General features: G+C 67.6%; 42 protein-coding genes (2 of these 42 cut by a window edge). 14 read left to right on the top strand and 28 right to left on the bottom strand.

Annotated features, from left to right (window positions below; all coding sequences use genetic code 11):
* The 8 genes from AB3K92_RS17590 to AB3K92_RS17625 form a co-directional block, all read right to left on the bottom strand.
* Positions 1 to 362: the 5' portion of a hypothetical protein gene (locus AB3K92_RS17590; protein WP_369465515.1), read on the bottom strand. It extends 337 nt beyond the left edge of the window; only the first 362 of its 699 coding nucleotides appear in the window; it begins with the start codon at positions 360 to 362; its stop codon lies beyond the left edge, outside the window.
* A 12-nt stretch (positions 363 to 374) separates the two neighbouring features.
* Positions 375 to 2,186, bottom strand: coding sequence for a putative porin (locus AB3K92_RS17595; RefSeq protein ID WP_369465516.1), 1,812 nt, complete (start codon positions 2,184 to 2,186; stop codon positions 375 to 377).
* Between the two features lie 92 nt (positions 2,187 to 2,278).
* Positions 2,279 to 2,977: a TonB family protein gene (locus AB3K92_RS17600; RefSeq protein ID WP_021161943.1), complete on the bottom strand. Its 699-nt coding sequence runs from the start codon at positions 2,975 to 2,977 to the stop codon at positions 2,279 to 2,281.
* Positions 2,978 to 2,981: 4 nt separating this feature from the next.
* Positions 2,982 to 3,392, bottom strand: a complete 411-nt coding sequence (locus tag AB3K92_RS17605; protein ID WP_369465518.1) for an ExbD/TolR family protein — start codon at positions 3,390 to 3,392, stop codon at positions 2,982 to 2,984.
* Positions 3,393 to 3,416: 24 nt separating this feature from the next.
* On the bottom strand, positions 3,417 to 5,222 hold the full coding sequence (locus AB3K92_RS17610; RefSeq protein ID WP_059588579.1) for a DUF2341 domain-containing protein: 1,806 nt from the start codon (positions 5,220 to 5,222) through the stop codon (positions 3,417 to 3,419).
* A gap of 66 nt (positions 5,223 to 5,288) precedes the next feature.
* The gene (locus AB3K92_RS17615; protein ID WP_059588536.1) at positions 5,289 to 6,941 is read right to left on the bottom strand and encodes a ShlB/FhaC/HecB family hemolysin secretion/activation protein; all 1,653 of its coding nucleotides are present in this window, start codon (positions 6,939 to 6,941) and stop codon (positions 5,289 to 5,291) included.
* Positions 6,942 to 7,091: 150 nt separating this feature from the next.
* Complete coding sequence (cysC, locus tag AB3K92_RS17620) at positions 7,092 to 7,640, bottom strand: adenylyl-sulfate kinase (protein WP_369465519.1); 549 nt, start codon at positions 7,638 to 7,640, stop codon at positions 7,092 to 7,094.
* 95 nt (positions 7,641 to 7,735) lie between these two features.
* Positions 7,736 to 8,299 (bottom strand): DUF4915 domain-containing protein, encoded by a 564-nt coding sequence (locus AB3K92_RS17625; protein WP_230942084.1) that lies wholly within the window; start codon positions 8,297 to 8,299, stop codon positions 7,736 to 7,738.
* 637 nt (positions 8,300 to 8,936) lie between these two features.
* On the opposite strand from AB3K92_RS17625, the gene AB3K92_RS17630 reads away from it, so the two are divergent.
* Both AB3K92_RS17630 and gspK read left to right on the top strand, forming a co-directional pair.
* Positions 8,937 to 9,500: a hypothetical protein gene (locus AB3K92_RS17630; protein ID WP_059622569.1), complete on the top strand. Its 564-nt coding sequence runs from the start codon at positions 8,937 to 8,939 to the stop codon at positions 9,498 to 9,500.
* A 32-nt stretch (positions 9,501 to 9,532) separates the two neighbouring features.
* Entirely contained in the window at positions 9,533 to 10,528 is a 996-nt protein-coding gene (gene gspK / locus AB3K92_RS17635; protein ID WP_060232879.1) for a type II secretion system minor pseudopilin GspK, read from the top strand.
* Between the two features lie 67 nt (positions 10,529 to 10,595).
* On the opposite strand, the gene AB3K92_RS17640 is transcribed toward gspK, so the two are convergent.
* Positions 10,596 to 12,230: a type II toxin-antitoxin system Phd/YefM family antitoxin gene (locus tag AB3K92_RS17640; RefSeq protein ID WP_060232838.1), complete on the bottom strand. Its 1,635-nt coding sequence runs from the start codon at positions 12,228 to 12,230 to the stop codon at positions 10,596 to 10,598.
* Positions 12,231 to 12,412: 182 nt separating this feature from the next.
* Between AB3K92_RS17640 and AB3K92_RS17645 the strand changes: the two genes are divergently transcribed.
* Positions 12,413 to 13,237, top strand: coding sequence for a hypothetical protein (locus AB3K92_RS17645; RefSeq protein ID WP_021161931.1), 825 nt, complete (start codon positions 12,413 to 12,415; stop codon positions 13,235 to 13,237).
* Positions 13,238 to 13,512: 275 nt separating this feature from the next.
* Here AB3K92_RS17645 and AB3K92_RS17650 read toward each other — a convergent pair whose 3' ends face one another.
* The 6 genes from AB3K92_RS17650 to gspG all read right to left on the bottom strand — a co-directional run bounded on the left by AB3K92_RS17650 (position 13,513) and on the right by gspG (position 17,485).
* Positions 13,513 to 13,764, bottom strand: a complete 252-nt coding sequence (locus AB3K92_RS17650) for a FecR/PupR family sigma factor regulator (RefSeq protein WP_369465520.1) — start codon at positions 13,762 to 13,764, stop codon at positions 13,513 to 13,515.
* Positions 13,765 to 14,021: 257 nt separating this feature from the next.
* A complete protein-coding gene (locus AB3K92_RS17655; protein ID WP_048022651.1) occupies positions 14,022 to 15,017 on the bottom strand; it encodes a FecR domain-containing protein in 996 nt (331 codons plus the stop codon).
* 11 nt (positions 15,018 to 15,028) lie between these two features.
* Positions 15,029 to 15,577 (bottom strand): RNA polymerase sigma factor, encoded by a 549-nt coding sequence (locus AB3K92_RS17660; RefSeq protein ID WP_011354683.1) that lies wholly within the window; start codon positions 15,575 to 15,577, stop codon positions 15,029 to 15,031.
* A 6-nt stretch (positions 15,578 to 15,583) separates the two neighbouring features.
* The gene (locus tag AB3K92_RS17665; RefSeq protein WP_369465521.1) at positions 15,584 to 16,330 is read right to left on the bottom strand and encodes a secretin and TonB N-terminal domain-containing protein; all 747 of its coding nucleotides are present in this window, start codon (positions 16,328 to 16,330) and stop codon (positions 15,584 to 15,586) included.
* Positions 16,331 to 16,512: 182 nt separating this feature from the next.
* A complete protein-coding gene (locus tag AB3K92_RS17670; RefSeq protein ID WP_059652756.1) occupies positions 16,513 to 17,010 on the bottom strand; it encodes a GspH/FimT family pseudopilin in 498 nt (165 codons plus the stop codon).
* A 19-nt stretch (positions 17,011 to 17,029) separates the two neighbouring features.
* Positions 17,030 to 17,485 (bottom strand): type II secretion system major pseudopilin GspG, encoded by a 456-nt coding sequence (gene gspG, locus AB3K92_RS17675; protein WP_369465522.1) that lies wholly within the window; start codon positions 17,483 to 17,485, stop codon positions 17,030 to 17,032.
* Between the two features lie 88 nt (positions 17,486 to 17,573).
* Here gspG and AB3K92_RS17680 point away from each other — a divergent pair, with 88 nt between their 5' ends.
* A complete protein-coding gene (locus tag AB3K92_RS17680; protein ID WP_369465523.1) occupies positions 17,574 to 18,020 on the top strand; it encodes a hypothetical protein in 447 nt (148 codons plus the stop codon).
* 13 nt (positions 18,021 to 18,033) lie between these two features.
* Here AB3K92_RS17680 and gspF read toward each other — a convergent pair whose 3' ends face one another.
* Positions 18,034 to 19,251, bottom strand: coding sequence for a type II secretion system inner membrane protein GspF (gspF, locus tag AB3K92_RS17685; RefSeq protein WP_369465524.1), 1,218 nt, complete (start codon positions 19,249 to 19,251; stop codon positions 18,034 to 18,036).
* 639 nt (positions 19,252 to 19,890) lie between these two features.
* Here gspF and AB3K92_RS17690 point away from each other — a divergent pair.
* Entirely contained in the window at positions 19,891 to 21,228 is a 1,338-nt protein-coding gene (locus AB3K92_RS17690) for a substrate-binding domain-containing protein (protein WP_059622556.1), read from the top strand.
* A gap of 531 nt (positions 21,229 to 21,759) precedes the next feature.
* Here AB3K92_RS17690 and AB3K92_RS17695 read toward each other — a convergent pair.
* The 9 genes from AB3K92_RS17695 to AB3K92_RS17735 all read right to left on the bottom strand — a co-directional run bounded on the left by AB3K92_RS17695 (position 21,760) and on the right by AB3K92_RS17735 (position 45,618).
* Entirely contained in the window at positions 21,760 to 34,497 is a 12,738-nt protein-coding gene (locus tag AB3K92_RS17695; RefSeq protein ID WP_369465798.1) for a filamentous haemagglutinin family protein, read from the bottom strand.
* A gap of 316 nt (positions 34,498 to 34,813) precedes the next feature.
* Positions 34,814 to 37,054 carry a tetratricopeptide repeat protein gene (locus AB3K92_RS17700; protein WP_060158718.1) on the bottom strand — a complete coding sequence of 747 codons (2,241 nt, stop codon included), beginning with the start codon at positions 37,052 to 37,054 and terminating at the stop codon, positions 34,814 to 34,816.
* Positions 37,051 to 39,294, bottom strand: coding sequence for a tetratricopeptide repeat protein (locus tag AB3K92_RS17705; protein WP_369465525.1), 2,244 nt, complete (start codon positions 39,292 to 39,294; stop codon positions 37,051 to 37,053). Before AB3K92_RS17705 ends, AB3K92_RS17700 begins: the two co-directional genes overlap by 4 nt.
* 42 nt (positions 39,295 to 39,336) lie before the next feature.
* Positions 39,337 to 41,559, bottom strand: coding sequence for a tetratricopeptide repeat protein (locus AB3K92_RS17710; RefSeq protein WP_369465526.1), 2,223 nt, complete (start codon positions 41,557 to 41,559; stop codon positions 39,337 to 39,339).
* 186 nt (positions 41,560 to 41,745) lie between these two features.
* A complete protein-coding gene (locus AB3K92_RS17715; protein WP_369465527.1) occupies positions 41,746 to 42,408 on the bottom strand; it encodes a type II secretion system protein J in 663 nt (220 codons plus the stop codon).
* Positions 42,392 to 42,823 carry a type II secretion system minor pseudopilin GspI gene (gene gspI, locus AB3K92_RS17720; protein ID WP_042976664.1) on the bottom strand — a complete coding sequence of 144 codons (432 nt, stop codon included), beginning with the start codon at positions 42,821 to 42,823 and terminating at the stop codon, positions 42,392 to 42,394. Before gspI ends, AB3K92_RS17715 begins: the two co-directional genes overlap by 17 nt.
* Positions 42,824 to 43,151: 328 nt before the next feature.
* The gene (locus AB3K92_RS17725) at positions 43,152 to 43,358 is read right to left on the bottom strand and encodes a hypothetical protein (RefSeq protein ID WP_021161906.1); all 207 of its coding nucleotides are present in this window, start codon (positions 43,356 to 43,358) and stop codon (positions 43,152 to 43,154) included.
* Positions 43,359 to 43,698: 340 nt separating this feature from the next.
* Positions 43,699 to 44,304, bottom strand: coding sequence for an alpha-ketoglutarate-dependent dioxygenase AlkB (locus AB3K92_RS17730; RefSeq protein WP_369465528.1), 606 nt, complete (start codon positions 44,302 to 44,304; stop codon positions 43,699 to 43,701).
* Positions 44,305 to 44,469: 165 nt separating this feature from the next.
* Complete coding sequence (locus AB3K92_RS17735) at positions 44,470 to 45,618, bottom strand: metallophosphoesterase (protein ID WP_059484779.1); 1,149 nt, start codon at positions 45,616 to 45,618, stop codon at positions 44,470 to 44,472.
* A gap of 577 nt (positions 45,619 to 46,195) precedes the next feature.
* Here AB3K92_RS17735 and AB3K92_RS17740 point away from each other — a divergent pair.
* The 5 genes from AB3K92_RS17740 (at position 46,196) to AB3K92_RS17760 (ending at position 52,120) form a co-directional block, all read left to right on the top strand.
* The gene (locus AB3K92_RS17740; protein ID WP_059553667.1) at positions 46,196 to 46,489 is read left to right on the top strand and encodes a hypothetical protein; all 294 of its coding nucleotides are present in this window, start codon (positions 46,196 to 46,198) and stop codon (positions 46,487 to 46,489) included.
* Positions 46,486 to 47,535, top strand: a complete 1,050-nt coding sequence (gene mdtN / locus AB3K92_RS17745) for a multidrug transporter subunit MdtN (protein WP_021161910.1) — start codon at positions 46,486 to 46,488, stop codon at positions 47,533 to 47,535. The genes AB3K92_RS17740 and mdtN overlap by 4 nt, the downstream gene beginning before the upstream one ends.
* Positions 47,516 to 49,576 carry an FUSC family protein gene (locus AB3K92_RS17750; RefSeq protein WP_369465529.1) on the top strand — a complete coding sequence of 687 codons (2,061 nt, stop codon included), beginning with the start codon at positions 47,516 to 47,518 and terminating at the stop codon, positions 49,574 to 49,576. Before mdtN ends, AB3K92_RS17750 begins: the two co-directional genes overlap by 20 nt.
* Positions 49,563 to 51,107 carry a TolC family protein gene (locus AB3K92_RS17755; protein ID WP_059813697.1) on the top strand — a complete coding sequence of 515 codons (1,545 nt, stop codon included), beginning with the start codon at positions 49,563 to 49,565 and terminating at the stop codon, positions 51,105 to 51,107. Before AB3K92_RS17750 ends, AB3K92_RS17755 begins: the two co-directional genes overlap by 14 nt.
* Before the next feature lie 305 nt (positions 51,108 to 51,412).
* The gene (locus tag AB3K92_RS17760) at positions 51,413 to 52,120 is read left to right on the top strand and encodes an MgtC/SapB family protein (RefSeq protein WP_021162348.1); all 708 of its coding nucleotides are present in this window, start codon (positions 51,413 to 51,415) and stop codon (positions 52,118 to 52,120) included.
* Between the two features lie 50 nt (positions 52,121 to 52,170).
* Here AB3K92_RS17760 and AB3K92_RS17765 read toward each other — a convergent pair whose 3' ends face one another.
* On the bottom strand, positions 52,171 to 52,890 hold the full coding sequence (locus AB3K92_RS17765; RefSeq protein ID WP_021162347.1) for an autoinducer binding domain-containing protein: 720 nt from the start codon (positions 52,888 to 52,890) through the stop codon (positions 52,171 to 52,173).
* A gap of 73 nt (positions 52,891 to 52,963) precedes the next feature.
* Between AB3K92_RS17765 and AB3K92_RS17770 the strand changes: the two genes are divergently transcribed.
* The 4 genes from AB3K92_RS17770 (at position 52,964) to AB3K92_RS17785 (ending at position 55,685) form a co-directional block, all read left to right on the top strand.
* Positions 52,964 to 53,407 (top strand): DUF4902 domain-containing protein, encoded by a 444-nt coding sequence (locus AB3K92_RS17770; protein WP_042976964.1) that lies wholly within the window; start codon positions 52,964 to 52,966, stop codon positions 53,405 to 53,407.
* Positions 53,408 to 53,617: 210 nt separating this feature from the next.
* The gene (locus AB3K92_RS17775; RefSeq protein WP_042976961.1) at positions 53,618 to 54,226 is read left to right on the top strand and encodes an acyl-homoserine-lactone synthase; all 609 of its coding nucleotides are present in this window, start codon (positions 53,618 to 53,620) and stop codon (positions 54,224 to 54,226) included.
* 50 nt (positions 54,227 to 54,276) lie between these two features.
* Positions 54,277 to 55,041: a hypothetical protein gene (locus AB3K92_RS17780; RefSeq protein WP_063778376.1), complete on the top strand. Its 765-nt coding sequence runs from the start codon at positions 54,277 to 54,279 to the stop codon at positions 55,039 to 55,041.
* Between the two features lie 257 nt (positions 55,042 to 55,298).
* The gene (locus AB3K92_RS17785) at positions 55,299 to 55,685 is read left to right on the top strand and encodes a VOC family protein (protein ID WP_021162343.1); all 387 of its coding nucleotides are present in this window, start codon (positions 55,299 to 55,301) and stop codon (positions 55,683 to 55,685) included.
* Between the two features lie 21 nt (positions 55,686 to 55,706).
* Here AB3K92_RS17785 and AB3K92_RS17790 read toward each other — a convergent pair whose 3' ends face one another.
* Together AB3K92_RS17790 and AB3K92_RS17795 are read right to left on the bottom strand one after the other, a co-directional pair.
* Positions 55,707 to 56,273, bottom strand: coding sequence for a GNAT family N-acetyltransferase (locus tag AB3K92_RS17790; RefSeq protein ID WP_369465530.1), 567 nt, complete (start codon positions 56,271 to 56,273; stop codon positions 55,707 to 55,709).
* A 288-nt stretch (positions 56,274 to 56,561) separates the two neighbouring features.
* Positions 56,562 to 57,671, bottom strand: the 3' portion of a protein-coding gene (locus AB3K92_RS17795) for an ATP-binding protein (protein WP_369465531.1). It continues 546 nt past the right edge of the window; only the last 1,110 of its 1,656 coding nucleotides appear in the window; the start codon falls outside the window, past its right edge; the stop codon is at positions 56,562 to 56,564.

A 57,671-nucleotide genomic window follows, 5' to 3' on the forward strand; every position in this document is an offset into this window, starting at 1 on the left:
AGCAGGTCCTCGTAGGACGACTTGTATTTCGCCAGCGACTTCGCGTCCTGCTCGCGGCCCGCCCGTTCCTGCGCCAGCGCGCGCTTCGCCGCGGCCTCGGCGCCCGAGTCGCCGCGCGCGGCCGCCAGTTGCCCCTGCATCGCCTTCAGCTGCGCAAGTGCGTCGTCGCGCTGCTTCTCGGCCGCCGCCTTGTCGCTCTGCAACTGCGCCTGGCTGTCCTGCAACTGGCGCAGCTCCTGCACGGTCGCGCGCAACTGGCTGCGCAGCTTGTCCTCGATGCTCTGCGCATGCGCGCCGCCGGCCGCGGACAGCAGCGTGCCGGCCAGGGCGGCCGCGAGCATCGTGCGAGTGATCGTGTTCATTCCCGGCTCCGGTCAGAAGCGAGCATTGAGCTCGATCTGCAGCACGTCGATCGATACCGGCGGCCCGTACACTTCCTTCGAGCTCAGGTAGCGGGCCGACACCCACGTGTCCCGTGCAACCGCGTAGGCGGCGCCGAGCACGTAACCGCGCGCGTTGGTGCCGCCCAGGTGGAAGTCGGGATCGTTGAACGCGTCGAGCACGGCGTCCGGCTGCAGGTACTTGTATGCGATCGAGAAGTTCCACTGGCCCTTCTCGCGCGGTTCCGGCTCGCCGAACGTCGCCTTCGCGAGGAAGCCGTTCGGGCCGCTGCGGTAGTCGGCGCGCGTCGCGTTCACCGACGTCGATTCGTAGTTGTTGACCGGCAGCGACGCCGCCGCGAACGCCTTGTTGTCGTTGTACGCGAGGTTCCGCACGTATTCGCCGTCGAGACGCAGCTTGAAGCGGTCGGCGACGACCGTATCCCACTGCGCCTTCAGGTCGAGCAGCCGGTAGTTGTACGCGAGACCGAACAGCTGCGGCTGCGGCGTCATCCCCGGCGCGAGGTTCGGGTTCTGCACGATGTTGCGCAGTGCGATCAGCGTGTTGCCGCCCTGCATGAATGCCGGCGCCTCGTTGTCGGTGCTGCAGCTCGTCGCGCCGAGATACAGTGCGCACGGCGACGACAGCGTGCCGCGCATGTTCTGGAAGTCGTAATACGCGACGGCGCCGCGCAGCCGGTTCTTCGCATCGATCTTCCAGTCCGCGCCGAACTGCGCGCCGAACATCCACTTCGTGTCGCTGCCGGCCTTGTCGGTGCTGTTCGACGGGAAGTTCTCGCTCGTGTACTGGATCGGGAACACGCCGAGCGTGCCGAACAGCGTGACGTCCGGATTCCACGGCAGCGCATGGCGCAGGTTCGCGGCGAGCCCGTCCATCATCAGGTCGTCGGAGAACACCAGATCCGACTTGAAGAACGGGTTGTCGAAACGGCCGGCCGTCAGGTTCAGCCACGACGTCGGCCGGTACGCAAAGAATGCCTTGTTCAGCCAGATGTTCTTCTTCCCCCAGCCGCCGCCGGCCGTTCCCGTCGTCGACACGGGGCCATTGTCGTTGCCGCTCGCGAGCTGGAGGCCCGCGATCATCTCGTCGGACAGCGTCGCCGTCACGCCGAGCCGCGCGCGGTAGCGCAGCAGGTTGTTGCGGTTCTGCGTGGTGTTCTGGGTCGGCAGCTGCGTCGTGTTGGTGTTCGAATTGATGTCGAACCCGTTGCCCTGGTTGATCGCCGCGAAGTTCGTCACGTTGTTCGCGTTGCGGCTGCCGTAGAAGTGGTATTCGTCACGCACGCGCATGTCGCCGTCGAGCTTGATGCGCGACACCCAGTCGGGAAACGTGTTCGGCTGCGCCCAGTTCTCGGCCTTCGCCTGCGCGATCACTTCCTGCTTCACCTGGTCGCGGATCTGGTCGCGCACGAGCTGCGGCACGTACGGCACCGCGACGTCGCCCGGCTGCGTCGGCGGGTTGACCACGCCGCCCGCCACGACCGGTGCGCCCGATGCGCGCGCCGACCTCGCCTGCACGGCTTCCGTGCGCGCTTCGGCAATCAGCTCGTTCGCGTTCTGCTGCGTGAGCACGCCGCGCTTGACGAGCAGGTTGATCAGGTTGATCACCACGCTCTCCGTCGGCGCGGCCTTCCCCGACGCCGCCTGCGCCTCGAGCGATTGCCCGTGCGCGGCGGACGCGCACGTCAGCCCGAGCGTCAGCACCGCCGCACCGACGCGCGACAGGCGCGCGGGCAGCGCGCCGTTGCGGGGCACCCCACCCCGTCCGTTCATCTTCCGAATCATCGAAGCACTCCGAACAATTTTCGTTTCTTTTCCGGCAGCATCCGTGCGACGGCGCTGCCCCATGATTCTTGCGTGGTCTCTGTCGCGCATCGTCATGCCGGCTTGCGGCCCTGGAGCTTGACGAGCACCGGATACGCGGTCGCGGGCGGCGGCACCTCATCGACCCTGCCGAGCGCCTCGACCGCCGCGACGACGGCCGCGTCGATCTTCGCGTCGCCGGTGGACTGCGCGATCGTCACCTTCGTGATCCGCCCCGACGTGTCCATCCACAGGTTCAGGCTGCCCGCGAAACGGGCGCCGCCGGCGTCCTGCACGCCCTTGTCCTGCTCGATTGCACGCTGCAGCACGTACACCATGTATTGCGCATAGCTCGCGTTGCCGAACTTGCCGCCCCCGCCGCTGCCCAGCATGCCCGACCCATCGCCCGCGCCGATGCCGAAGTTGTCGCTGCCCGCCTGCGCGTCGGCATTCATCGTCATCTGCTTCGGCTGGTTGTCCGACGGCTTCGGCGCCTCGGACGGCTTCGGCGCGATCGTCGGCCGCTCGACCGGCGTCTTGACCTCTTCCTTCACCTTCTCGGGCGGCGGCTTCTGTTTCGGCGGCGGCGGGGGCGGCGGCAGCGGGATCACCGTCGTCACCTGCGGCGCGCTCACGCGCTTCACGCCCGCGGTATCGCCCGCGAAACGCCAGATCAGCGCGGCCACGCCGGCAAGCACCAGCGCGATCGCGACGGGCTTCACGTAGCGGCCGGGGCCCTTGTCCGGCGGGCCGCCGTTGTAGGTCATTTCCATCGCGTCAGCCGCCCTGCTTCGCCTTGCCGGTCACCAGGCCGACCTGCGACAGGTCGAGGCGGCGCAGCAGGTCGAGCACGTCCATCACCTTCTGGTACTGCACGGCCGCGTCGCCCTTCAGCACGATCGGGAATTCCGGATTGGTCGCCTTCTCGGTGCGCAGCCGGCTTTCGAGCTCGTCCATCGTCACCGGGTACGCGTCAAGGAACACCTGCCCCGAATCGGCGACCGTGATCGCCTTCGTCTTCGGCTTCGCGAGACTCGCGGACGAGCTCGCCTTCGGCAGATCGACCTTGATGCCCTGCACCGACGCGGTCGTCATGATGATGAAGATGATCAGCAGCACGTACGCGAGGTCGAGCATCGGCGGGATGTTGATGTCGTCGTACGGCTTGTCGTCGTCCTGAACCTGCATGGTGGTCTCCTGCGTGCGATGCGGTCAGTCGGCCAGCACCGCGTGATCGGGCGCGCGGTGCGCTTCGGCGAGGCGCGTGACGAATTCGTCGACGAACACCTGCATGTTCGCGGTCACGTTCTTGTTGCGGATCAGCAGGTAGTTGTAGCCGAACAGCGCCGGGATCGCGACGAACAGCCCGGTGACGGTGGCGAGCAGCGCGGCCGCGATACCCGGCGCGATCGCGTTCACGTTGACGTCGCCGGCCGCCGCGATCGCCGCGAACGTGATCATCACGCCGACCACCGTGCCCAGCAGCCCGAGGAACGGGCCGCCCGAGATCGCGATCGTCAGCAGTACCATCGACTTCGACAGCCGCTGGTTTTCGCGCACGAGCGTCGCGTCCATCGACGCGCGGATCGCCTCGATCGATTCGGACGTGATCACCGTGCGGCCGTTGCCGTCCACGCGGCTGTGGATTTCATGCACGCCGGCCTTGTACAGCCGGTACAGCGACGACTGGTACAGCCGGCGGCCGTCGGCGCTCGCTTCGTCGACATGCGCGAGACCGACCAGGTGGCGGCCCGCCACTTCGCGGAAACGCTGCACGAAATACTGATTCGCCTTGTCGACGGTGCCGACGTAGCGCGCCTTGGTCCACATCACGATCCACGACACGAGCGCCATGCCGAGCAGGATCGTGATGACGACCCACGCGTCGACGGTCACCGACTGCACGATCACGCCGAAATAGCCAAAGCCGAAGCCCGACTGCTTCTCGTCGGCGCCATACGCGACGAGCTTCGATTCCGAGCCCTGCGCGAGCGCATCGACCGCGATCGCGGCCGGCGAGCGCGCGATCTTCGACAGGCGCAGCTCGTCGAGCGCGCCCGCATACGCGGCGAACCCGGCCGGCGCGCCCGTCGTGTCCGCCGCGACCGTCGCCGCGCCGGTCAACGCGGGCAGCGTCGCCGCGACTTGCGCGGCCTGCTTGCCGTTCACGTACACGGTGAGGTTCTTGCCGTCGGCCGTGACCGCGAGATAGGTCCACTGGTTCGCGGCGACCGGCGAGGCGGCCGGCGTGCGCACCGGTGCCGGATTGCCGGCTGCGCCCTGGACTTCCGCGAACGGCACGCCGTTGTCGAGGCCGACCAGCAGCGCGTTCGCGCCATCGCGGCGGCTGTAGAGCAGCGTGTTCGGCGCCAGCGCCGACGGCTTCACCCATGCGCTGAACGTGAAGCTGCCGCCGGCCGCCACATTCAGCGATGCGCTTGCCGGCAACGTCAGCGACCCCGTACCGTCGAAGCGCGCACCCTTGCCGACGATGCCGTCCTCGACCGTGCGGAACGCCGCGTTCTGCGCATTGTTGCCATACGCGGTCGCATCCTTCGGCGGCGCGCCGGCCGCACCGTTGAAGTGGTAGACGAGCGTGTAGTCGGCATCGAACGTCTCGGCCGGCTTGCTGCCGTCGGGCGCCTTCTTGTTGCCGTAGTACATCCAGATCGACTCCGCGGCACCGGCCGGCATCTTCGGCACGTCGACCCAGATCAGCGCGACGCCGAGTACCGGGTCGTATTGCTCGACGTGGTAGTTCAGCGGCGTCTTGTCGTCACCGGCGACGAAGCGGATGTCGGCACCGTTGTCGGCCAGCCCGTCGAACTGGAAATTGCCCGAGTGAAGGCGGATCAGCAGCGGCACGCGGCCGGCCGACTCCGCGAGGTTCGCGCCTTTCGCGCTCGCGTCGATCGTGATCGCCTTCCGGTACGACCAGTCGTTCTGCCACCATGCGTTCGCGATGCCGGGCAGCACGCCGAGCATCACCGCCAACAGGAAAAACAAGACTCGCTTCACGATCCACTCCCCGAATGTGCGGGCGCCGCGCTCGTCGCATCGCCCCGGCACGATCAAAAAAATCCGTCAGAACCCCAGCCTTACGAAGAAATCGAAGCGCGGGCTGTACTGCCGCGTATAGACGCCCGCCTTCAACGGCCAGCCGGCCTCGAAATCCGCGCTCGCATACTTCATGATCTGCACCCGTGTGCCGACGCCGACACTCATCAGGTTGAAGCGCGCCGTCTGCTCCGGCAGCGGGCTCAGCAGCCACAGGTGCGCCGCGTCGAAGAACGCGTGGAAGCGCCACTCGTTCACGCGGCTGCCGACCGCGCCGCCGAGCCATTTCGCGAGCGACGGACTGCGCAGCTCGAGCGACGCGATCACGCCGCTGTCGGCCGTGTCCTCTGCCTGCATGTAGCCGCGCACGCTGTTCATCCCGCCCGCGGCGAACTGCTCGCTCGACACGAGCGGCGAGTTCGAGATCTGGGCGTTCACGTGCGCGTTGGCCTGCATGTCGTTCGCGAAGCGCTGCGTGTGATTCACGTCGAACTTGCCGTACACGAAATCGGGCGTTGCGTTGTAGCGCTTGTTGTCCCATGCGCCCCAGTCACTGCCGAGGCCGCGGATGTTCGTCGTCAGCGACGCGGAGAACGACGTCTGCGAGTTCTTCAGGCTCAACTGGCCGTTGTACGACAGCGTCACCGGCACGTACGTGAGCGGCGCCGTCGAGCCGCCCTGCCCCGGCAGCGACACGTCCTCGTCGTAATGCTTGCGATCGATCTCGATGCTGACCGAATGCGCGTAGGTCTCCGTCGCCGGCAGCGAATAGATCGCGGTGAAGCCGTACGTGGTGCCCTTGCCCAGCACGTTGGTGTTGCCGACCGACGCGACGTTGCTGTCCGAATGCACGACCGTCGCGAGGAAACTCCAGCGCGAATCCCTGATCGGCGCGAGATACGAGAACGCGTAGACGCGCGCATCGTTCGGATGCTGCGGCGCGATCACGTAGGTGCCGGAAATCACGTGGCCGAGCTGCCACAGATTCGAATAGCTGAGGCTCGCGGTCGTGCGCAGCGTCGACGTGCCCGGGCTGTTGTCGTTGTTCAGTTCGAGCGAGCCGTGCAGCGGACTGTGATCGTCGACCTTCAGGTCGACGTCGACCGTCTGCGGCAACGCGCCCGGCTTCAGCACCGGAATCACCTGGCGGTCCGCCGAGCGGTTCAGGTCGGTGAGCTGCTGCTGGGCCTGGTTGAAATCGGGCACCTGGCCTTCGGCGAGCGCCGGCACCGCATCGCGGATGTTCTGCGGCGAGTTGTATTTCGCGCCGTCCACGCGCAGGCGCCCGACCTTTGCCTCGGTCACCTGCAGCAGGATCACGCCGTTCTTCACCTGCTGCTGCGGCAGCTCGACGACGACCGACTGGTAGCCGCGATCCTGGTACGCCTTCTGCAACGCGTCACGTGCCGCGTTCACGTCGGCGAGCGTGCGGCCCGGCCCTTCGAACGGATACACGGCCTTCTCGATCTCGAGCGTCGGCAACGTCGTGTTGCCGCGCACCACGAAGGCATTCACGTCGAACGACTGCGGTGCGGCCGGTGCCGCCTTCGCGGCCGGCGCGGCTTCCTGCGCATGAACGCCCGGTGCGAGGCCCATCCCTCCGGCCAGCACGACGCCCGCCAGGCATCGGCATTTCAGCCGCCATCGTTCGCGTGACTTGCGGTCTACTCTCGGCGGCATGCGCCATTCCCCTTTGTTGTTCCGGATCGAAGCGAAGCTGTCGCGAACTGCCGCCGCTCCGCTATCAGTTGCCTGTTTCACTTTGATGACGCTTTGTTCGTCATCCTTAGCATGAACTACGAAACACTATTTCCTGCTATCGATCCGGACTCAGCCGTGCCGCAGCGGTGCCGCCCGCGGATCGGCCGCACCACCGAACTGCGCGACGGCGAACCGCATCAGCGCGTCGACGCACATCGCGAGCGACGCGCGGCCGGTGTCGATCGTGAGATCGGCTTCGACCGGTGGCTCGTACGGCGCCGAAACACCGGTGAATGCCGGCAGCACACCGCTCCGCGCCTTCGCATACAGCCCTTTCGGATCCCGCGCCTCGCAGCAGGCGAGCGGCGTGCTCACATACACTTCACGGAATGCCGGCCCGACGATCGCTCTCGCGGCATCGCGCATCGCCGCGAGCGGCGAAATGACCGCAACGATCGCAAGCGCTCCCGATTCGCTCGTCAGTGCCGCGACTTCGGCGATGCGCCGCACGTTCTCGAAACGGTCCTGCACCGTAAAGCCGAGATCCCGATTCAGCCCCGTCCGCAGCCGGTCGCCGTCGAGCACCACCGGATGCACGGATCGGTCGCGCAGTTGCGCCGCCACCGCATCGGCCAGCGTCGTCTTGCCCGCGCCCGACAGCCCCGTGAGCCACAACACCCCGCCGGCCCGCGGCGACGCTCTCCACCCAGCGCACGCTCCGTCTACCGATAAGGACGAAACGACGCCGGGAAACCCGCAACGATCGATCGTCATCACGCCTGCTCCACCGCGTTCGCGGGTTCATCGTCCTCGCGCGGACGCGGCTGCCAGATCGGCGTGAAATTGAAATAACCGTCGATCACGCTGATGCATGAGTAGCGCGTGTTGACCGCGAGCAGCACGTGCTTGTCGAACGCCATGTCGTGCAGGTCGAGATCGACGGTGTAGTACGACATCCGCGGCACGAACATCGCGTCGTAATGATCCGGGCGGAGCGGAGAGCGCGGCGCGAGCGTCGACAAGTTGGCGAACACCATCAGCTCGTGCATCGTCGCGACCGCGAGCCGGTTACCCGACACGGCCATCCCCATCGAGCGCGGCAACAGGCACGCGGACAACGTGGGCACACCGTCATCGACGCCGATCACGGCCACGCCGGACGGGCGGCGGCTCACGGCCAGCGAGCACCCGAGCGCCTCGAGCACCTGCAGGAAACGCCCCGTGTCGCGCAGGTTGACGACCGGCGACAGCGCTTGCGCCTGCCGCGCCGATACGTCGTCCGTCGGCGTGCCGCGCTCGCCGGCCGGCCGGGTTTCCTCGAACTGTTCCACTGTCATGCACCTGTCGGCTTCACGCCACCTGATGAGAAAAAATGCGCGCGTCCGCGTGTTCCCGCCCGCCGGCACGACGCATGCGCGCCGGTCGCGGACGGGGCCGCATACGGCATACCGAGTCGCAGCTCCCACCTACCTAGACGGAACGAAGCGCGCATTGCCGCAATGTTTTTTTGCGTGACGTCGACCGGTCCGCCGGCACGGGCAGGCGGTCGACGCAAGCGGCCTGCAATGCGCGCGCAGCCGCTCCCTCGCGCAGGACGCGCGAGACGCGGTGCATGACCTTGCGTGGCCCCCGTTTCGTGTACGTGCGTCGTCCGGCCGACCTGCGGCGCGTCAGCGTGCTGCCATTGCGCGCGGACGACCGGAAAACGTGTCGCCGTCTGGCCAGCCCTCGCGAAAACGCGACGTGCCGGCGTGCGGCCCGACAATCCTCGGGTTTCAACCGGGAAGTTTTTGTGACATTCCGCTGAAGATATTCACGAAACGCTCGCGAAACACGGCGCGGGATCGCCGGGACCGTTTACGGCGCATCGCCGTATCGCGACGCACGCAACGGCACGCACGAAATCCTGCGGCTTGCGCGCGCCCGCTTCGTCCTAGCTATTGAGAACGGAACACGTCAACGACAGGACACTCCATGTCATTCGCCACGATGCTCGTCCGGTGGCTCGCCGGGCGGTTGTCCGGCGCCGCCGGAATGCCCGGCCGGCCGCTGCCGCCCGCCGCTCATGTCGCGCCGCATCCGCCGCTGCGCTGGCGCACGCCGTGGCTCGCGTGGCAGCTGCTGTCGTGGTCCGCGCTCACGCTGCTCGCGCCGCCGATCTGGACGATCGGCACGCTGCTGCTGATCAATCCGTCGAGCGACCAGCCGCTGTTCTGGGCGCTCGCGATGGCGATCGTGCCCGTCGCGAACGGGGTCGCGATCGTCACGACGAACCAGCGCCATCACCGCGCGCCGTTCACGCGGCGCCCGGCGGTCGCGGCGCACATGTTCGCGATCGCGATGGCCGTCGGCTGCGCGCTGTTCGTGCTGCTGCTGTGGCGGTCGCACGCGATCGCCGGCCTCGTCGGCCCGCTTGCCGACGACGGCATGCGTCCCGCGACGCTCGCGTGCTGGGTCGCGGGGCTGGCCGCGCTGTTCGGCGTCGCGTCATCCGCGCATGCGAGCATCGCGCATGCGTGGCTGGCGTTCGAGGTGTGAGCGCGCCGCGCCGACACTGCGGGGGCACGCGGATGCATCGATTCGGAAAAGACAGGACGACGCACGCACGACGCGAACGCGGCATCGCGATCGTGACGGTGCTGCTCGTCGTCGCGCTGGCGGCCACACTCGCGGCCAGCGTGCTGTGGCGCCAGCAGGTCGCGACGCGCGACGTCGAGAACCAGCGGCTCGCGACGCAGACGATGTGGATCGAGCGCGCCGCGGTCGAATGGGCACGCGCGACGCTGCGCGCACAAAGCGCGACGTCGAACGTCACGTTCGCCGGCCAGACGTGGTCGGCACCGGTTGCCGACGTGCCGCTCTCGGACCTGCTGCCGTCCGACGCGCTGGCGGTCAACGCCGAGCTGTCGCGCGCGTGGATCTCGGGCAGCGTCGAGGACGCGCAGGCGCGCTTCAACCTGACGAACCTCGTGTCGCGCGCCGCGCCCGGCAAGCCGTGGCAGTCCAACGGCGAAGGCGTGCTGGCGTACCGGCGCCTGCTCGGGCAGCTGTCGCTGGACCCGGCGCTCGCGCAACCGACGGCCGACTACATGCTGCGCTCGCTGCGCGACACGAACGGCCCGGGCGGCTGGCCGCTGCAGCTCGTGTCCGTCGACGATCTCGCTCGCATTCCCGGCTACGACGCGCATGCGATCGCAGCGCTCGCGCCGTTCGTCACGATCCTGCCCGACCTGACCGTCGTCAACGCGAACACCGCGCCCGAACCCGTGCTCGTCGCCGCGATTCCGACGCTGTCGGCGAGCCAGGCGAGGCGGCTCGTCGACCGGCGCGCCACCGCCTACTTCGTCAGCACCGGCGACATCGCCGAATACCTGTTGCCCGCGCAGGGCGGCAACCCGACGCTGCCGGACGGCTCGGCCGTGGGCGTGAACAGCGGCTATTTCATCGTGCACTGCCGCGTGCATTCGGCGCGGATCAACACGCGCATCGACACGTTGATCGCGCGCTACGGCAGCGGCAATTTCGCGTGGACGTCGGTCATCTGGGTGCGGCGGCTGACGAGTTGAAGCCGAGGGCGGCACGTGCCGGCGCGATGAACGGCAAGCCGGGCCGGCAACGTGCGGCCGGCGCCCGCTAATTCAACGACGATTCGCTCAGCGTCACCGGACGCAGGCCCTGCGACGCGGCCGCATCGAACGACAGCCGCGTGAAGCTCGTCTCGCGCACTTCGCCGAGCAGCCGGTTCCAGTCGTCGATCGACACGAGCAGCGCGATCGGCCGGTTGTACTTGGTGACCATCACGAGCGCCTCGCCCGCGTGCCGCAGCGCCTTCGACGGATTGCTGCTGAAGTCGCGCGTCGCCATCGCGATCGTGCGCAGGCTGAACACGTTCGCGGCCGGATCGTCGCCGTCGTCGTGCATCAGGCGCTCGAGCGTCGCCGCGCGCAGCATCGCCTGCGACTTCGCGGACAGCCGGTTGTCACGGCGCCGCCGCCGCTCGCTGCGCGGGTCGACGTGCGCGGCGAGCATCCGCACGATCTGGCCGAGCGCCGTCGCGGGCAACTGGTCGTAACGCTGCCACCAGTCCGGCGGCAGCGCGATCATCATGCCCGCGTAGGTGGCCGCCACGCCGTCGGCGATCAGCGCCGGCAGGCGCTCGACATCGCGCGCGTCGAGATCGAGCGTGCCGCCGACGACACGCGTCATCACGCTGAACGCGTTGTAGGCAAACGCGGCGATCCCGCTCGCCAGCAGCGCCGCGCGCGCGGGTACGGCGCCGAACGGCGCGCCGTCCACGACGGGCTCGAGCGCCAGCGGCAACGCGTCACGCCAGCGCCGGCACGACAGTGCAACGACCTGCGGCGCGTCGAACCGCCCGGCCGGCAGATCGGTCAACAGCGTGACGATGTCGCCGGGGGCCTCCGCGCCGCGCCATTCGATCCGTCGAAACGCGCCCGACACGCCGCCTTCGCCGGCCATCCCGACGGATTGTTCGCGCACGCGCCCGGCGCCGAACATGCCGGCTTCCCGCCAGTCGCCGAGCGGCCGGCACGCCGCCGGGCAGGCGTATTCGCGCAGCACGAACGCACCGCCGCGACGCGGCCAGCCGGACAGGATCGCGTCCGTATCGAAGCGCCCGTCGACGATCCACAGCTCGCCGGGCCGAACCGTTTCCAGCAGCGCGCCGACGAGTGCACGCTCGTGCGACCGACCCCGCTCGCACGGCAGCAGGTCGACGATCATCCCGAGATCCGGATCGTAGACCGGCAGGACGCGCACGCCGCCCGCCGCCGCATCGCGCGCGGGGTCGTCGCACGCGCGCCCGCAGTCGCAACCGCCGGCCCGCGGCGCACAAGCCTCGCCGGCCCCGTCCAGCACGCGCAGCCGCATCCCGTCGACTGCACGCGCACCGTCGACGCCGCGCACCGACGCGACCGGCAGCAGCAGGTCGACGCTGTCCCTTACCAGCGCGCGCCCCCAGCCGGCCCGCCACCGGCTCATGCAATCGTGCAGCGCCGTCACGGCCGTACCCACCCCCGGCGCAGCGGCCGCCTCGCCGTCGGACATCCGCCGTCGCCTCGCAATCGACGCGAGCGCGTCGACGGCCAGGGCAAACAGCGCCTCGCGGATCGACTCGCCGTCGGGTTCGTCGCCGGCGTCCGCCGCGGCGCCGACCCAGTCGTCGTGCAGCGCGCATTGCAGCACGAGCCGCGCCATGATCGTCATCGGGCTCTGCTCGACAAAGCGTTCCACGATCGTGCGCATCATCGGGGTACCCCACATTGTCCGGTTGACCGCGCGGGCCGCCGCAACGGGACGCGCACGCGTGCGGCGCGATGCGTTCGCACTTGACGGCGCGCGGTCGACACCGCAGCATCGTGGGCGACCCGATCCGCGCGACGACACGCCGTCGCGACGGTCCGCCCGCAATCGATGCACGAGGCACCGGCATGTACGTAGATCCCCGCGTGGCGCACGGCCGCGCCCGGTTCGACCTGAGCGGCTCGCCACGGCTCGTCGCCGACGAGCGCCGCTGGGAAATCAGCGACGTCGTCACGCGCGGCATCGACGATTTCAACGGCGTGCGCAACCGCCGCAACCTGCTGCGGCTGCTCGAACGCCAGATCGCGCCGAAACTCGCGCGCCTCGGGCTCGAACCGTACGTCGGTGCGCTCGGACGGGCCGAAGGGCTGTTCGTCAATTTCTCGACGATGAGCGCCGAGCACGGGCTGCGCGAATTCCAGCTTCAGCTGACGGTGCCCGACCTCGTGCTGCGCAGTTTCGCGTCGAACGTGATCCGTCCGCACGCGGTCGCGCGCTGCATGCAGCGCAACGGCGTGATGTCGCTGGCGGAAGTCGAACATGAAACGCGCATCGCATTCGTCGCGGCGCGCGTGATGCGCTCGCTCGCGCTCGCGGAAGGCTGGCGGCAGATCGGCGTGCCGACGCCGCACGGGTTGTTCGTCGGCGCGCTGACCGACGCGGACGACGTCGCGATGAACACGTATTTCCGGCCCGGCGACAACGACCGGCCGTCGCGCTGGAGCGGCTTCTCGGCCCTCTTCTCGACGATGCCGGACTGGCGCCCGGAACAGGTCCGGCACGGCGGCGAACTGCTGCAATGGATGGTCAACCATATCGTGGCCCTGCAAGAATCCGCATCGTTCGTCGAACGCTTTCCCTTTCTGCGCGAGCCGCTGCGCGATGCCGGCGATCCGCTCGATGCCGCATGGAACGGCGCACGCGCGGGCCTGCAGCCCGGGTCGCCATCCTGAATCGGGAATCCGTGTTGTCGTGACGCGGCCGGCACGTACTCGCCACGCGCGCCGCCGCCATGCGTGAACGGCGATCCGGGAGCCGTCTCCGGCCCCCGTTCCCCGGTCTCCGCTTTACCGCCCCTCTTCACGGTCCTGCTACACGGCCCCCTCGCTCTCTCGTATACAAGGTCGAAGCGGGCCTGCATAACCCGCAGACTTTCTTCCGGCGCCATTGGGTGATCGCGCGAACGCGATCGCGCACCACACCGGTGCGTGCGCGGATCGCCGCCATGTCAATGCGTGCGTGTCGATCCGCCGGCCTCATGACGGCCGACCGCCTCCAGCAGCGCCCACATCCAGATCAGCTCGCGGACCGTGGCCGCATGCTCGTCGCTCTGCGCGCGCCAGCGCGCGAAAGCGTCGTGTTCCTGCTCCGTCGTATCGCCGGCGCGCAGCCACAGCAGCCAGCGCACCGCGCCCTCGCGGATCGCATCGGCGCGCGTATTCGCGTCGCCGGGATCCGTGTCCCGTTGCGATTCGTTCATGATCACGCCACCGCCCGAAGCTCCATCGACACACATCCCCCGCACCGCGCATCGCTGCGCGGCCGGGGCGCTTGCCACCCACGCCTCGGGTCCGACGACGTCACACCGGGCCGCCATCAAGGACAGCCCGGCGTTTGCCGGCCCTCATTGATCAAGTCGTATCGGACGGCCGTAACCCGCAGTGCGCGGACGGCCGCAAGCGACGCGAACGCATCGCGCGCGGAAGGAAAACGGGGGAATGAAGCGCGGGAAGCCGGTCAGCTCAACAGCACGATGTTGCCGGGCAGGCGCGTGATGTGCGCGCCGTACAGGCGGCCGACCATGTCGATCACGTCGTCGAGCCGCGTGATCGGGAACTGCGCCTGCATCCGGTTCGCGCCGAGCGACGCGCGGCGCAGGATGACCTTGCCGCGCCGGTAGCGGTTGATCTCGTCGACGACGTCCGACAGCGGCACGCCGTTGAACACCAGCATGCCGCGCCGCCATGCGCTGACGGCGCCCGGATCGATCCGCGACACGGGCTGCACGCCGCGATCGTCGTAGACGACCTGATCGTCGGCGTTCAACATGCGCGCGCCGCGCGGATGCTGGAGCGCGACCGTGCCGGACAGGCAGGTCACGCACACCTGCGTGCCCGTGCGCCGCACGTTGAAGCGGGCGACGGTCGCCTGCATGCGGCCGCCACCCGCCACCACCGTGACGGGCTGAATCGGCGTCGCGCGGCCGGCCGGCGGCGCGACCGCGTCGATCTCCGCTTCGCCGGCGACGACTTCGACGCCGTGCGCGGCATCGCTCGCGGCCAGCACGTCGAGACGCGTCTGCGTATTCAGCTCGACCGTCACGCGCGACGACAGCGCGACGCTGCGCTGTTCGCCGGTGCCCGTGTGGTAATCGGCGGCGATATCGCCGAGCGACGGCCACAGCTGCATCGGCGGCCGTACCGCGAGCCACGACGCGCCGGCCGCGACCGCGAAACCGATGAATGCGCGCCGCCCGGTGCGCATCGTGCGCTCGCGCCTTGCAACGTTTGCCCAGGCAGCGGCCGCCCGCTCCTCGTGCGCAAGCTCGGTCGCCGCCGTGCGCAGCGAACTCCAGGTGTCGCGCAGCAGATCGGCGGCCTGCGGACGATCGGCACACCAGCGCTCGAACGCATCGGCTTCGGCCTGGCTCGCTTCTCCCGAGCGCAGACGCAGCAGCCACGCACTCGCTTCGTCGAGTTCGTCGTGGGCAGGTTGGGCCTGGGCTTTCGTCATCGTCCTGATGCTCAAAATTTACGCGGGCCGCCTCGCGTGCCCGTGTACGGATCACCATCTTCCTGCATGCGCTGCAAGCAGTACTTCATCGCCGCGCTCAGCTCGCTTTCGACGAGCCGCAGCGAAATGCCGAAATGCTCGGCGATCTCGCGGTTCAGCAGGCCGTCCACGCGGGCGGCCAGCAGGATCGCGCGGCGCCGCGGCGGCAGGCCGCGCAGCACGTCCTTCAGGGTCTCGACCTTGCGGCGCGCCGCCACGATCCGCTCGGGATCGGCCAGCTCGTCGGGCATCTCGAGCAGCGTCTCGACATCGTCGTCGTGCAGATGCCGCCGTTCGCGGCGATGCTGGTCGATCGCGACATTGTTCGCCATCCCGAGTATATAGGCGTCCGCGTTCGTCACCTGCGTGGAGACGTTCGCGTTCTCGAGGCGCAGCCAGGTTTCGTGCAGCGCATCGGCGGCGCCGTCCTTCGACCCCGTCACGCGTTCGAGCCGCCTGACCAGGTACGCGTAGCGCGTCGCCAGCAGATTCCGGAGCCCGGAGCGGTTGCTGTCGGACATGGCGGCCTAGCCCCGAACGGCCGGCTGCGGCGCCGGGCAACGGAAATGCACGCCGTTGCCGGCCGGCCGCAACAGGATCGTGACCGGCTGCGGCAGGTCCGCAGGCGGCGCGTCGTCCAGCTTCAGTGCGCGCAGCGCGCGCATCACCGCCGCGTCGCGGGCGGCCGAGCCGCTCGATGCCACCATGTTGACCGCCACCACCGCCCCCCTGTTGTCGATGCGCACCTGCGCGACGAGTCGATAGCTGCCCGGCACGGCCGCCGGCTGCGCACACAGTGCATCGATCAGATGCGCCTGCAGCAGGCCCGCGAACGTGCGCCGCTCGCCGGAATCGCCGATCCCGTCGATCGGCAGCGCCGCATCCGCCGGCGTGTCGGCCGTCGCGGGCGGCGTCTCGGCGGCCGGCTGCGCGACGATGATCGCTTCGTCCGGACGCGAGAACTCCGCACGCAACCCCGTTCCCGCCAGCATCCGCGCGAGCGCATCGCGCGGCGCGAAGTCGCCCTGCACCGGCGCACTCGTGCGCCCGTCGAGCAGCGGCGCCGGCGCCAGCACGATCAGCTCGGTGAGCCGCGCGAAGTCCTGCAAGGTCTTCGCGAGCGGCTGCGCGGGCAGATCGAAATGCACCGCGCTGCCCGGCTGGCGGCCGATGGAGCCGGTCTCCTGTGCCTGTACGCCGCGCATGCACAGCACGACGAACGCGAGCCCCGCGACGAGCGACAGGACACCGGTCGGCGCCCGTGAACGAGTCATGAATTCCTGGACGGAAGTGGAGTTGCACGCTGCCGGCGAAACGCGCTCCCCCGTGAGCGGTTCCGTCGCAAGCGAACGACAGATTGTGAGCGGGCACTGTGACAGTCAGGTGAAGCGTGCAGGGGCATGATTCAATCGCGACGCGTTCGCGCGTCGTATCCGCACCCGGCGCCACGCGTCGCTCAAGGCCGGCGCACGACGAAGGTGCCGATGCCCGTGCCGACGACGGCCATTCGCACGTCGCCGGACCACAGCGTGATCGTCACCGGCACGTCGATGCTTTCGCTGCCGAGCACGATCTGCGAAGGTGTTTCGCCGCCGCCGGTGTAACGCACCGACACGCCCGTCACCTCGGCGCCCCAGCGGCGCGCACGATAGAGGTCGTCGGGCATCGGCGCCCACGCGCCGCTCTCGGTGCGCTGCACGAACCGGTAGCCACCGCCTACCGGCTGCCACGCGATCGGCATCGACCGCACCTGCGCTTCGTCGCCGGCCGATTCGAGCAGGTTCGCGAGCCGCTGCGCTTCCTCGGCCAGATCCGTGCGGCGATTGCGCGACGGCGCGAGCGTCACGACCGCGACCAGCAGCCCGACGATCACGAGCACGACGAGCATCTCCAGCAGCGTGAAGCCGGATTGACGATATCGACGCGATCGCTGCCGCGCGTTCGTGCGCTTCATGTGTACCAAGCCTTTGCCGTTACTGCCACGAACCGATGTCCGCATCGTTTCCCTCGCCGCCCGGCTTGCCGTCCGCACCGTAGCTGAACACGTCGATCGCGCCGTGCGCGCCCGGGTTCAGGTATTGATACGCGTTGCCCCAGGGATCCTTCGGCAACCGCTCCAGATAGCCGCCGTCTTTCCAGTTGTTCGGCACCGGGTCAGTCGTCGGCTTCTGGATCAGCGCGGTGAGCCCCTGCTCCTGCGGCGGATAGCGGCCGTTGTCGAGTCGATACAGGTTCAGCGACTGCATCATCGTGCCGATGTCCTGCTTCGCCGCAATGCGGCGCGCTTCGTCGGGACGACTCATGATCTTCGGCACGATCAGCGCCGCGAGAATCCCGAGAATCGCGACGACCACCATGATCTCGATCAGCGTGAAGCCGCGTTGCGCGCGTCGACATACAGGTTCCTGCGGCTTGCCTGCGCGCAACATGCGGGTTTCGTTCGGGCCCGTCATCATGCATTCACCCTTCCATCAAAGAATGGCAATCGTCTTTCGTCCATCGCATCGACTCTTCGCCATGAAACCGTTCGCCCTGCACCGTATCGTTCCGTCCCGCGCCGATCTGCTGCCGCTCGTCGCGACGCTCGCTTCCGGCGCCGCGCTCATCGCCGTCTCGCTGTGGGCCGTGCGGCTGCTGACCGTGCCCGACGCATCGGCGCCCGCGCCCGTCGCAGTGCCCGCGCCGATCGACGTCACCGCGAGCGCGCAACTCTTCGGCGCGAAACCCGACGACAACCGAGACACGATCCAGTTGCTCGGCGTGCTCGCGTTCGACGCGCGCCGTGCGGCCGCGATCGTCAGCGTCGGCGGCGAAGCGGCGCGCGTCGTGTCGCTCGGAGCGGCGATCGGTGAAGCCGCGCAGCTCGCCGAGGTTCGCGCGCGCTCGATCGTCGTCGATCGCCACGGCCTGCAACGCGAGATCGCGCTGCCCGCCACGGAGAAGGCGAACGCGTTCGTGCGCTGAGCCGAACCGCGCATCACTGCACCATGTTGTTCAGCTCGATGATCGGCATCATCACCGCGAGCACGATCACGAGCACCACACCGCCCATCGCGAGAATCAGCAGCGGTTCGAGCAGGCTCGTCAGGAACATCGTGCGGCGCTCCAGCTCGCGCGATTCGCCTTCCGATGCGCGGTCGAGCATCGTCGTCACGTCGCCGGTCGCCTCGCCCGAGCGGATCAGGTGCACCAACACCGGCGGGAACGTCTTCGTGTGGGCGAGCGCACGCGACAGCGGCGAGCCTTCGCGCACGCGCACGATCGCATCGTCGACGTTCGCGCGCATCGCGCGGTTCGACAGCGTTTCGCCGGCCGCCTGCAACGCGCGCAGGATCGGCACGCCCGCCGCGGTGAGGATGCCGAGCGTGCTCGCGAAACGTACCGTGTTGTAGCCGCGCACGAGCTTGCCGGCGAGCGGCGCGGTGAGCAGCCAGTGATCGAACTTCAGTCGCGGCCCTTCCTGCGACAACACCTTGCGGATCGCGAACACAACCGCAACCATTCCCGCGAGCGACGCCCACCACCAGTGCCGCACGAAATCGGACAGCGCCATCATCACGACCGTCAGCGTCGGCAACTGCTGTTTCGTGCTGGTGAACACGTTCGCCACCTGCGGCACCACGTAGCTCAGCAGGAACGTGACGATGCCGAACGCGATCAGCGTGACGATGCCTGGGTACGTGAATGCCAGCAGGATCTTCTGCTTCAGCGCATTGCTCTGTTCGATGTAGTCGGCCAGACGCGACAGCACGATACCGAGCTTGCCCGTGTGCTCGCCGGCCGCGACGAGCGCGCGGTAGATGTCGGGGAAATCGCGCGGATGCTGGCCGAGCGCGTTCGCGAACGAATGGCCGCCGACGACTTCCGCGCGGATCGACGCCATCAGCTCACGCAGGTATTCGCGCTCGGCCTGCTCGCTCAGCACCGACAGCGATTCGTCGAGCGGCAACCCAGCGACCAGCAGGCTCGCGAGCTGGCGCGTGAGGATCGCCTGCTCGCGCTGCGACAGCTTGCGGCCGAGCGACAGGCGCTGATGACGTTCACCGTGCAGGCGCTGCGCGGCGAGTTCGACGACGAGCGGCGTGAGCCCCTGCGTGCGCAGATGGCTGCGCCCGGCGCGCGCGCTGTCGGCTTCGAGCACGCCTTTCAGCGTGCGGCCGGTGGGATCGATCGCTTCGTAGCGGAATGCCGACATGTCACTGCCCTCGGGTCACGTGTGCGACTTCCCCGGCGACGTCGTGCAACGAGTCGGACGGAGTCGTCGGAGAAGACTAAGGAGTGAACCGGCGCAGATTTGTGACGGATGTTGGGCTACCTTTTTGAGGTTTGGCGGGCTTTATTACTTCCGGCCGTTGTTCTTATATTGGATAAACGATTTCATTCTGGGCAGTGACATCAATTATTCAATCATTAATCATCCAGCAATCACGATCCAATGATTTCCCAATGATTCAATTAAATGAATTTCAGGAATATCGCAACCGGATGATCGATTCACCTCTGGAAGAAATGTTCCGTAGCATCTGCCACGAAACCGACTTGATGTTGAGATAGCGCCGCTGTGCGCACAAGCACGCCAGCAGAGCAACATCGCGCCGCATCGGGCCGCCGCCTTCCCAACATCTGGGAATCGCTCGCCACGCGAATCGATCACGATTTTTCGCCAGCCAATCCGGATAACGCATTGGCAATATCGACAAGAATGTTCCGTACCATTCGTTATTAAAAATTCACACGCGTCATAAGGAATTCCCCCTACATTTACCCGGCGGTCCACAAGTATTCAAACCGCAGTAGCAGGGGTTCCGTTTATCTTCGTCCAAGGAAATTTCTCATGAAATCCAGCAAGCGCAAGATCTGTCAAGTCCTCGCTCTCGTCGTTTCGGGCATGGGCGCATCCCTCGCGATGGCCGCAGGCCCTGTGATTCAAGGTGGCGGTTCGTCGCTCGTCGCGCCGACGATCGGCTCGGTCAGCAACCCCGCCAGCGAAATCGGCCTGTTCGGCACGTCCGAAGGCACGTTCACGTACTACTCGGTCGGCTCGGGCGCCGGCCAGAACGCGTTCCTGAACAACCAGCCGACGTTCTTCGGCTCGGGTGTCACCGGCACGGTTCACTTCGCCAACAGCGATGCCGCACTGACCACCGCTCAGGTCACCGCGTACAACAACACGGGCCTCGGCACCACGAACGGCCCGCTGATCCAGATCCCGTACATCGTGACGGCCATCACGGTGCCGGTCGTCAACGCGCCGGCCGTGACGAGCTCGACGACGCCGCAAACGACGCCGGGTCAGGCGCACAGCATCGCGCTGAACGACGACGACCTGTGCGGCATCTTCTCGGGCAAGATTACCGACTGGAACAAAGTGATCAACCCGGAAACGGGCGCTGTCTACACGACGACCAGCAAGCCGATCAAGGTCGTCTACCGTTCGGACGGCAGCGGTACGACCGAACTGCTGACCCGCCACCTGGCTGCCGTCTGCACGACCGCCAATACGGCTTCGGGCGTCAAGTTCATCGATTCGCTGACGTTCGCGAACACGTCGGCGTTCCCGTCGGGTGTGCCGGCGAACTTCGTCGCAGCTTCGGGCAGCGGCGGCGTCCGTGGTTCGCTCGCGTCGCTGTCGTCGGCCGGTACGGCCGCCGTCGCCTACCTGAGCCCGGACTACACGAACACGTTCCTTGCTTCGCAAAGCTCGGTCGTGACGTCGTCGGGCGCGCTGCAACTCCCGATCGCCAGCCTGTACAACACGAAGGACACGAAGTACTACGCACCGACGTACGCGAACGCGACGAAGGCGATCGGTACGATTACCGCCCCGTCGGGCACCGCTGCCGGCGATCCGACCCAGTGGGTTCCGGTTTCCGGTTCGGCGTATGCCGCCCTGGCCAACCCCGCTTCCGGTTATCCGGTCTCGGGCACGAGCCAGATCATCCTGAGCCAGTGCTACTCCAACGCCGCAGCGGGTACGGCTGTTCATGACTTCCTGAACAACCACTACACGAACGCCAGCTACGCGTCGGTCGTCCATGGCAACGGTTTCGACACCGTTCCGTCGGGATTCCAGACCGCGATTTCGTCGAACTTCCTGAGCAACTCCAGCGGCAACGGCCTCGATATCAACGATTCGGGTGTGTGCGGCGCGGGCGGCTTCGCCGGCCGGTAACACGCAGGATCACTTCTGAATCAACGTCCTGATGAACCGCCTCGAGTGATCGAGGCGGTTTTTTTATGCCGAAGCTGGCTTACGTCATGTCTCGATGCATGCGACTCCAGCAGCACTCACCCGAATACGACAAGGGCGCACGGGACGATTGTTTCTGCGTCCGGTGGTGATATGACCGATCCCACCAAGCGGGCTTCGTTTTCCGGCTCCGATGCCTGTCACTGGCCAACCCGCATCCGGTTATCCGGTCTCGGGCACGGACCGGATACTCTTGAATCGGCGAACCTCCTGAGCGACACGAACGCATTTTTTCTCGGCACCGACAATTCACGCGTCTGCGGCCTTGGAGGCGACGAGGGACATTAACCGGAACCAGAATCGAGACTAACGCAACAACGCACGGCAGCCGCCTCGATAATCAAGGCGGCTGATGTATCAACCGGTTAGTCTGGCCAAATCAAGCCGGGCATCCCACTTCCGGTTGGCGAAAACACAGCTTTCGTCTCGGCTATGTTGCCGCTTACACGCCAATCAGAGCCGGTTGAGTTTCGCCAACTCCTCCTTGCTCAGCAACGCTTTCTGCGTCGCCCCCGCCGCCGCCCCAAATCCCAGCAGCGAAACCGAATTCGACGAATCGTAGCCAACCTGCTCCGACCTGCGCCGCTTCGATACGCCATCCGCGCCGTTATCACCGAAGCCCTCGACCTGCACGCTGATCGTCCAGCGACGCGGCGCGACGCCCGATGCGTTGTTCCTCGCGATGTCCTGCGCGACCTGGCTCGCCGCCGACGCGGCCGAACTCGCCGCCGTCAGCGCACCCGTGTTCACCGCCTGCACGAGCGGAATGCCGGTCGCCTTGCCCGTCACCTGGATGTTGTCGGCATTCACGACACGCAAAGCCGCGACGTTCAGGTTGCCCGCGCGAATGCCGGCGTCACCCGCATCAACGGTACCGCGCGGCGCGATCAGGTTCACCGTGCCTTTCGGCGCGCCCGGTATGCTCTGCAGCGTCGCGATGCCCGCACCCGTCACCTGCCCGCGCGAATCGACCGTGCAGTAATGGTTCGCATCGCAGACATACTGCGGCGCCGGCGTGTCGGCCGACGTTTTCGCGCCCTTACCCGCGTTGATGTCTCCGTTCGAACTCCAGATCGTCATGTCGCCGCCCTGCTCGGTGAAAATCCGGCTCTGCGCGAGCAGCACGCTCTGATCCGTGAAGATGTCGACGTTCCCCTTCTCGAGCGTCAGGATCCCCATCGTGCCGGGGCCGGCCACTACGTTTCCGGTGCTGTCGACGATCTGCGGCGGCGCCGTCGTGCTGCCGACGAGCGCCTGCCCGCCGGGACCGAGGATCGTCACGTCACCGCCTTGCTGCGTCTGGATCGTCGTGCTGCGAATGTCGAGATCGCCGGTAGCGACCTGCTTGTTCGCACCATTCGAGCCACCGCCCAGATTGTTCGCGGGATAGCCGAACGAAGCCGGAAACAGCGTGTTGATCGCCTGATAGCCTCTTGCGTACTGACCGCTGTATCGGCTCGCAGGATCGTTGAAGTCGGCACCGACTTGCGCGAGCACGCCGAACAGCACCTTCTCCGCGAAGAGTTGCTGAACGTACGACGGCAACGCCTGGAATTGCTTCCACGCTTCGTCGGCCGTCAGCCGGCCAACCTTCGCCAGCGCCGCATCCTTGTCGGCCTGCAGGCCCGTGTCGACGCCAATTCCCGCGTCGTACTGCTCCATGAATGCAATCAGTGCGGGCGTTGCGCTCGGTACGCCGGCAACCGAACTGCCCGGCGCGACGTAGGTCGAGACGAAGCCGGGAAGATCGATGCCTGGGCCTACGCCGAACAGCACATTGATGCTCGCACTCTCGTGCGGCAGATTCGGGTTGTTCGCGTTTCCGACTGCATCGATGCCGGTGAAAAGGTGCACGAGTCCGCCCACGTTGACCTTCCGGTTATACAACTCGGCTTGACTCGTCAGCGGGCCGATATTACGTCCAGCCTGAACATCGAACCATCCCGGTCCGCCAAGCGACAGTACCGGCACCGCACCGGTGGTCGTCGAAATCGGCGTATCGTAAATGTCCCGCCCCGCCACGACGCGCGTCACATCGGAGCTGCGCAGATTCTGCCCCCAGAACGCCAGATTGACGATGTCCTGCCCGGCCTGCAAAAGCGCGGGTTTGTCGACCGAAAACGTGACGAGATTCTGGTAAAAGCCGTCGCCGGTAACTGAAGTATTTATCCCGCCATTGACGATGCTTCCGTTCAAGCTGTAAACGCGCACAGGCTGCAAATCTGCACCGTGAAGCGGATTCAGCGCATGAGCTGCAAGCGTCGTATTCGTCAACGCCGGGATATTCGGTGTCAAGCTCGGATTCGTCGGCGACGGCATCTGCGATGGATCGGCGTCCGATAGACCGAACGTTTTCGGCAATGCTGCGTCGATCCGCGTGGCCGATACATTGGACAGGTACACCGATTGACCCGCGATCAAGTTCAACTGACCGACTGCCGAAGGATAGAGAACGCCTCCGGATTGGATGTCGATTGCACCGTCGAATGCGGTCATGCCGAGGCTCGCAGGCAACACGCCATTTGCACCGGTCAACGCTCCTCCGAGCGCGCCGAGTTGAACGTCGCCGGTCGTGGACAGCACATTGACCGCCGAAGTCGGGGAATAGACCTGATTGTCGGGATACTGGCCATAGCTCGAAAGATTGATGACACCGGTCGGCTGTCCACCGCTCTGAAAAAAGCTGCTTGAATAAGACGGATTCAATACCGCGCCAATCCCCACACCCTGACGTGCGGTAACGTCGAATATGCCGTCCTGAGTCGCAAGCACCGTCGACACGTCGATCGGACCAGCGCCGAGCACACGAGGTGCGATGGAAATATCGGACCCGATGCGACCGCCAGCCGATATCGTGCCGGCTCCCTTCGCAACGAAATAGTCACCGCTCAGAATGTCTCCACCTGCGCGTACGGTCAGATTTCCTCCACCGACGGTGACAGGCTTGCCGCTGCCGTTCAGGTACCACGTGGTCGGCAACGATACGGCGAGATCCGAGATATTGCCACCGGCGCTGATCGATACATTACCGCCGACACTCATTACGCCTTGGTCGAATGCGCCGAAGTCGATCGAGGTTCGGGTCAGCGGCGCGACAACAACTTGACCGTCGGTTGTTTTCCCCGCGGTAATCTGCATCCACTGCCACCAGTATTGGCCAATGTCGTTACCCGTGCTCCCTGTCACGGCTCCTTTCGTATCGATCACGCTTTGCATGCCATCGATATCACCCTGCGCGTGAATCGTGATATCACCGGCCGAATCGGGATTCACGGCAGGTGTAATCAGGACGTCTTGCAGGCCGCCACTCGGAGCATGGGCAATCGCAACGGCAGTACCCACCGATGGCGCCCCTGCAGCAGGCGCACCGGCCGTGTAGATCACGCCAGGAACGATCAAGGTTGACGAATCGGCTGTCTTGTTCGTATCGAACAGCGACACTCCGTTGCCGGCCGCCACATCGATTGATCCCGTGCCGGTGCGGATCGTTACGGGCTCGACGAGTGTCAGACCGTTGCTGTCGACGTAGCCGGTATGCCCGCTCAGCATCACATTGCCGGTACCGGCTGAGGTCGCCCCTGCATTCGTGAGCGTCGAAACCGGTTGCAATGCGAGCGGATTCGCACTCTGCACATCGGCACCCGACACGATCCGGTATGACGAGCTACCACCGCCAAGCAAGGTCGCGAAAGCTACCGGCATCGGGTTGTTTGGCGTCGGCACGTTGGCTACCGCGTTACCGGGCAATGCACCGATGTTGACGATGCCTGTGTCTGGCACCGATGCGGGTGCGATCGGTGCATAGAACATGTTGTAGGAGTTTCTAGGTGCGAAAAGACTAGGCCATCGATTATTGAAGTAGTCCGAGTACGCCAGCATGTAGTTTGAATAGTCTGCCAAGTACGCCGCTTGGGCAGAATTGCCCGAATTGGGTTGTAACCCGACCGGAGGCGTAGGCGCAGCGGGCGTCCCGAATCGGATTACCGACGCGCGAGAGTACCCATACAGATACGATGTCGAGCTCTTGGCGCCTGTCAGGTCCGGCCCCCAATAGGCAGTCAGATAATCCGAGTATGTGGCGAAATCAGCCAGCACCGGCGCCGGCGTCGTCGACGGCCTGACCGGCAGGATGTGCCCAACGTAATTCGATGCCGTGTCCGGCGACGTCCACGCCTCGATATCCTGTTGCCAGGCTCCGGTATATGACAAATACGCAGAGTAATAGCCGGCCGTCTGACCCATTAGCGGTGAGGCGAGCGTCGCATTCGGATCGAGCGCCGTCAGGTTCGCCGTGGCTCCATCGTTAAAAGACACCGTCACCTGCGTCGGATCATCGATCGACACAAGCTGATCGAACTTCTGCTTCGCGTCCGTGTAGGTACCGGTTGCCGTAACCGGCCCCACCCCGCCCAGAATCGACGCGACCTGGCTCTGATAAAACCCGTCCGAAATGCTTGCGTACGCATCGAAATCGTTCGCCGCGCGGAACGTCAGCGTCGGCGCGATCGTCGACCGATAGCGGAAATCGGGTGTGATGCTGCCGCTATTGTTCGGTGCGCCCGCGCCGAGGTTCCAGTTCGACAGCACCGAAATATTGCCGCCGTTGACCGCATTGCCGGGATTGTCGAGCTCGATGCCCGGCACGACGCTGAAATTCTGCAGCGATGCACGGGCGAACTGGCCGGCGACGCCATCCGGGCCATGCTGAACGAACGCCATCAACGTGCCCGGCGACGTACCGGAACCGTCGGCGCGATATCCATAGAACGCGACATGATCGGCATTCGCGGCCCCTGCGACGAAATACGCACCTGTCAGCCCGGTAAAGCCGCTGCCGGAAATCCCGTTGCGCAATTGATCCTCCGTCACCGCCGTCGACTCTCCGGTCGCGTTGTTGACGAGCGTTCCGCCGCCTGCGCCGCCAGGCGTATAGCTGTACGTCGCCGGCGTGCTGCCCGGCACCGTGAACGTTCCGGCAAGCAGATGGCCACTGCCGTCGTACCAGCCGGCCGGATCGATGAGGCCGTCGAAATGCTGCGAGCCGGTCGTCGCATCCGCTGCGCTCCACACCGCATACGCCTCGACGGTCGTCTTGCGCGAACCATGCACGCCGCCACCATCGAGCGCGATGTTGACCGTGCCGTCGCGCAGCAGCGGCGCGCGGAAATTGACCGTGCCGTCGAGCGTGCCGCCCGGCGTACCGCCGGACACGTCGATCGACGCATTCGAGCCGAGCCGGATCAACCCGGACTGCGCGGCGGATACATTCTCGTAGCCGTAAGTCGCGTTGTACGGATCGGCTACGGCCGGATCGAACGTCGCGCTCGTGCCGATCGCGACCTTGCCGCCGCGCTGGCTCGCATCGGTCGCTTTCGCGAGCAGCGAACCTTCGATATCGACGCCGCTCTTGCCGTACAGGCTGATCTGACCGCCCGCCTTGCCCGACGCATCGATCGTCCCCAGCACGTTCACGTTGCCGTTCGCCGCATCCGACGCGTTGCCCGCGCCGCCGTCGGCCGTCAGCGACACCGCCCGCGCGGTCAGCGCATTGCCGGCCGACAGCGTCAGGTTGCCCGACCGCGTATGAATGTCGATCGACTGGTTCACACCGCTCGATGCGAGCGTCTTCGCGAGCGCATCGAGATCGGCCGCGCCGGCCGTATCGAGCGACAGCGAGCCGCCCGCGTAGCCGTTCGTCGCGCCGCCCTTGATCGTGCCGTTCAGGCTCGCGACCTGCTTCGGCGCCGACAGCGTCAGGCTGCCAGCCGCGCCGCCCCCCTTCGCGCCCGAGAAGTCGAGCGTCGCACCCGGCTGCACGTCGACCGTCCCCGCATCGGCGCTCAGGATGATCGAACCGGCCGGCGCGTACTGCGTCACGTCGAAGAACTGCTTCGACACGCCCGCCGAACTGACCGTCGAACCGCCGCCGATCGTCAGGTTGCCGGTGGTCGCCTCAAGGCTCACGTTGCCGGCGGGCGCCGCGATCGTCGCACCGTTGTCGGCAAGCGTGCCGCCAACGAATTTCCATGCGCCGCCGACCGGCGTATTCGTCAACGCGGTGCCGGCCGCGCCGTTCAACGTCAGCGCCCCGGTCGTCTTCACGGTCGACGCGGAGCTCGTATCGGCCAGATACACGGGCGCGTTGAGCGTCACCGGCAGCGCCCCGAAATCGAACGTCCCCGTGCCTTGCCCGACGATGCCGCCGGTCGCCGTCAGGTTCGCCGACGAGAATCCGCTCAGCGTCTTCGTGCCCGCGCCGAAGTCGATCTCTTTTGCGTTGACCGTCAGCACGCCGCTGCCCGGCGTGACGGTGCCGTTCGCCGCGCCCGTCTCGTTCGTGAACGCGATCTGCTGTCCGTTCAGCGTCACGCGGCCGCCGTCGCTCGTGAACGTACCCGCGCTCAGGTCGACGCGCTTGCCGAACGTCGCGCTCACGTCGCCGACGAAGCCCATTGCACCGTAGCTGCGCAGCGACACGAGATCGGCGTTGGCGAGTTGCGCCAGGCCCGCCGGATCGATCACGAAACCCGGCAGCGCCGCCGCGGCCGCGCCGCTCGCGTTCGTGAACGTGATCGCCGAACCATCCACAGTGATCGCTTTCGCGGACAGCACCGCGCTCGGATCGACCTTCAGGTTGCCCGAGGAATCGAGCATCAGCGCCTGGCCGCCCGACAGCGTCGCGCCTGCACCGACCGTCAGCAGCCCCGTGCCGGTGCCACCCGTGCGCGTGAGCGGCGCCATCGCGCCATTCGACACGCGCAGCAGTGCGCCGTCGCCGGCGATCGTGATCGGCTGATCCTTCGCCGCCGGGTAGTCGCCCGCCGCCGTGATCGATGCACCCGCGTCCACGCGCAAACCGTTCGCCGCGCTCGGATCCGTGCCGCTCGCGTCGGTTTTAGTCACGAACAGGATCTCGGGCCCCTTCAGCGACGAATTCCCGTCGTTCGACACCACGACGCTGTTCGCGATCGGCGTGATCGTCACGCCCTTGGTCGTCGCCGCGCGCGTGCCGCCGATCAGCAGGCTGCCGGCACCCAGCGAATCGAGCGCCTCGCCGCCGATCTGCAGATAGCCGGGCAATGCGGCGCTGCCGCTGCCGGTGATCTGGATGTCCTGCGACGCGATGTCGACCTCCGCCGGCGCGCCGCCCGGGCCGGCCGCCGCGTTGAGCGTCGCGCCAAGCGTCAGCGCCTTCGTCGCGGCGAGCACGAGCTGGCCGCCATCCACCGGCAGCGGCGGGGTCACGTTGCCCTGCTTCGCGGCCTGCGCGGTGAAGAAGTCGTTCGCACCCTTCAGCGTGTACTGCGAATACTGCTGCCACGTCGCGCCCGACTGCACGTTGAAAAGCGTCGGCGTCGCGCTGCGGCCGCCCGTCACCGCATCGGCGAAATACCCGGCCGTCATGACGGTGCCGTCCGGCAGCACCTGCGACGCGCCCGGCACGACGTTGCCCGTCGTCGCCGACACGGTCACGCGGTACGCGCCCGGCAGCGTCGCATACTTGCCCGGCAGCAGCGTGTAATAGCCGGGCGCGAGTCCCGGCACGCCGGACAGGTACACGGCCTTGCCGATCGCGTCGTTCAACCCGGCCTGGCCGACGCCCAGCGTCACGGTCTTGGTCGTCGGCGTGCCGTTGCTGGCGACATCCGGCTGCACGGTCTGCGCGAACAGCGGATCGTAGGCTGCGACCGGCGATTGCGTGCCCGGCACGATCGCATAGACGTTCCCGCCGCCCGCATTGACCGGCACCGCCGTCGCGCCCTTGCCGCTCGCATAGCTCACGTTGTATTGCGACAGCACGTCGCGCGTGCCGCCCGTGCCGGGCACCCATTCGGCGGCCTGCAGGTCGCCGCCGCCGGACAGGTCGATCGTCGCGCCCTTGTTGAGTGCGACGCTGGTGCCGTTGACCCCGATGTACTTCGCTGGCGGCGCGGTCAGGTCCGACGCCGTCGTGCCAGCGATCGGATTGAATTGCCATTCGACGCCATCGACCGTCGTACCGTAAGGAATGATCGAACCGCCGTTCGAAACCGACGTCACGCTGCCGTTCGCGAAGGTCACCGAATCCGTCGCCACGAGCAGCAGGTTGCCGAACTGACTCTGCGTGGCGCTGTTCGTCGGGTCACCGACGCCGAACACGATCGTGCCGGACGGCGCACGCACGGTGCCGCCCTGCACGATGTTCGTTGCATCGACGAGCAGCGTGCCGCCGGCCGACAGCGGCGTGCCGGACACACCGGTCGTGCCGAACGTGACGGTGGTCGGCGCGGGTTTGCCGGTGGTCGAATCGACCGGGCCGACCGCATCGACGATGAACGTGCTGCCGGTCGCCGGATACAGGCTCGCCGCGTTGAACGTCACGTTGCCTGGCGTGTACAGCACGCCCGGCGACAGCCCCTTGCCCGATGGATTGGAAGCGCTCAGACGGATGTCGCCGCTGCTGGTGAAATTCGCCTGCCCGATATTGTTGAGCTGGAACTGGTTGCGCAGATCGACGAACGACGCATTCACGTTCAGCGTCGCGTCGGAACGCGTGGCGACCGGCGTGAAGGCGGGTGTCCCCGAAGGGGCCATCGGGCCGGCAAATGCGACGTACGGCGCGCTGATCGTCACCGTCGTGCCGAGCGGAACGGCCGGCGGCTGGGCGAGCAGGTCCGCGAGCGCCGAGTTGCCACCCGCCGGCTTCGCAGGGGTCGACAGCAGCGTCGAAAGCTGATCCATCCCGATCGCCGCGATCCGGCCGGTATTCAGCGTGACGGATTCGGGCAGCGTCAGGTTCACGTTGCCGGCAAACGCGATCGGCGGCGCCGCGAACGGGGATGGCGTGCCATCGCCCAGCACGAGATTCGCGATTCCCGAATCGTTCAGGCGATCGACGGCGAACTGGATCACGCCGGTGGGCAATCCGGTCGGCAACCCGGTGGTCGGATCGATCGGCGTCGGAAAATCCTTGCCCGGCGCAAGCCCCGCGGGCAACAGCATCCCGCTTTGCTGCACGACGAGCGCCGTCGCACCGGGCGCACTGCTGTTCGCCCGCGGCAGGATCGTCAGCGTACCGCCGCGCGCCTGCGACGCGCCGGCATGGCCGGCCATTGTCCCGTCCGCAAAGAGGCCGTACGCGGGCGCCAGCGTGATCGAGCCCGCATCGCTCCACACGGGCTGCGACGCATAGGTGCCGTTCGCCTGCAATCGGTCGAAGTTCGCGGACGCGCCCGACACGTCGATCTTCGACCCGGCTTGCGTCACCACATAGCCCGCATCGCTCGACAGCGTCACCGAACCGCCAGGCAGAACCTTGCCGGTATTCGGCACGACGGTCGTTCCACCGATCTTGACCGGCGCGGCAAGCGGATTGGCGAGAGCGACACCGGATACGTCGAGCGTTGCGTCCGAACCGAGCCACGCGGATCGGCTGTTGCTTGGCGTGAAGACATTGAATTGGCCCGGTTGAGGGGCCGTGGTGCCGGTATCGGCGCTCAGTACGATCGACCCGCCCGGCGCGACCACCGAGCCGAGCACGGTCACCTGCTTCGGCGATGCGAGCACGATGCCTGCACCGGCGTCCGCGTGGATCGATGCCCCCGACGACAGCGTCACCGCACCGGTCACGCCCGGATACGACGGCACCGCGCCGTTGTTTGCCGCCGTCAGCCACGACACGACGTTACCGCCGGTCAGCACGAGCCCTGTCGGCTGCCGGTGATACGCATCGAGCTGGCCGACCGTCGTCAGGCCGCCCGCGGACAAGCGCGCGCCCGAACCTGTCTGCTGCAGCGCCAGCGCGTCGGGAAGCAGGTTTCTCTGCGTGAGCGCAACCGTCGCGCCCGGCGCGATGGTCGAGTCGTAGTACGCGTTCAGCACGTACTTGCCGAAGCCCTGTTGCGCAAAGAAATTCTCGGGTAGATACACGTCCCACGGCGCCGCTGCCGCCTTGTCTCCACCGATCCGGAAGCCGAGCGCGCCCAGGGTCATCGTCCCGCCCCCCGAGAAACCGTCGCTCAGGATCGTGCCGCCCATCGCAATCGTGCCGGCAGTCGGCTGGGTGTCCGGCAGGTTCGCGCCGCCGTCGTTCGTATGACCGAACTGCGCGCCGCCCGCCGGCACCGCATAGGTCTGCAACGCAACGTTGCCGCCGCGCCCGGCCGGCACGCCGTTCTGCATCAGCAACTGGCCGTTCGCGAGCATTTCGCCGCCGCCCGACACATCGAGCACGCTGCCCGGTTGCAGCAGGATCGATCCTGTCGCATCCACGGCGGTGCCGTTCACGAACGTCGCATTCTCCCTCGCCGACAGCGAAATGCTGCCGCCGTTGATGAACTGGCTGTTGCCGGGCGTCGTGCCCGGTGCGGCCTGCACGTCGTTGTTCACCCACTGGCCGGCCGCACTGAGCGCGCCCTGCGGCCCGACGACCACATTGCCGCCGCTCGTGATCGAAATCGAACCGGACGGCGCGGACAGGCGCCCCGCGACGGTCACGTCGGCGCCGACCGCCGGGCTGTTGAGCGAGATCGAACCGCCCGGTTGCAGGTTCAGCTGTGCGCCCTGCCCCACCACGATGCCCTTGCCCGCGTTCTTGTCCTCGGTCACGTTCAGGTTCGCGAACCCGCCGTTGTTCAGCTTCGCAACGGGTACGACCTGCGTCGTCAGCAGGTTGTTCGGATCGTTGGCCACCAGCGATTGGAGCGCGGTCTTGTCGAGCGGCGTGTCGATCGAGAAGCCCGGCAACAACGCGCCGAGTTGCGGTGCATTGTCCTGCAGGACCACGGAGCCCGAGGTGCCGTTGATCGTGAGCGTCGTGTTGGCGACAACGTTCCACGTCATCCCGGCCAGCGCATTGCCGGCCAGCTTCGGATCGGCCCCCAGGTTGAACGTGCCGCCGGACGGCAGGCTGTTGCCCTGCATCTGCTTCGCGCCGCCGAACGCCTGCGCGCTGATGTCGCCGTCGAGTACCAGCGCCTGCGATGCAAACAAATCGAGCGTGCCCGCATTGCCGCCGACGATGTAATCGGACTGGTAAGTGCCGCTCGTCAGCAGCGGGTTGTACCAGGATTTCGTCACGCCCCAGCGCGGATGATTTTCGACGAATTGCCCGGCGATGCCGACATAGTTGTCGTAAGGGCTCGCCTGCCCGATCGGTACGATCGCGCCGTTCGCATCGACGAGCCGCGTCGTGTTGACGATCCCGCCGCTGTAATGCACATACCCGCCGTTCAGGTTCATCGACGAACCCGCCGCGGTCATTACCTCGTTGCCGGACAGCGTGATCGTCCCGCCGTTGGTCAGCAACTGGTCGACGGTACGCGGAATCAGGTTCACATAACCCGACAGGTTCAGGATCGGGCTGCCGACCCATTGCACGCCGTCGCTGCGCGTGCCCGTCAGCGTGCTGTCGACGACGGCTCCTTTCAACCCGAACAGGAAGCTGTTGCGCAGCAGCGGCGAATCGGCCAGCTCGTTCTGGCCGATCCGGTCGACTGTCACGAGCGTTTGCGAAATCGGCGCCTGCACGTTCGCCAGCCCCGACACGTCGATCGTCGCGCCGTCGTCCACGTAGATCCGCCCCGGCACCGCGGTCTGACCCGGCACCGGGTTCGTCACGACCGACGGCGCGTAGGCCGTCACCGACACGTTCGAACCCGGCGCCTCGATCAGCGAGCCGCCCTGGAACCAGACGGAGCCGGCCGTCATCGCGATGCCGCCCGGCATGAAGGTCGTGCCGGGCGTCGACGTCGCGGTCTGGCCGTTGTTGTCGGGCAGCACGGTCGTCACCGATCCCGGCCCGAAGCTCAGCAGACCGGCGCGATTGACGTTGTCGCCGCCGCCGGGGCCGCCCGTGACCGGCGTCGAGCCGGTATAGGGATTGCCCAGCGGATTGTTCGACGCATATTCGTCCGCCGTCGAGATCGTGATTGTGCCCGGCGTGTTCACGCTCGTCGTCACGCCCACCACGCCGTTCTGCGCGACGCGGCTGCCGAGCAGGTTCACGTTGCCTCGCGCAGCCTGCACGATACCGGTGTTCGTCAGCGTGCCGGCCGGCGTGACGTCGATCGACGCGCCGGTGGCCGGGTCGACGGTCACGATCTGCCCGCTCAGCTCCGGCAGCAGCACTTGCGGATTGCCCAACGTTCCGGCTCCGTTCGGCCGCAGGCTCACCCCCACGCCCGCCGCCAGCACGACCTGTCCCGACGTCGCCGCGATGCTGCCCGCGTTCGTCACGTTCGGCGCGGCGACCAGCACGAAACCGCCGTCGCTGGCCGTGCCGTTGGTGTGCGTCGTGATCGACGCGCCCTGCTCGATGGTCACGTCGCCCGGCGGCTGATACGCACCGCTCAGCAGCGCCTGACTACCGAGCCCGAGCACCTCGTTCGGCTTGCCCCCGTCCCCGGCCGTTCCGCTCGAACTCCCCGACTGCGGATAAGCCAGCCCGCCCGTCGTCCCCGCCGGCAGGCTCAGGAACTGCTGGTTGCTCGCGACGATGCCCGCGGGCGTTGGCACGAGCTGGTTCTTCATGTCGAGCAGGTTCAGCGACGAAGCAACCAGCGAATGCACGTTGACCTGCGATCCGGCGCCGAACAGCACGCCGTTGCGGTTGATTACGTACACGGCGCCCTGCGCGGTGATGTTGCCGAGAATCTGGCTCGGCCTGCCGCTCGGATCGTTGATCCGGTTCAGCACGGCCCAGTTGTTCGCGCCGTTCGTCTGCGTGCCGCCCGATTGATCGAAATTCAGCGTCGTCTGCCGGCCGACGTTCATCGTCTCCCACGTCAGCACCGCGTTCTGCCCGGTCTGCTTGACATCGACGTTCACGTGCCCGCTACTGTCGACATTCTGCGTCGGCGCATTCGCGTTGAACCACAGCACGGGATTGTTCGTATCGCTCGACGCGCCAGCCGCCACCTGCAGCCCGCCCGGCGTCAACCCGTTCGGCACGGTCGAAGGCAGCTTCGCCGCCGCCGCTGCCGCATTCTGCTGCGCGGCAATCTGCGCGGCGATCGCATGCGCTGCATACCCGAGGTTGCGGATCGATGGCTGGCTCGCCTGCAGCGCCTGCTGCGCCGACACACCCAGATTCGGCATGCCCGGCGCGCCGCCGGCACCGCCCGCACCGCCGCCGGACGCACGCGCGGCCGCCGCCCCGAGGTTCATGATGCCCGCCGCGTGCACGTGCGCGGACGCGCCCGCCAGCAGCATCAAGGCCACGGCCCGGACCAGCGGCCGCAGTTCCGATTTCAGGACCGGGCGCGAGCCCGTCGCGTCAGGTTGTCGTGCCGTGCGTGCGCGTGCTGCCATTCTTCACCCCGAATCCTATGAAATTGCGCTGGACGACGGTCGCGCGGAAAGCGGCGCCAATCCGTTTTCGCGCTCGGTCGTTGCAACCGGGATCGACCCCGGCCACTGGAATCCCAAGAACATACGAAGGCCCGATGGCAGCCGCGTGGCGGGTGTTACGGACCATTCGGGCCGCTTGCCAAAGGTCCGTAGCTTTTGTCACAGTCGGCCGGGCCGGTCACGCGGTGTCGCGATGCGCAAGGATGCGGGCCGCGAGCGCCTGCGCCACGCGTTCGACCAGTGCCGGCCAGTCGCCGGGCAGCCCCTGCCGGAACAGCGTCGCGGACGGATACCACGGGCTGTCGTCGCGTTCGAGCAGCCAGCGCCAGTCCGGCACGCGCGGCAGCATCACCCACACGGGGCGTCCGAGCGCACCGGCCAGGTGCACGACCGACGTATCGACGGCGATCACCAGATCGAGCGTGTCGACGAGCGCGGCCGTTTCCGCGAAATCCTTCAGCTCGGCCTCGAACGACAGCACGCCGCTTGCCTCGAAAGCTTCGGCGTCACGCGGGCGCACGCCGACCTGCAGGCTCACGAACGTCGCATCGAGCGCGACGAGCGGCGCGAGCGCGGCGAACGTCATCGACCGGTTTTCGTCGTTCGCATGAACCGGATTGCCCGACCACGCGAGCCCCACGCGCATTCGTCGCGGCGGAGCAGCCGCATCGAGCCGTTCGACCCATGCGGCGCGCCGTTGCGGGTCGGCATGCAGGTACGGCACGTCGGCCGGCACCGTGTCGAGCGTCGTGCGGAACGCGAACGGCAGGCTCATCAGCGGGCAATGCAAATCGAACGCCGGCGCAGGCTGTCCGTCGGCGACGACGCGGCTCACGCCGCGCAGCGTCCCGAGCAGGTCGGCCAGCGCGGCCGGCGCGTCGACCACCACGGTCGCGCCGCGCTCGTGCGCGAGGCTCGCGTAGCGGCAGAACTGCAGCGTGTCGCCGAATCCCTGCTCCGCATGCAGCAGCAGCGTGCGGCCGGCGAGCGGTTCGTCGCCAGTCCATTGCGGGCGGTCCGCGTGACGCCGATGCAGCGTCACGTCGGCGGCATCCCAGCGCGCTTCATGCTGCCGCCAGCCGGCGTCGAAGTCGCCCGTCACCAGACGGCAGAACGCCTCCGACCGGCGCGCGACGCCGTGATTCGGGTCGCGCCGGCTCGCCAGCGCGAAATCGGCAAGCGCGGCTTCATGGTCGCCGAGTTGCTGCCGCGCCACCGCGCGCGTGTAGATCTCCTGCGCCGTCCGGCCCGGCGCGCTGACGGCCGCCGCGTAACTCGCGAGCGCATCGTCGTAGCGGCCGAGCAGTTGCAGCGCGATCGCGCGATTGCACAGCACTTCCGCGTGCGGGCCGCGTGCTTCGAGCGCACGGTCGTAATGCGCGAGCGCTTCGTCGAACGCACCGAGCGCCCGCAGCGCGCCGGCCCGGTTGCGCAGCGCGTCGAAATCGGCCGGTGCGCGCGCGAGGGCTTCGCCATATGCGTGTGCGGCTTCCTCGTGCCGCCGCAGCCCGAGCAGCGCGTTGCCGCGGCCGACCCACGCGCCGACGTTGTCGCGGTCGCGCGCCAGCAGCCGGTCGCTACGCTTCAGCAATTCGTCACGCAGATGCAGCAAGTCGAGCGCGACACAACTCACGAACAGCAGTTGCATGTCGTCCGGCATCCGCGCGAGCGCTTCGTCGAGACACGCCAGCGCTTCGGCCGGACGCCCCAGTTCGATCAGCGTATAGCCGCACGCGTAGACGAGATCGGGCGTCTTGCCGCGCACCACCATCGCAAGCTGAAAGCAATGCAGCGCCTCGTTGCCGCGGCCGAGCGCACGCAACGCATGGCCGCGCTCGGCGAGCGCCGCCGGGTCGTCCGGCGCGATCCGCAGCGCGCGCTCGATGCTGATCAGCGCGTCGGCGGGCCGGCCGAGCGCGCGCAATGCCTCGCCGCGCCGCACCCACGACACCGCGCGGCCCGGCTCGCGCGTCAGCGCAAGATCGTAGGCGCCGACCGCTTCGCCGTGCCGGCCGAGCGCATGCAGCGCGTCGCCACGCGCCGCGTAGGCCTGCGCATGGCCGGGATCGCGCTCGAGCGCCTGCGCAGCCGCGTTCAGCGCTTCACGATGACGGCCCGTGCCGCCCAACGCCTGCGCATGATTCACGAAATTCCACGGGTGATTCAGCCCGGACTGCATCGATCGCGCGATCAGCGGCTCCGCGCGCACGGCGTCGCCAAGCTGAAGATGCACGAACCCGAGCAGATGCAGCGCCTCGACGTGATCGGGCATCATCGCCAGCACACCCTCGTAGAGCCGTCTCGCGCTCGCGTAGTCGCGTTGCTCGAGTCGTGCGCGCGCATTGCGCAGCGCATCGTCGACGGCGGCCCGCAGCGGCGCGGCACCCGCGCCGAACGCCGGTGCCTGCGCCGTGCTCATCGCGCCGCTCCCGCCACCAGCGCCGGCAGCGCGTCGCGCAGCCGCTCGACGACGGGCGCCCACTGTCCGCCTTCCGGCTGGCGAAACAGTCGCGCACCCGGATACCACGGGCTGTCGTCGCGATCGAGCAGCCAGCGGAAGTCGGGCGTGTGCGGCAGCATCACCGCGAGCGGCCGGCCGAGCGCGCCCGCCAGGTGCGCGACCGACGTATCGACGCTGATCACCGCATCCATTGCCTCGGTCAGCGCGGCCGTTTCCGCGAAATCCGTCAGTTCGTCGCCGACGAAGCGGATCGGGCTCGCATCGAGCACCGGACGATCCTCGTCGCGGATCACCTTCTGCAAACTGATCCATTCGTAGCGGTCGTCGAGCAGCGGCAACAGGTCGGCGAGCGTGATCGAGCGATTGCGGTCGTTCAGGTGCAGCGGATTGCCGGACCACACGAGGCCGATGCGCGGCCGGTCGCTCTCCGCCAGCCGAGCGCGCCAGTGCTCGACTCGTGCGGGATCGGCGCGCAGGTACGGCCCGCCCGCCGGAATCGACGACAGGTCGGTGCGGAATTCGAGCGGCAGGCTCAACAACGGGCAATGCAGGTCGAACGGCGGCAGCGGGTCGCCGCGCGCGACGAGCACGTCGACGCCGGAGAGCGTCGCGAACAGCGCCTTCAGCTCGACCGGCGCCTCGACCACGACGCGTGCGCCGAGCGCCTTCACGAGCGGCACGTAGCGGCAGAACTGCAACGTGTCGCCGAGCCCCTGCTCCGGATACAGCAGGATCGTCTGCCCGTCGAGCGGCATGCCGTGCGTCCAGCGCGGCTGCGCGAAATCGCGCCGGCTGCCGTCGAGCTGGCTGTCGCGCCAGCGCCATTCGTATTCGGCCCACCCGGCCTCGAAGTCGCCGATCGACAGGCACAGGAACGCGCGCATGCAGTGCGCCAGCGCATAGTCGGGGTCGATGTCGATCGCTTCCGCATACGCGTGCAGTGCGTCCTCGTGCCGCCGCAGCGCGCGCAACGCGCTGCCGCGATGGAAGTGGGCGAGCTTGTCGCGCGGCGTCGCGGCGATCACGCGGGCGAGATCGTCGAGCGCGTCGTCGTAGCGGTGCGTTTCGAGTCGGACACGCGCACGCGTGAACGATGCGGGCGCATAGTGCGGGTCGAGCGCCAGCGCGCGGTCGCACATCTCGTGTGCGTCGTCGTGACGCGCTACCCGCATCAGCGCGCTTGCATAGTTGCACAGCACGCCCGTGCTGCCCGGCTCGACTTCGAGCGCGCGCGCATAGCTGTCGACCGCATCCGCGAAGCGGCCCAGATGGCTCGCCGCATTGCCGCGATTGGCGAGCGAGCGCGCATGGCGCGGATCGATCGCAAGCGCGCGGTCGCAACGCATCAACGCCTCTTCGTGTCGGCCGAGCTGTTCGAGCGCGACCGAGCTGTTGAAAATCGCATCGACGAACGTCGGGCTCGCCGCGATCGCCGCATTGAAATCCGCCAGCGCATGTTCGGGGTCGTGCAGGTCGAGATACGCGACGCCGCGCAGAAACAGCGCGTCGGCGCTACCCGGCCGCAGCGCGAGCGCGTGACCATAGCTGTCCGCTGCATCGCGGAAGCGGCCGAGATCACGCAGCGCAAGCCCGCGCGCGCGCATCGCGTCGAACGTGCGGCCCGCGAGTGCGATCGCACGATCGCAATCAGCGAGCGCATCGCCGGCGCGGCCGAGTGCGCGCAGCATGTCGCTGCGCTTCACGTAACCGTCGGCGAACCCGGGCGTCAGTTCGAGGAGGCGATCGTAGACCGCGCATGCTTCGTCGTATCGCGCGAGTTGCGCAAGCAGCCCGGCCCGCTGAAACAGCACGCGCTGATGCAGGGGATTGATCGCGAGCGCCTCGTCGAGCCGCGCGAGCGCATCGTGCTCGCGCCCGAGCCCGGCCAGCACCGCCGAGTAGTTCGCGAGCGCGAGCGGCACCGGCTGGCGCTCGACCGAGCGCCGCATCAGCGGCTCGGCATCGTCGAGGCGCCCCTGCTGGAACCGTACCGCGCCGAGCAGATGCAGCGCCTCCGGATGCTCGGGATCGAGCGCCAGCAACTCGGCATAGGCATGCTCCGCATGCTGCAGCGCGCCCTCATGATGCGCCTTGCGCGCGCGCAAGAGCAGCCGTTCGAGCTGCATGGTGTCGGGCGGGCGGCGATCCGGCGCGACCGGCGCGCTCGCAAGTGTCGTCCCTTCCCCGTTCGGTGTCATCGTGTGGCCCCCACTGGTCGCTGTTCGTATCGCGTGTCGTGTCTAACGTGTCATCGGTTCGAGCGCGGCACGCACCGCGTCGATCGCATCGGCCCAGTTGCCGGGTGCCGGCTGGCGAAACAGCCGCGCGGACGGATACCACGGGCTATCGTCGCGCCGGCGCATCCAGCACCACGCCGGCGGGTCGGGCAGCAGCACCCACACGCGCGCGCCCAGCGCCCCCGCCAGATGCGCGACCGCGGAATCGGCCGCGATCACGAGATCCAGCGCGCCGATCAACGCGGCCCTGTCCGCGAAATCGCCAAGTTCGTCGTCGACGTGAGATACCGGCGCATCCGCCAGCCGCGCGGCGTCGCGCTCATGCAGCGGTTGCTGCAGGCTGATCCAGTCGACGTTCAGATCGAACAGCGGCGCGAGTTGCGCGAAATCGATCGACCGGCCGGCGTCATCGGGTCGTGTCGACTCGCTCGCCCACGCGAGTCCGACGCGCAGCCTGCGCCGTTCGCCGAGCAGCGTGTCCCACTGGCGCGTTCGCTGCGGGTCCGCGTGCAGGTACGCGGCAGTATTGGGAATGGTGTCCGCTTCTGTGCGGAACACGTGCGGCAGGCTCGGCAGCGGCACATGGCAATCGAAGGCGGGCAGCGGCTCGCCACGCGCAATCACGCGGGCCGCACCGGTGAGCGACGCCATCAGCACGCGCAACGACGGCTGCACCTCGAGCACCACTTGCGCGCCGCGCGCCGCGACGAGCGGGACATAACGGCAGAACTGCAGCGTGTCGTCGATGCCCGGTTCCGCATGAATCAGGATCGTCTTGCCATCGAGCGGTTCGTCGCCCCGCCATACGGGCTGCGTGAACGGCCGTGCATGGCGCGCGAGCCGCGGATCGCGTACCCGCCATTCGTAGCCGCGCCAGCCGCGCGTGAAATCGCCTTCCGCCAGGTGCAGCGCTGCCCGCGCGCAATATGCGGCGGCGAAGTCGGGTTGCAGCGCGAGCGCGCGATCGTAGGCGGTGAATGCTTCCTCGACCTTCCCCGTTTCGCCAAGCACGTTGCCGCGGGCCAGCCAGTTCGTCGCAAGATCGGGGCGCAGCTCGAGCGCCCGATCGAGCGACGCGATCGCTTCTTCATAACGACGCAGGTCACGCAGCACCGTGCCGCGGTTCGCCCACGCTTCAGCAAACCGCTCGTCGAGTGCCAGCGCGGCGTCATAGCTCGCGAGCGCCGCATCGAAGCGCTGCAGGTCACGCAGCACGGTGCCGCGATTGCACAGCGTGTCGGGCGAGCGCGGATCGATGACGAGCGACCGGTCATGGCTGTCGAGCGCATCGTCGTGGCGCCCGAGTTGCAGCAGCGCATTGCCCCGGCTCGCGAGCGCGCGAGCGTGATCCGGATCGAGCGCCAGCACACGTTCGCAACGCGCGAGCGCCTCGTCCGCACGGCCGAGCCGTTCGAGCACGGCCGCGCTGTCGCAGAGCGCGTCGAGCCGCGCGGGATCGGCCGCGAGTGCGTCGTTGAAGGCGGCAAGCGCTTCGTTGAGGCGGTCGAGCTCGGCAAGCGTACGGCCGCGCTCGGCCATGATCGCGACGATGCCCGGGCGGATTGCGTTCGCGCGATCGAAGCAATGCAGCGCATCGGCCGCGCGCCGCAACGCGCGCAGCACGAGGCCGCGGTTGAACCACGATTCGAACGATTGCGGATCGACCATCAGCGCGCGGTCGTAGGTGTCGAGCGCGTCGTCGAGGCGGCCGAGCGCGCGCAGCGCGCCGCCACGATTGCAGAGCGCGTCGAGCACGAGCGGCGACACCGCGAGCGCACGGTCGAACGACGCCAGTGCGTCGTCGTAGCGGCACAGGCCGATCAACGTATTGCCGTGGCGCACGAGCGTCTGCACGTCGTCGGGCGCCGCGCGCAGCGCGTTCGCGAAATGGCCGAGCGCTTCGTCGACGCGGCCGCGCTCGCCGACGATCGCCCCGAGATCCGACAATGCGCGCACGTCGGGGGCGATCGCAACCGACTGGCGCAGCAGCACTTCGGCCTGATCGGCCGCACCGCGCTGGAATTGCAGCACGCCGTACAGATGCAGCGCCTGCGGATGATCGGGCTCCTTCGCGAGCACCGCGAGGTATTCCCGTGCCGCGTCGTCGAAGCGACCCGCGCCATGCCACTGCTGTGCGCGGCCCAGAATCGCCGCCGCTTGCCATTGTCCGCGCGCGTCGTGTCCCGACGCGCCCGCGTGTGCATCATGCCGGTGCTCGACCGTCACGTTCGCCCCCTTCCCGTTTGCCGACGCCGCCGCTGAACCGGCCGATGGAACCGGTCGCGGCGGTCATGCTCGTCACGAGACTAACGGACGGCCAATAACAGACGTATGACGAAAGTTACGGACCATTTTGTCCGGGGGACGGAACGGCTTTCGGGGCCTCGCCGCGTACGCCGGACGGCATCGCGCTTACTGTCCGATCGGGATCGTCCGCACGTATTCGACCGTCGGCGCGCCCATCGTGACCGAGAAGCGCACCCCGCGCGGCACCGGCACGCCGATCGACGTCGAGTTGCTGATGCCGTGCTGCGCGAGAAACTGCGCATAGGACTGTTCGATGTCAGCCTGGCTCGTCGTCCAGCCGCCGGGCGGGATCCATACGGACACCTGCATCGAGCGCGCATCGTTGCTGACCACGACGCGCACGAGCGCATCCATGTGATGCAGCGCGTCGTCGACTTCGGCAAGCGACGCAAGCGGCTGCGACGCGCTGCGCACGAGTTCGCGCCCGTTGAGCTGGTAGCGCACGACCTGCATCTGCGTCGGTCCGCCGCCGACGCCGAGATGACGCACCATCACGAGTTCGCCCGGACGAATGCGCAGCGGCGGCCCGAACACTTCGTCGGGCGTGACGAGGTTCGTCAGGTCGAACTGCAGTTGAGAGAAGTAGCGGCCGAGCAGACGCGTTTGCGCCAGATTCGACGCGATATCGTCGCGGCCGCGGATCGTCGCATCGAGGCCGCGCCACGACAGCAGCGCGATCACGGCGAGCAGCGTGATCGCGACCAGCATCTCGATCAGCGTGAAGCCTCGGGCACGCGCCGTCGCGCGCGGGTTAGCGGCGCGCTTCATTCTGGATCACCGTGACGACCTCGGCGAGCACGTTGCGGCTCGACGCGGACGGATACACGCTCACGGTCACGCGCCGCACGAGCGGGCTCGGCATCGCGGCCACCGACTGGCGGCACACGAACCGGTAGCGGCCCTGCGGGCATGCAAACGTGTTCGTGCCGACGGACGGCCAGGTCGAGGCGATGCGGATCTCGCCGAGCGCGTTGTCGGCGCTCCATAACGCGAGCAGGCGCATGCGCGCCATGTCGGTATCCGACGCGAGCGCGCCGATCGCGCGCATCACGGCACCCAGCGCCACCGCGACGATCGCCAGCGCGATCAGCACCTCGATCAGCGTGAATCCCCGTTGCGGCGCCCGCGCCGTGCGCGATCCGCCGCGCGCATGGCGGTTGTAGTCGGTTCTGTCGTCGCACATGACCTGCATTCTTGTCGATGGGTCGTCGTCCGGCGTCCGGCGTGCCGATCGCGGCACGCAGCCGCATCGCCGGCGCGACGGACGCCGTGCACGGACGTTAAGCGCCGCGTATGGCACACGCGTGTCGAATGGTACGGACCATTTGGCGCGGGCGGCCCGGACGGACAGGCACCCGGGCGCGCCGCCTCCGCTATCGCGCGACGGGCACGGCACAACGCGGCCCGGCGGGCGGGCAAACGGATGGAAAACGGGAAGCGATCGAAAGAAACACCCGGCAGCGGGTGGTGAGCGGTGAAGGCGATCCTCGGGCGGGATCGACGCGACGGCGTCAGGCGGTCACGGCGGCGTCATACGCGGCGCGGGCAAGCTGGCCGGCGGCATAAGCCTCGGCCTCGCCGCGAAAGCCTTCCCGGCTGAACGCAACGACTTTCACGCCAACGCCGGTCGCCCGCTTCACCGTCAGCGCCCATTGCCATCCGCCGTCTTGTTCAAAGACGTGCAGCGAGGGTTCGAAGGAAGGGTCGATTACGGTCACGCGTTTTACTCCTGCCCCCTTGCGCGCCGCATCGGCGACGCTCGGGGCATGTCGAAAGGGTCGCGCCGGGATACGACGCGCTTCTGCCATTCGACAGTCTAGTCAAGGATTGTTGCGACGCACCATCAGAGGTTTCACTCATCTATCGGTACCGGGCGGTCGATCGAATTTGCCTGAAATCCATATGGGACGGGTCTCAGCGCCGATCGATCGCACACGGTTCGGTACTCATGCGGCAACGTGCCGCATGCTCGACCGCTTGCCTGCATCGGTCGCCCGTGGCTCGCAAAATCGGGGCGCGAATCGCCCGGCGATCCGGGCACCTCGGCGACGAGGATCGTTACCGGCCCGTACCCGCCGGCATCACGCGCCGGAACGTGAGGTTCACGCGTTCGCCCTGCACGCCCGGCGCCTTCGGCACGCGATGCTGCCATTCGGCCCGCGTGCGTCCGCGCATCACGAGCAGGCTGCCGTGCACGAGGCGATACGCATGCGTGACACCGGTCGCGCGATGGCGCAGGTCGAACACGCGCATCGCACCGAGGCTCACCGACGCGATCACCGGCGCATCGCCAAGCTCGGGCTCGTTGTCCGCGTGCCAGCCGAGGCTGTCGAGCCCGTTGCGGTAGCGATTGAGCAGCACGCTGTTGAAACGCGCGCCGCACGCCGCCTCGACCGCGCGCTTCAGGTCGAGCACGGCCGGCGTCCACGGCTCCGGCACGTTGCGGATCCCCGAATACACGTAGACGGCATCCGGCTCGCCCTGCCACGCGGTGAGCCGCGGCAACGGAATGCGTCCGCGCGGCGTGCGGATCGTGTCCTGACGCCACGCGACCTCGTCGATCAGCGCGGCCAGCGCGCGATCGGCATCGGGCGGCGCCAGCCAGTCCGGGTACCAGTCCACGTCGGGAGCGGGCGTGTCGGCAAAAAGATCGGGCGTCGACATGTCGGGAGGAACGGGCGATGAGCGGAGCGAACGGTGCATGCCTGCATACTAGCCAACGGCATCGCACGCCGCCATGCGCTGTCATTCGCAGACGAGGCAGGCTGCCGCCCGCCCGGCTCCCGCTGACGACGGGCGGGCGGCAGCCCCGCGGATGGTAACCGTGCGCTACCCGCCGCGCGTCAGCCGGATCAGCGTGATCTCGGACGGCACGCCGAAGCGGTTCGGCGGCCCCCAGTATCCGGTGCCGCGGCTCGTATACAGCCACAGATCGCCGAAGCGGCTCAGCCCGCCGATCACCGGCTGCTGCAGCCTCACGAACGGCGGCCACGGCAGGAACTGGCCGCCGTGCGTGTGCCCCGACAACTGCACGGTAAACCCCGCGCGGTTCGCCGCTTCCGCGCTGCGCGGCTGGTGCGCGAGCAGGATCTTCGTGGCCACCTCGCGCGGCGCACCCGCCAGCGCCTGCTCGGGATCGCTGCGATGGGCGGGATCGAAGCCGCCCGCCGTGAAGTCGGTGACGCCCGCGAGCACCGCGTGCGCGCCGTCGTGGTCGATCAGCACGTGCTCGTTGAGCAGCACCGTCAGCCCGATGCGCCGGAATTCGTCGATCCACGCGTGCGCGCCCGCGTAATACTCGTGGTTGCCCGTCACCAGGAAGCTGCCGTGCCGCGACTGCATGCGGCCGAGCGGCGCCGTGTGCTCGCGCAGGCGCTTGACCGAGCCGTCGACCACGTCGCCCGTCACGACGACGAGGTCGGCATCGAGCGCATTGACCGCGCGCACGATCCGTTCGACATAGGGCCGCTTGATCGTCGGCCCGACATGGATGTCGGACAGTTGCACGATCGTCAGCCCGTCGAGCCCCGCCGGCAGCCCCTCGACCGGGATCGACACGCGCTTGACTGCCGCCGTGCGGCGCGCGCCGACGAACCCGACCACGGTAACGAACACCGCACCGGCCAGCACGCCGAGCGCCGTGCCGGTCGCCGCGTCTGGCCACGCGCCTTCGTGCCCGAGATGCCGCCATGCAAACACGCCGAGCAGCACGAATTCGCGGAGTAACGTCAGCAGGAGCAGCGACGAGAAGAAGCCCATCACGACCGAGCCGGCCCAGCCGGCCAGTGTCGCGGCCCAGCCTTCGTCGAAGCGGCGCGAGAACATGCCGACCGGGATCAGCACGACGAAGCTCGCCAGCACGAGCGCCGCGATCGTGCGCACGACCGGCGACGCGAACGCATCGGGAATGATCCGCATCCCGACGTACAGATGGAACAACACGCCGATTGCAATGAACCGGACAAAAAAACTTCGCATGGAACGTTCACCTTCGTTGCGATACGGCCTTGACGCTTCCGCGACGTGCGTTGCACGAGGCCGTGAGGCTTCGTTCCGCGCGCCGCGCCATGCGTACGATGGTACACAGATCGCGGCAGCGACGACCGGTCGCCGGGTTTGGCGTCGATGCCGTCCGGCACGGCGCGCGACCGCGCCCTCATCGGCCCGCCGGGCCGCCCGATTACCATGCGTTCAAACGACAATCGACCGCTTCCGCGCTGATTGCGCACCGATTCCGCTCTCCCGACATCGCAAATTCAGCCCGCTCCGTTCGTCTGACGATCCTTTACAGTTCGTTAGCAACCCTACGCGTACCGGCACTGGCAGAATCGCGACGGCCCGGTCTGCGCTGCCCCCGGTTGCGAAAACGCGATGCCGGCCGTGCGGACCGGCCTCCCTGAACCGCCAACGCGCCGCCATGTTGCGCGGGACGGATGGCTGGCGATCCGCACCGCGCTGATTTATTATCGGCTCCGTATCCCGGAACCGTCGTCGCGGCGACGATCCGCATTGCGCCGCGCCCGGCATCCACCCCCACCGTCGAGCTCGTCACATCATGAGAAAAACAACGCCGCGCGCGCCCTTGCGCGTCGCCGCCATCCTTGCGCCAGCCCTGCCGCTCGCGGGCTGCGCATCGCGCGGTGCACCGTCGTACGTCCTGTTCGGCGCATATTTCCCGCTTTGGCTCGTCAGCGCGATCGTCGGCGTGATCGGTGCGATCGTCGCGCACCGCGTATTCGTCGCGACCGGCTGGGCCGCCACGGTGCCCTACCAGCTTGCCGTCTGCACCGCGATCGGGCTCGTGGTCGCCGTGATCGTGTGGCTCACCGGCACGGGGCCGTTCGCATGAAGGCCGCCGGCACCGCCCGCCCCTCCGTCAAAGGCCGCGTGATCGCCCTCGCGATCGTCGCGCTCGGCATCGCCGCACTCGCTTACGCGTACCTCCGCACGACGGCCTACCCGTCCACCGACGACGCGTCGATCGACGCGGACGTCGTGCACGTCGCGTCGCCGGTCGGCGGCCGCATCGTGCAGCTCGCGGTGCATGAAAACCAGCGCGTCGCGAAGGGCGACCTGCTGTACGTGATCGATCCCGTGCCGTACCGGCTGACGGTTGCACAGGCGCAGGCCGACCTCGAGCTCGCGCGCGCGTCGCTCGACACGCGCCGCCGTTCACTGATCGGCGAGCGCTCGAACGCGGCCGTGGCCGCCGAGCAGGTCAAGCGCGCGACGCAGAACCACGATCTCGCGACGCGCGACGTGAACCGGCTCGCGCCGCTCGCCGCGCAGGGCTACGTCAGCGCGCAGCAGTTCGACCAGGCGAAGGTTCGCCAGCGCGACGCGGCCGTGTCGCTCACGCAGGCACAGGAACAGCAGCGCGCGTCCGCGCAGACGATCGGCGACGAAGCCGACGCGATCGCGACGCTGCATGCGCGCGAGGCCGCGCTGGCGCGCGCGCAGCATGCGCTCGAAGACACCGTCGTGCGCGCGCCGCACGACGGGCTCGTGACGGGCCTGACCGTTCTCGCCGGCGAAACGCTCGCGCCGAACCAGTCGATCTTCACGCTGATCGACGCGCGCGAATGGTTCGCGGTCGGCAATTTCCGCGAGACGGCGCTGAGCCGCATCGCGGTCGGCGACTGCGCGACCGTCTATTCGATGATCGACCGCAGCCGCCCGCTGACGGGCAAGGTCGTCGGCATCGGCGCGGGCATCGCCGACAGCGCGCGCATCAACCTGCCGCGCTCGCTGCCGATCGTGCAGAACTCGGTGAACTGGGTGCACGTCGCGCAGCGCTTCCCGGTGCGCGTGAAGCTCGACGAACCCGACGGCACGCTCGTGCGCGTCGGCGCCAGCGCGATCGTCGAGGTCCGGCATGGCACTGCCTGCCGCTGAGGTTCGCTCGCCGGGCCCGCGCGAAGTCCTGCGGCTGCTCGCACCGTTTCCGGGGCGCGCGTCGATTGCCGCGCGGGTCGCACTGATCTGCGCGCTGACCGCGTTCGTGACGGCCGCATACGGGACGCCCGAAGCCGCGCTGTCCGCGTACGTCGTGTTCTTCATGATCCGTGCCGACCGCGTGACGAGCGTCGTGCTCGCGGCCGCGCTGCTGCTGATCGTCACGATCGTGATCGGGCTCGTGCTCGGCATCGCGATCTTCAGCATCGACTATTCGATCCTGCGGGTCGCGTGCATGGCCGTGCTGTCGGTCGCCCTCCTGTACCTGACTTCCGCCAGCAAGCTGCGCCCGGTGGGCGCGATCCTCGCGATGATCGTCGGCTTCGGGCTCGACCAGCTCGGCCTCGCGCCGTTCGGCGAAGCCGCGACGCGCGCGCTGCTGTACATCTGGTTGACGATCGCGATCCCGGCCGGTGTCGCGATCGTCGTCAACCTGCTGATCGCGCCGTCGCCGCGCAAGCTCGCGCACGCGCAGCTCGCGAAGCGCCTGCGGCTCGCCGCGCAACGGCTGCGCGGCGACGATGCGGCACGCGACGCATTCGATGCCAGCCTTCATGAAGGCGACAAGCAGCTGCTCACATGGCTCAAGCTGTCGACGCTCGAAGGTTCGTCGTCCGCCGCCGACTTCGCGGCGTTGCGCCAGGCCGTGGCATCGAGCACCGCGCTGCTCGTCGGCGTCGCGCTGGCCGATCGCGAACCGGGCGCGCGCCTGCCCGACTCATACGCCACCCCGATCGCCGCGACGCTCGACGAGATGGCCGACATCCTCGACCTGGGCGGCTACCCCGTCGACGTGACGCTCACGCTGCCGCCGGCCGACACATTGCCGCCGCTCGCGCGCGTCGCCGTCACGGATATCCATGCGGCCATCACGCGCTTCGCGGAACCGGTCGCAGCGGCCGAAGCGGCGACGGATGCGCCGGCCGCCGCGGCCAACGCGCCGGCGGCCGCGCCCGGAACGCCTGCCGCCGCGCCGCCCGCACCGCGCAGCGGCTTCTTCCTGCCCGACGCGCGCACCAATCCCGACCACATCCGCTACGCACTGAAGACGACCGCCGCGGCGATCTTCTGCTACCTGCTGTATTCACAGCTCGACTGGTCAGGCATCCATACGTGCGTCGTCACCTGCTACATCGTTTCGCTCGGCTCGACGGCCGAGACGGTCGAGAAGCTCACGCTGCGGATTCTCGGCTGCATCGTCGGCGCGCTGCTCGGCACCGCCGCGCTCGTGTTCGTCGTGCCGTCGCTGTCGTCGGTCGGCCATCTGATGGCGCTGGTGTTCGCCGGCGGCTGGCTCGCCGCGTGGGTCGCATTCGGCTCGCCGCGCATCGCATACGCGGGCTTCCAGATCGCGTTCGCGTTTTTCCTGTGCGTGATCCAGGGCGCCGGCCCCGGTTTCGACCTGACGATCGCGCGCGACCGCACGATCGGCATCCTGCTCGGCAACGTCGTCGTGTATCTCGTGTTCACGCGCATCTGGCCCGTCAGCATCGGCAAGCAGATCGACGCCGGGCTCGCCGCGCTGACGGACCAGTGGCGGCGCGTCGCACAGGTCGCGCAGCCGGCCGAGCGGCGCGCGCTCGCGGCCGACGCGTTCGCCCGCCACGGCGCGATCGCGCAGGCGCTCGGGCTGGTTCACTACGAACCGTCGTGGGTGCGTCCGGCCGCCACGTGGCTCGCCACGCGGCGGCGCGCGCTCGCGGAACTCGGCGCGCTCGAAGGCCCGCTGTTCCTGCTCGCCGAACGCAAGCCCGGCGACGCGGCGATCGCCGCGCAGCTCGCGCGCGTGACCGACCCGCGCGACGACGAAGCCGCGCGTCATGCGGATTCGCCCGCGCCGCCGGCCACCGCGCCGGGCCTCGCCCCTGCCGACCCTGCGCGCGACGCGCTGCTGAACCTGATCGACACGCGGCTCGCGCACATCGCCGACGCCGCCCGTCAAGCCACACCGAAGGAGCCTGCCCCCCATGCGCCTACCTGAACCGCCGGCCGCCTCGATCGCCGCCGCCGCCCTCGCGACCGCCGTCGCGCTGGCCGGCTGCGCGACGTCGTCGATCGATCTGGCGCCGGAGGCGTCCGACCGCCCATGGCAGCCGCAAACGTCGGCTGCCGGCGATATCGTGCCGGGCCCGCCGCGCGCGTCCGCGCAAGGTTCGCACGACTACACGCTGCCCGCGTCGCCCGCGCTCGCGTCCGTCTCGCCGCCGGCTGCGCTCGATGCCGCGCACGCGTACACGCTGCCCGAACTGATCGATCTCGCCGAATCGGCGAACCCGCTGACCCGCATCGCGTGGAACGACGCGCGCAACGCGGCGCTCGCGGTCGGCCTGGCCAAGGCCGCCTACCTGCCGAGGTTGTCGGCGACGGCCATGGGCGCATACCAGGCAAACCACGGCTCGACGTCGACGATCCTCGGCGACTCGTCGAGCGACACCACCGTTCACGGCACGATCTCGGCGCTGTCGCTGCAATGGCTGCTGTTCGATTTCGGCGGCCGCGCGGCGCGCGTCGAGGCGGCCGAGCAGGCGTCGATCGCGTCGAACGTCGCATTCACGGCCGTGCACCAGCAGGTGATCCACGACGTGACCGTCGCGTACTACCGCTACGAAGCCGCGCGCTCGCGCGCCCTCAGCGCGCAACAGGGCCTCGCGAACGCGGACGCGATCCTCGCGGCCTCCCGCGCGCGGCTCAAGCACGGCGTCGGCACGGTCGTCGAGCTCGCGCAGGCGACGCAGAACCGCGCGCAGGCCAACCTCGCGCTCGTGCAGGCGAACGGCGCGGAGAGCGACAGCTATCTCGCCCTCGTCTCCGCGCTCGGCATCTCGCCGCTGTCGAAGCCGACCATCGCCGCGCTGCCGAAGCGGCCGCTGCCGCCCGCACTCGGCTCGTCGGTCGACGCGATCGTGTCGGACGCAATTGCGCGCCGCCCCGACCTGCAGGGCGCGTTCGCGCTTGAAAAAGCCAATCGCGCGAAGATCAAGGCCGCGGAAGCCGCGTTCATGCCGAAGATCTTCCTGTCCGCGTCGACGTCGTATGCGAGCGGCGGCACGTCCATCTCCGCGCTGCCCGCGATCGGCGACCAGTCACCGACCGTCAACCTGAACGGCAGCCGCTACGGCGGCGGCGTGTTCCTCGGCGTGACGATCCCGCTGTACGACGGCGGCATGCGCTCGGCCGTGCTGATGCAGGCGCGCAACGACGCGGAAAGCGCGTCCGCCCGACTCACGCGGACCAAGGAGGAAGCCGTCCGCCAGGTCGTCGCCGCGCAGAACGCGGTGCAGACGAGCCTTGCGTCGCACGACGCCGCGAAGGCGCTCGTCGATGCCGCGCAGACGAGCTACGACGCGGCGCTGACCGCGTACCGGAACGGCGTCGGTTCGGTCACCGATGCGACGATCGCGCAAAGCCAGTTGCTCGCCGCGCGCAACGCGGAGGTCGACAGCTATGCCGGTGCGCTGTCCGCTGCCGCCGCGCTCGCGCTCGCAACGGGGACGATCGGCTCGGCGCAGTAGCACGACCGCCGCGAGGCGGTTGACGCACGCGCGCGCCGCCCACTAGAATGCCGGCCATTCTTCCTTCAGGAACCATCGTGGACAGTTGCAGCACTCCGTTGCGTGCGCCGCTTGCCGCCTGAACGCCTGTCCGACGCAGTTCTCCTGCCCGGCTCGCGTTCCGCGAGCCGCACGCCTACCGTTTCACACTGAATGACGCATTCGCGCGGTACAGTACCGCGCGATGACGGCTATCGTCGTGTCGCCTTCGGCCTTGCGCCGCAGCGGCACGGGACGGCACGCGCTCCTTGCACGGCAGGACAACCATGACTTTCGATTTCGCACTCCGCCTTTTCACCGCGTTCGCCTGCGGCGTCGCCATCGGCCTCGAGCGCCAGATGCGCCAGCGCACGGCCGGCCTGCGCACGATCACGCTCGTCGCGAGCGGCGCGTGCCTGTTCGTCACGCTCGGCGTGCTGACCGGCAACGGCGTCGCGGGCGTCACGCAGATCGCCGCATACGTCGTGTCGGGCGTCGGCTTTCTCGGCGGCGGCGTGATCATGCGCGACAAGGGCTCGATCCAGGGCATCAACACGGCCGCGACCCTGTGGTGCTCGGCCGCCGTCGGCGTACTGGCCGGCTCCGGTCATTACGTGCCCGCGCTTGCCGGCACGGGCGTCGTACTCCTCACCAACACGGTGCTGCGCGGCGTCAGCCAGGCGATCAACGCAACCCCGGTGTCGAACGCCGATCTCGTGCGCGAATACCAGATCACCGTGATCTGCCTGACCGCCGACGAAGTGCACATCCGCACGCTGCTGTCGAACTCGATGTACGCGAAGCCGCTGTCGTTCCAGAGCCTCACGAGCGAGGACGTGCCCGACCAGCCGGACCGGCTGAAGGTGACCGCGACACTGAAGCTGCATCCGAAGGATCAGCAGAAGCTCGAGCAGATCGCGAGCCGGATGAGCATGGAGAAAAGCATTTCCAGCGTGAGCTGGACCGCGAAGGAAGCGGAGCCGATGATGGAGTGAGCGGCCTGGCGGCAATGGCATTTCGCGCTGCCGCCCGCCCTCGTTCGAGGTCAGGGCGCCTCGATCAGCCCGGCCGAGATTGCCTTGACGACCGCCTGGACCTTGTTCGTCGCACCCAGCTTCTCGAGGATGTTGTTGACATGGAAGTTGACCGTTCGCTCCGAGATGCTGAGGATCTGGCCGATTTCGCACGCGGTCTTGCCCTCGGCCGTCCAGCACAGCACCTCGCGCTCGCGCGCGGTCAGCGTGACGCCCGCCGCCGGCGACAGCTTCGGCACCATGAAGCGACTCATCAGCGAATGCGACAGGTTCGCGAGCCAGTTCGTCTGGAGCGTCAGCATGTTGATTTCGGCCGGCGTCAGGCGGTCCGCATGGCGTGCGATGCTCAGCAGGCCGAACGCGCCGCGGGCTGCCCAGCTCGATTGCGCGACGCCCACCGACAGCCCGAAATCACGCGCGTCCTGCCACAGCGGGCACGGTGCGATCTGGTCGACGTCCGGCCAGACGATCATGTTGGTGCTGAGCGCGCCGTCGCGAACCGTCGAATCGATCTCGATGTAGTTGTGCGCCTGATAGTGCGCCATCCAGCCGTCGGGATAGGTATCGAAGATGGCTACCGACGGCTTCGATACCGGCAGCGGCACGCGAATGCCATAACAGCAGTATTCGAATCCCAGCCGTTTGGAATAGGCGGCGATCCGCTGGAAGAGCTGCTGCTCGTCTTCCGCGGCACTGAATTGTTGATAGGCATCCTGCCAGCGCAGTTCCATTCATTCTCCGACAACGTCACGCTGTCATACTTGTCAGGTTCCAGCACCCGTTGGACGCTGATACATTCCGCGCATGACTTCACCTTTGCTGCACCCGGTCCCCGGCCCGTCCCCGGACGGCTACGTACGCCTGTCAGAAAGCGCACTGGCCGTGCTTGCGCTCGACCATGTCGCAAGCGGCCTCGACGCGTCGCTGCGTGCGGAACTGCGCGACAGCGCAATCGACGCACGCCTCGCCGGTTATACCGAATGGCATCGCCCGGCCAGCGCCGGCGTCGCTTACGTGACGGTCGGCTGGGACTGGTACCTCGAACGCGCGACGGGCACGTTCGTGATCGCGGGCGGCGACGTCCGCAGCAACGTGATGGCCGTCGACGCCACGGGTGCCGACATCGGCATGCTCCGCACGGCCGCCGCGCTTGCCGCACGGCTCGCGCGCATCGACTGGCCCGCAGCGGTCGCGTCAGCCCTGCTCGGGCACAACGACGCCTATCATGCCGGTCCGACGCTCCAGTGACAACTGGCCCCGCATTCCTCTGACAATTTACGCAGTGCTGGCGCTCTTTATAAGCAAAAGCGGCACGGTTTTCAATCCCGTTGATCAAGAAACCGTTACCACGTCCTGATCGGCATCATTCCACCGTCACCCTGTAAGAGTTACCAGTTACAGCCCCCTCGTGCGGCGCGATGTAATGCGCACATACAAAAGCACAGATCCGAGGACACCATGCGGACCTTCGTTCACGAGGAAGGGCGGTTGCCACACGAACTTGCAGCGGATCTAGGGCGCTATCGGCGCCGTGTGTTCGTCGAACAGCTCGGTTGGGCGCTCCCGTCGGCGAACGAAAGCTTCGAGCGCGACCAGTTCGATCGCGACGATACCGTCTACGTGTTTGCGCGAAACGCGAGCGGCGACATGTGCGGATGTGCGCGCCTGCTGCCGACGACGCGCCCGTATCTGCTGAAGTCGCTGTTCGCCGACCTGATCGCCGAAGACATGCCGCTGCCGCAATCGGCCGCTGTCTGGGAGCTGTCCCGGTTCGCGGCGACCGACGACGAAGGCGGGCCGGGCAATGCCGAATGGGCCGTGCGCCCGATGCTCGCGGCCGTCGTCGAGTGCGCGGCGCAGCTCGGCGCGCGGCAGCTGATCGGCGTGACGTTCGCGAGCATGGAGCGGCTGTTCCGCCGGATCGGCATACACGCGCACCGCGCAGGCCCGCCGAAGCAGGTGGATGGGCGTCTGGTGGTCGCGTGCTGGATCGACATCGATCCGCAAACGTTTGCCGCACTAGGAATCGAGCCGGGGCAGGCCGCCCGGCAAGCCATCGCCGCCTGACCCGGAACGCGCGTTCCTGCCGGGCGGCATCGTAACGAAGGAGAATCAACGTGGACCAGTCTCAGGTCTTTCGCGCGATGATGCCCGGGTTGACGAGCGCCGGCGGCGCCCGCATTACGGTCGCCTACCCGTCGTTTCCACGGCCGCTGCCGCTCGTTCGGCTCGACCGTCGCGGCCTCGTGTTCCGTGCCGCCGGCGCGGCGCCGCTGGTCTGCGGGCTGCCGCGTGCGGCGACGTTGCTGGTCGCGGACGAGCCGCTCTGCTCGCTGCGCCTCGTGATCCGCGACATCGCCCCGGCCGGCGAAGGCCGGCATGACCTGACGATGCAGCCGTCCGGCGCCGCCGGTGACGAATTGCTGTGGCATGCGCTGCGCGATCGCGAGCCCTACCGCCGGCTTCAGCACCCGCTCGCCCCTGTCGACACGTCCATCGCCACCGACGGCGAACCGCACGCACCGGCCGGTGAAGCCGGGCCGCGTCCGTCGCGCAGCGCGGCCTTCCGGCTGCCGTGCCACAGCGACGCGCTGTTCTTTGCCGACTGGCTCGAATATCACTTCGACGAATTGCGCGCGCTGTCGCAACAGCACGGGCCGCAACTGCAGCTCAACCAGCTCGAGCGACAAGTCGCCGACGACGAGGTCGGCGTGCGCTTCCTCTACGACATCGACGGGCATGCGACACGCCACGCGCTGACCGACTGCGCACGCGAGGCCTGTGCATGGATCGAGACGGAGATGCGCGACAAGTTCGCGTTGCCGGTCGCGCAGGAGCGATTCAGCGCGTTTGCGGCGCACGCGCGGGCCGGCGGTATGTGAACGCGGCGCAACAGAAAGTTGTATCGATACAACTAGGGCTTGCCATGACTCGGGTTTTCCCTTAAATTCACGTCTGTCTCCTCCATGTCTCCAAACATGGATTCAGCCCGCTCAATGTAGCGGGCTTTTTCTTGCCTGCTCGAATTGCGGGGCCATACCACCGCCCTCCTTCATCGATTGCCTGCCTGGGCATTCCGGCGCGCCACGAACCGGATCGATTATCATCGGCGGGTCTGCCACGCTCCCCCGAGGCCATCTTGCACGCCCATCTGCGCATTGCCCGCCCGGTCAGCAACCTCGCCCGAACCGAGCGCATGTATCGCGACGCTCTCGACCTGTCTGTTCTCGCACGCTTTGAGGATCACGACGGCTTTTCCGGCGTGATGCTCGGACGCGACGGCCTCGACTATCACTTCGAATTCACGCACTGCCCCGACCATCCGATCGCGCCGTCGCCAACGCCGGAAGACCTGATCGTGTTCTACCTGCCCGATCGGCCAGAATGGGAAGCCGCCTGCGCACGCGCCACGGCGCACGGCTTCATGCCCGTGACGTCGTTCAACCCGTACTGGGAAATATCCGGCCAGACCTTCGAGGATGCCGACGGCTACCGGATCGTGCTGCAGAACGGTACGTGGCGTTGACGGGCGAATCCGCGTGAGTCGTTATGCACCGGCCAGGCCGGCGGCGCGCGCGGCATACACGACGTGCCGACGCAGCGCGTGCCCTTCCGGCAACGCGGGATGGTCGAAATCGCGCGCGGGCTGACGCTGCATGCCGAGCCGCTGCATCACGTGCTGCGATCGTAGATTGGTGTCGGCGGTCCACGCGAGAATCTCGCCGAGCCCGATCCGCTCGAACCCGTCGGCCAACGCGGCAGCAGCCGCTTCGGCGACGTAGCCATGCCCCCATGCGTGGCGAGCCTGCCGCCACATGATCTCGACACACGGCGCCATCGGGTGCGTTGCGCGCACCTCGTGCGACAGGCCGCACACCCCGATCAACATCCCGTCGGCCCGGCGCTCGACCGCCCATGGGCCGAAACCGTACGCATCGAAATGCGCGTCGAAGCGCGCGATGACGTCGCTCGCCTCGTCAACGGACATCGGGCCGCGCGCGAGCCACGCGGTCACGTCCGGATCCGCATGCAGCGCCGACAGCGCGCCCGCATCCACCGGCTGCCAGCGACGCAGCGTCAGACGCGCGGTTTCGATTTTCGACGATGTGGACATGGGGAACAGGATCGTTCAGGCGGCGTGACAGGAGGGTCGTCACCGACCCGAAGGCAAGGCGGACGAAGGGGGAATCGCGATCGTCGCGTCCGCCGGCGACGATCACGGGAACTGATGACGAGAAACGGGCGCCGGCAGCGCCCGCGGGGATTACTCGTTTTCTTCGAAGTAGTATTATGTCCTGCCGTATCTGCCGAAATCAAAAAAGCTACGCCAAATCTTACGCCGACTTCTCCAAGCGAGAGGCGTTATAGCTCATTAAGAGCCTAGGGATCTGGAACTGGGCCGTCAAGCCTCGGGAGATAAGACAACATCGTTATTGAGCTTGGTTAGCTCGAACGTCGGCGCACGCCTGAGTAGAGACACCAACTTCAGTACGGTATCGCCCACTCGCGCAGGCTCAGAACTGCGCGTTCGCTTGAGAACCATATGGCCGCGCTCGAAATCGAGCACATGGATGCCCTGTTTTAATCGAGATCCGGAGTATTGACTCAGATCAAGGAGGTACACCTCTGCCCGTTGACCTGCGTGATGTTGATCCGAAAGGCTGGGATTGATCAGGTGCAGCATACGGAGGTCAGCAAGTGCTTGAAGAGCGCGATACTCCACGGAACGCAATTCTTTGTCCCGGAAATCTACTCGGAAGAATGTGATTTGCTCAGTCGTCAGCAAGAATTCTCGGACTATGTTGAGCGACGCGACCAACTCTCCGGAACGGCCCGACGTAGCGGCTGCATCGTCCTCGAGCTCTTGAAGTTTCGTTTGCCCAGCAATGCCAGCAGCATTGTTGACGTCCTGTACCCCAACTGTCTTGGCGTTCGGCCTCTGACGTGCGGTTTGAATCGAAGCCGCACAGAGCGTTAAGAAGTCGCGCGGCACCCCTCCGGACGCGAGGACCAGCCGGTCTAAGGCGGCTGTACTGAGAACGTTGCTGAGCGGCGATGCATTACATTCTTCAATGTACCCGCGCAGCACGCTCTCCAAGAATTGCTTCGCGCGCTCTGGATGCTCGAGGGTAACGTCGAGATTGATGATTGCAGCATCATGCCCCGTCTGCAATCCGATCGGAGGCACCGGAATGAACCAGCGCGTTTGATGTTGGATTCCAGCAATCTTCAGCCAGACGAGATTGTCTCGGGTGACACCATGAAGAAGGTCCAGAAAATATGGAACCTCCGCGCTCGGGAGGTAGTGAATGTCGTCCACGAACAAATAGATCGTCCGTTGGGCTTGTAGTGTAAATCGTGAGCACTCTTGCTGAAGCAGAGGCACTAATATTGCAACGTCTTGCAATGACGATCCGTTGGCAACAAAGCGCTGCTCAATATTCGCTCTCAGTGCGCGCAATGCATCTAGTCCCGTCTGGGACGAGCGAATCGCCTCCTGCGAAGTTAAGAG

It is taken from the genome of Burkholderia sp. Bmkn7, from assembly GCF_041103175.1.
In the GTDB taxonomy this organism is placed as follows: Bacteria; Pseudomonadota; Gammaproteobacteria; order Burkholderiales; family Burkholderiaceae; genus Burkholderia; species Burkholderia cepacia.

Excerpts from the sequence above, each read along its gene's own strand:
- AB3K92_RS17760 (WP_021162348.1), top strand. The coding sequence starts at position 51,413 with ATGACTTTCGATTTCGCACTCCGCCTTTTCACCGCGTTCGCCTGCGGC.
- AB3K92_RS17655 (WP_048022651.1), bottom strand. The coding sequence starts at position 15,017 with ATGACGAAAGCCCAGGCCCAACCTGCCCACGACGAACTCGACGAAGCG.
- AB3K92_RS17605 (WP_369465518.1), bottom strand. The coding sequence starts at position 3,392 with ATGCAGGTTCAGGACGACGACAAGCCGTACGACGACATCAACATCCCG.
- AB3K92_RS17750 (WP_369465529.1), top strand. The coding sequence starts at position 47,516 with ATGGCACTGCCTGCCGCTGAGGTTCGCTCGCCGGGCCCGCGCGAAGTC.
- AB3K92_RS17630 (WP_059622569.1), top strand. The coding sequence starts at position 8,937 with ATGTCATTCGCCACGATGCTCGTCCGGTGGCTCGCCGGGCGGTTGTCC.
- AB3K92_RS17735 (WP_059484779.1), bottom strand. The coding sequence starts at position 45,618 with ATGCGAAGTTTTTTTGTCCGGTTCATTGCAATCGGCGTGTTGTTCCAT.
- AB3K92_RS17680 (WP_369465523.1), top strand. The coding sequence starts at position 17,574 with ATGAAACCGTTCGCCCTGCACCGTATCGTTCCGTCCCGCGCCGATCTG.
- gspG (WP_369465522.1), bottom strand. The coding sequence starts at position 17,485 with ATGTTGCGCGCAGGCAAGCCGCAGGAACCTGTATGTCGACGCGCGCAA.
- AB3K92_RS17790 (WP_369465530.1), bottom strand. The coding sequence starts at position 56,273 with ATGTCCACATCGTCGAAAATCGAAACCGCGCGTCTGACGCTGCGTCGC.
- gspK (WP_060232879.1), top strand. The coding sequence starts at position 9,533 with ATGCATCGATTCGGAAAAGACAGGACGACGCACGCACGACGCGAACGC.
- AB3K92_RS17775 (WP_042976961.1), top strand. The coding sequence starts at position 53,618 with ATGCGGACCTTCGTTCACGAGGAAGGGCGGTTGCCACACGAACTTGCA.
- AB3K92_RS17650 (WP_369465520.1), bottom strand. The coding sequence starts at position 13,764 with ATGAACGAATCGCAACGGGACACGGATCCCGGCGACGCGAATACGCGC.
- gspF (WP_369465524.1), bottom strand. The coding sequence starts at position 19,251 with ATGTCGGCATTCCGCTACGAAGCGATCGATCCCACCGGCCGCACGCTG.
- AB3K92_RS17770 (WP_042976964.1), top strand. The coding sequence starts at position 52,964 with ATGACTTCACCTTTGCTGCACCCGGTCCCCGGCCCGTCCCCGGACGGC.
- AB3K92_RS17595 (WP_369465516.1), bottom strand. The coding sequence starts at position 2,186 with ATGATTCGGAAGATGAACGGACGGGGTGGGGTGCCCCGCAACGGCGCG.
- AB3K92_RS17705 (WP_369465525.1), bottom strand. The coding sequence starts at position 39,294 with ATGACACCGAACGGGGAAGGGACGACACTTGCGAGCGCGCCGGTCGCG.
- AB3K92_RS17670 (WP_059652756.1), bottom strand. The coding sequence starts at position 17,010 with ATGAAGCGCACGAACGCGCGGCAGCGATCGCGTCGATATCGTCAATCC.
- AB3K92_RS17690 (WP_059622556.1), top strand. The coding sequence starts at position 19,891 with ATGAAATCCAGCAAGCGCAAGATCTGTCAAGTCCTCGCTCTCGTCGTT.
- AB3K92_RS17715 (WP_369465527.1), bottom strand. The coding sequence starts at position 42,408 with ATGAAGCGCGCCGCTAACCCGCGCGCGACGGCGCGTGCCCGAGGCTTC.
- gspI (WP_042976664.1), bottom strand. The coding sequence starts at position 42,823 with ATGTGCGACGACAGAACCGACTACAACCGCCATGCGCGCGGCGGATCG.
- AB3K92_RS17645 (WP_021161931.1), top strand. The coding sequence starts at position 12,413 with ATGTACGTAGATCCCCGCGTGGCGCACGGCCGCGCCCGGTTCGACCTG.
- AB3K92_RS17740 (WP_059553667.1), top strand. The coding sequence starts at position 46,196 with ATGAGAAAAACAACGCCGCGCGCGCCCTTGCGCGTCGCCGCCATCCTT.
- AB3K92_RS17615 (WP_059588536.1), bottom strand. The coding sequence starts at position 6,941 with ATGCCGCCGAGAGTAGACCGCAAGTCACGCGAACGATGGCGGCTGAAA.
- AB3K92_RS17765 (WP_021162347.1), bottom strand. The coding sequence starts at position 52,890 with ATGGAACTGCGCTGGCAGGATGCCTATCAACAATTCAGTGCCGCGGAA.
- AB3K92_RS17660 (WP_011354683.1), bottom strand. The coding sequence starts at position 15,577 with ATGTCCGACAGCAACCGCTCCGGGCTCCGGAATCTGCTGGCGACGCGC.
- mdtN (WP_021161910.1), top strand. The coding sequence starts at position 46,486 with ATGAAGGCCGCCGGCACCGCCCGCCCCTCCGTCAAAGGCCGCGTGATC.
- AB3K92_RS17700 (WP_060158718.1), bottom strand. The coding sequence starts at position 37,054 with ATGAGCACGGCGCAGGCACCGGCGTTCGGCGCGGGTGCCGCGCCGCTG.
- AB3K92_RS17625 (WP_230942084.1), bottom strand. The coding sequence starts at position 8,299 with ATGACAGTGGAACAGTTCGAGGAAACCCGGCCGGCCGGCGAGCGCGGC.
- AB3K92_RS17730 (WP_369465528.1), bottom strand. The coding sequence starts at position 44,304 with ATGTCGACGCCCGATCTTTTTGCCGACACGCCCGCTCCCGACGTGGAC.
- AB3K92_RS17600 (WP_021161943.1), bottom strand. The coding sequence starts at position 2,977 with ATGGAAATGACCTACAACGGCGGCCCGCCGGACAAGGGCCCCGGCCGC.
- AB3K92_RS17640 (WP_060232838.1), bottom strand. The coding sequence starts at position 12,230 with ATGATGCGCACGATCGTGGAACGCTTTGTCGAGCAGAGCCCGATGACG.
- AB3K92_RS17665 (WP_369465521.1), bottom strand. The coding sequence starts at position 16,330 with ATGACTCGTTCACGGGCGCCGACCGGTGTCCTGTCGCTCGTCGCGGGG.
- AB3K92_RS17755 (WP_059813697.1), top strand. The coding sequence starts at position 49,563 with ATGCGCCTACCTGAACCGCCGGCCGCCTCGATCGCCGCCGCCGCCCTC.
- AB3K92_RS17695 (WP_369465798.1), bottom strand. The coding sequence starts at position 34,497 with ATGCTGCTGGCGGGCGCGTCCGCGCACGTGCACGCGGCGGGCATCATG.